The sequence below is a fragment of the Bartonella sp. MU37NMGALS genome, assembly GCF_042194015.1.
Lineage (GTDB): Bacteria > Pseudomonadota > Alphaproteobacteria > Rhizobiales > Rhizobiaceae > Bartonella > Bartonella grahamii.
The window spans coordinates 57,672-115,342 of the sequence record NZ_JBHIML010000001.1 but is presented as its reverse complement, the minus strand read 5'-3'; the positions used below and the strand labels follow the sequence as shown (position 1 = coordinate 115,342).

Annotated in this window: 50 protein-coding genes (2 of these 50 cut by a window edge); 30 read left to right on the top strand and 20 right to left on the bottom strand. The window is 37.8% G+C overall.

The genetic code is table 11. The features are described 5' to 3' along the window. Positions 1-520: the 5' portion of a uracil-DNA glycosylase gene (locus ACFIJP_RS00500; protein ID WP_375625043.1), read on the bottom strand. The gene continues 149 nt to the left of window position 1, outside the view; only the first 520 of its 669 coding nucleotides appear in the window; its start codon is at positions 518-520; its stop codon lies off the left edge, out of view. Between the two features lie 555 nt (positions 521-1,075). On the opposite strand from ACFIJP_RS00500, the gene rpoZ reads away from it, so the two are divergent. From rpoZ to panB, 11 genes are all read left to right on the top strand, one after another. Beyond that, positions 1,076-1,474, top strand: coding sequence for a DNA-directed RNA polymerase subunit omega (gene rpoZ, locus ACFIJP_RS00495; RefSeq protein ID WP_375625042.1), 399 nt, complete (start codon positions 1,076-1,078; stop codon positions 1,472-1,474). Between the two features lie 128 nt (positions 1,475-1,602). Beyond that, the gene (locus tag ACFIJP_RS00490; protein WP_375625041.1) at positions 1,603-3,828 is read left to right on the top strand and encodes a RelA/SpoT family protein; all 2,226 of its coding nucleotides are present in this window, start codon (positions 1,603-1,605) and stop codon (positions 3,826-3,828) included. Between the two features lie 16 nt (positions 3,829-3,844). Next, entirely contained in the window at positions 3,845-4,423 is a 579-nt protein-coding gene (gene pyrE, locus ACFIJP_RS00485; RefSeq protein ID WP_375625185.1) for an orotate phosphoribosyltransferase, read from the top strand. Positions 4,424-4,517: 94 nt separating this feature from the next. Further along, positions 4,518-5,090: a DUF2062 domain-containing protein gene (locus ACFIJP_RS00480; RefSeq protein WP_375625040.1), complete on the top strand. Its 573-nt coding sequence runs from the start codon at positions 4,518-4,520 to the stop codon at positions 5,088-5,090. A gap of 37 nt (positions 5,091-5,127) precedes the next feature. After that, positions 5,128-5,529: a holo-ACP synthase gene (gene acpS, locus ACFIJP_RS00475; protein WP_375625039.1), complete on the top strand. Its 402-nt coding sequence runs from the start codon at positions 5,128-5,130 to the stop codon at positions 5,527-5,529. Positions 5,530-5,609: 80 nt separating this feature from the next. Then, positions 5,610-6,422 carry a signal peptidase I gene (gene lepB, locus ACFIJP_RS00470; RefSeq protein ID WP_375625038.1) on the top strand — a complete coding sequence of 271 codons (813 nt, stop codon included), beginning with the start codon at positions 5,610-5,612 and terminating at the stop codon, positions 6,420-6,422. Then, entirely contained in the window at positions 6,403-7,110 is a 708-nt protein-coding gene (gene rnc / locus ACFIJP_RS00465) for a ribonuclease III (RefSeq protein ID WP_375625037.1), read from the top strand. The genes lepB and rnc overlap by 20 nt, the downstream gene beginning before the upstream one ends. After that, entirely contained in the window at positions 7,103-8,002 is a 900-nt protein-coding gene (era, locus tag ACFIJP_RS00460; RefSeq protein WP_375625036.1) for a GTPase Era, read from the top strand. The genes rnc and era overlap by 8 nt, the downstream gene beginning before the upstream one ends. 31 nt (positions 8,003-8,033) lie before the next feature. Next, on the top strand, positions 8,034-8,780 hold the full coding sequence (recO, locus tag ACFIJP_RS00455; protein ID WP_375625035.1) for a DNA repair protein RecO: 747 nt from the start codon (positions 8,034-8,036) through the stop codon (positions 8,778-8,780). A gap of 23 nt (positions 8,781-8,803) precedes the next feature. After that, positions 8,804-9,664, top strand: coding sequence for a pantoate--beta-alanine ligase (gene panC, locus ACFIJP_RS00450; protein WP_375625034.1), 861 nt, complete (start codon positions 8,804-8,806; stop codon positions 9,662-9,664). Continuing rightward, positions 9,661-10,476 carry a 3-methyl-2-oxobutanoate hydroxymethyltransferase gene (gene panB, locus ACFIJP_RS00445; RefSeq protein WP_375625033.1) on the top strand — a complete coding sequence of 272 codons (816 nt, stop codon included), beginning with the start codon at positions 9,661-9,663 and terminating at the stop codon, positions 10,474-10,476. Before panC ends, panB begins: the two co-directional genes overlap by 4 nt. 513 nt (positions 10,477-10,989) lie before the next feature. Here the strand turns inward: panB and ACFIJP_RS00440 are convergent. Together ACFIJP_RS00440 and ACFIJP_RS00435 are read right to left on the bottom strand one after the other, a co-directional pair. Then, positions 10,990-11,607, bottom strand: coding sequence for a YfbR-like 5'-deoxynucleotidase (locus tag ACFIJP_RS00440; protein WP_375625032.1), 618 nt, complete (start codon positions 11,605-11,607; stop codon positions 10,990-10,992). After that, the gene (locus tag ACFIJP_RS00435) at positions 11,600-12,472 is read right to left on the bottom strand and encodes a YgfZ/GcvT domain-containing protein (protein ID WP_375625031.1); all 873 of its coding nucleotides are present in this window, start codon (positions 12,470-12,472) and stop codon (positions 11,600-11,602) included. Before ACFIJP_RS00435 ends, ACFIJP_RS00440 begins: the two co-directional genes overlap by 8 nt. 64 nt (positions 12,473-12,536) lie before the next feature. On the opposite strand from ACFIJP_RS00435, the gene ACFIJP_RS00430 reads away from it, so the two are divergent. Further along, positions 12,537-13,865, top strand: a complete 1,329-nt coding sequence (locus ACFIJP_RS00430) for a dihydroorotase (protein ID WP_375625030.1) — start codon at positions 12,537-12,539, stop codon at positions 13,863-13,865. A 414-nt stretch (positions 13,866-14,279) separates the two neighbouring features. On the opposite strand, the gene ACFIJP_RS00425 is transcribed toward ACFIJP_RS00430, so the two are convergent. Then, on the bottom strand, positions 14,280-14,648 hold the full coding sequence (locus ACFIJP_RS00425; RefSeq protein ID WP_375625029.1) for a TIGR02301 family protein: 369 nt from the start codon (positions 14,646-14,648) through the stop codon (positions 14,280-14,282). 496 nt (positions 14,649-15,144) lie between these two features. Between ACFIJP_RS00425 and cysS the strand changes: the two genes are divergently transcribed. The 5 genes from cysS to pssA all read left to right on the top strand — a co-directional run bounded on the left by cysS (position 15,145) and on the right by pssA (position 21,033). Beyond that, a complete protein-coding gene (cysS, locus tag ACFIJP_RS00420; RefSeq protein WP_375625028.1) occupies positions 15,145-16,653 on the top strand; it encodes a cysteine--tRNA ligase in 1,509 nt (502 codons plus the stop codon). A 45-nt stretch (positions 16,654-16,698) separates the two neighbouring features. After that, complete coding sequence (locus ACFIJP_RS00415; protein ID WP_375625027.1) at positions 16,699-17,370, top strand: DUF421 domain-containing protein; 672 nt, start codon at positions 16,699-16,701, stop codon at positions 17,368-17,370. A gap of 115 nt (positions 17,371-17,485) precedes the next feature. Next, positions 17,486-19,369, top strand: a complete 1,884-nt coding sequence (locus ACFIJP_RS00410; protein WP_375625026.1) for an ABCB family ABC transporter ATP-binding protein/permease — start codon at positions 17,486-17,488, stop codon at positions 19,367-19,369. Positions 19,370-19,486: 117 nt separating this feature from the next. Further along, positions 19,487-20,185: a phosphatidylserine decarboxylase gene (locus tag ACFIJP_RS00405; protein ID WP_375625025.1), complete on the top strand. Its 699-nt coding sequence runs from the start codon at positions 19,487-19,489 to the stop codon at positions 20,183-20,185. Positions 20,186-20,193: 8 nt separating this feature from the next. After that, positions 20,194-21,033 (top strand): CDP-diacylglycerol--serine O-phosphatidyltransferase, encoded by an 840-nt coding sequence (pssA, locus tag ACFIJP_RS00400; RefSeq protein WP_012754949.1) that lies wholly within the window; start codon positions 20,194-20,196, stop codon positions 21,031-21,033. Positions 21,034-21,103: 70 nt separating this feature from the next. On the opposite strand, the gene ACFIJP_RS00395 is transcribed toward pssA, so the two are convergent. From ACFIJP_RS00395 to rpsF, 9 genes are all read right to left on the bottom strand, one after another. Next, positions 21,104-21,847: an SDR family NAD(P)-dependent oxidoreductase gene (locus ACFIJP_RS00395; RefSeq protein ID WP_375625024.1), complete on the bottom strand. Its 744-nt coding sequence runs from the start codon at positions 21,845-21,847 to the stop codon at positions 21,104-21,106. A gap of 2 nt (positions 21,848-21,849) precedes the next feature. Next, positions 21,850-23,343, bottom strand: coding sequence for an amidophosphoribosyltransferase (purF, locus tag ACFIJP_RS00390; protein WP_375625023.1), 1,494 nt, complete (start codon positions 23,341-23,343; stop codon positions 21,850-21,852). A gap of 82 nt (positions 23,344-23,425) precedes the next feature. Continuing rightward, positions 23,426-24,001: a CvpA family protein gene (locus tag ACFIJP_RS00385; RefSeq protein ID WP_375625022.1), complete on the bottom strand. Its 576-nt coding sequence runs from the start codon at positions 23,999-24,001 to the stop codon at positions 23,426-23,428. Between the two features lie 127 nt (positions 24,002-24,128). Then, positions 24,129-25,505 carry a DNA repair protein RadA gene (gene radA, locus ACFIJP_RS00380; RefSeq protein WP_375625021.1) on the bottom strand — a complete coding sequence of 459 codons (1,377 nt, stop codon included), beginning with the start codon at positions 25,503-25,505 and terminating at the stop codon, positions 24,129-24,131. A 6-nt stretch (positions 25,506-25,511) separates the two neighbouring features. After that, positions 25,512-27,002, bottom strand: a complete 1,491-nt coding sequence (locus tag ACFIJP_RS00375) for a replicative DNA helicase (RefSeq protein WP_375619412.1) — start codon at positions 27,000-27,002, stop codon at positions 25,512-25,514. Between the two features lie 595 nt (positions 27,003-27,597). Further along, the gene (gene rplI / locus ACFIJP_RS00370; protein ID WP_375625020.1) at positions 27,598-28,194 is read right to left on the bottom strand and encodes a 50S ribosomal protein L9; all 597 of its coding nucleotides are present in this window, start codon (positions 28,192-28,194) and stop codon (positions 27,598-27,600) included. Between the two features lie 25 nt (positions 28,195-28,219). After that, positions 28,220-29,200: a hypothetical protein gene (locus ACFIJP_RS00365; RefSeq protein ID WP_375625019.1), complete on the bottom strand. Its 981-nt coding sequence runs from the start codon at positions 29,198-29,200 to the stop codon at positions 28,220-28,222. Between the two features lie 148 nt (positions 29,201-29,348). Continuing rightward, positions 29,349-29,597: a 30S ribosomal protein S18 gene (gene rpsR, locus ACFIJP_RS00360; protein WP_012754957.1), complete on the bottom strand. Its 249-nt coding sequence runs from the start codon at positions 29,595-29,597 to the stop codon at positions 29,349-29,351. Next, positions 29,597-30,004: a 30S ribosomal protein S6 gene (gene rpsF / locus ACFIJP_RS00355; RefSeq protein WP_273791078.1), complete on the bottom strand. Its 408-nt coding sequence runs from the start codon at positions 30,002-30,004 to the stop codon at positions 29,597-29,599. Before rpsF ends, rpsR begins: the two co-directional genes overlap by 1 nt. 335 nt (positions 30,005-30,339) lie before the next feature. Here rpsF and ACFIJP_RS00350 point away from each other — a divergent pair, with 335 nt between their 5' ends. From ACFIJP_RS00350 to gmk, 7 genes are all read left to right on the top strand, one after another. After that, positions 30,340-30,927, top strand: coding sequence for an undecaprenyl-diphosphatase (locus ACFIJP_RS00350; protein ID WP_375625018.1), 588 nt, complete (start codon positions 30,340-30,342; stop codon positions 30,925-30,927). 77 nt (positions 30,928-31,004) lie between these two features. Beyond that, positions 31,005-31,949 (top strand): ACP S-malonyltransferase, encoded by a 945-nt coding sequence (gene fabD, locus ACFIJP_RS00345; RefSeq protein ID WP_273791076.1) that lies wholly within the window; start codon positions 31,005-31,007, stop codon positions 31,947-31,949. 18 nt (positions 31,950-31,967) lie between these two features. Next, on the top strand, positions 31,968-32,705 hold the full coding sequence (gene fabG, locus ACFIJP_RS00340) for a 3-oxoacyl-[acyl-carrier-protein] reductase (RefSeq protein WP_273791075.1): 738 nt from the start codon (positions 31,968-31,970) through the stop codon (positions 32,703-32,705). A gap of 261 nt (positions 32,706-32,966) precedes the next feature. Then, positions 32,967-33,203, top strand: a complete 237-nt coding sequence (locus tag ACFIJP_RS00335; RefSeq protein WP_004860281.1) for an acyl carrier protein — start codon at positions 32,967-32,969, stop codon at positions 33,201-33,203. 101 nt (positions 33,204-33,304) lie between these two features. After that, a complete protein-coding gene (fabF, locus tag ACFIJP_RS00330) occupies positions 33,305-34,567 on the top strand; it encodes a beta-ketoacyl-ACP synthase II (protein ID WP_375625017.1) in 1,263 nt (420 codons plus the stop codon). A gap of 96 nt (positions 34,568-34,663) precedes the next feature. Then, a complete protein-coding gene (gene mltG, locus ACFIJP_RS00325) occupies positions 34,664-35,773 on the top strand; it encodes an endolytic transglycosylase MltG (RefSeq protein WP_375625016.1) in 1,110 nt (369 codons plus the stop codon). A 300-nt stretch (positions 35,774-36,073) separates the two neighbouring features. After that, a complete protein-coding gene (gene gmk / locus ACFIJP_RS00320) occupies positions 36,074-36,751 on the top strand; it encodes a guanylate kinase (RefSeq protein ID WP_375625015.1) in 678 nt (225 codons plus the stop codon). 30 nt (positions 36,752-36,781) lie between these two features. On the opposite strand, the gene rsmA is transcribed toward gmk, so the two are convergent. The 6 genes from rsmA to lptF all read right to left on the bottom strand — a co-directional run bounded on the left by rsmA (position 36,782) and on the right by lptF (position 44,321). Then, the gene (rsmA, locus tag ACFIJP_RS00315) at positions 36,782-37,612 is read right to left on the bottom strand and encodes a 16S rRNA (adenine(1518)-N(6)/adenine(1519)-N(6))-dimethyltransferase RsmA (RefSeq protein ID WP_375625014.1); all 831 of its coding nucleotides are present in this window, start codon (positions 37,610-37,612) and stop codon (positions 36,782-36,784) included. Next, the gene (gene pdxA / locus ACFIJP_RS00310; protein ID WP_375625013.1) at positions 37,603-38,616 is read right to left on the bottom strand and encodes a 4-hydroxythreonine-4-phosphate dehydrogenase PdxA; all 1,014 of its coding nucleotides are present in this window, start codon (positions 38,614-38,616) and stop codon (positions 37,603-37,605) included. Before pdxA ends, rsmA begins: the two co-directional genes overlap by 10 nt. Next, a complete protein-coding gene (locus ACFIJP_RS00305; RefSeq protein ID WP_375625012.1) occupies positions 38,616-39,572 on the bottom strand; it encodes a SurA N-terminal domain-containing protein in 957 nt (318 codons plus the stop codon). The genes pdxA and ACFIJP_RS00305 overlap by 1 nt, the downstream gene beginning before the upstream one ends. Before the next feature lie 109 nt (positions 39,573-39,681). Next, positions 39,682-42,042 carry an LPS-assembly protein LptD gene (locus ACFIJP_RS00300; protein WP_375625011.1) on the bottom strand — a complete coding sequence of 787 codons (2,361 nt, stop codon included), beginning with the start codon at positions 42,040-42,042 and terminating at the stop codon, positions 39,682-39,684. Then, positions 42,043-43,134, bottom strand: a complete 1,092-nt coding sequence (gene lptG / locus ACFIJP_RS00295; protein WP_375625010.1) for an LPS export ABC transporter permease LptG — start codon at positions 43,132-43,134, stop codon at positions 42,043-42,045. It lies immediately after the preceding gene. Then, positions 43,131-44,321, bottom strand: a complete 1,191-nt coding sequence (lptF, locus tag ACFIJP_RS00290) for an LPS export ABC transporter permease LptF (RefSeq protein WP_375625009.1) — start codon at positions 44,319-44,321, stop codon at positions 43,131-43,133. Before lptF ends, lptG begins: the two co-directional genes overlap by 4 nt. A 397-nt stretch (positions 44,322-44,718) precedes the next feature. Between lptF and ACFIJP_RS00285 the strand changes: the two genes are divergently transcribed. From ACFIJP_RS00285 to ACFIJP_RS00275, 3 genes are read left to right on the top strand one after another with little or no spacing between them, the layout of a single operon-like run. Beyond that, a complete protein-coding gene (locus tag ACFIJP_RS00285; protein ID WP_330167384.1) occupies positions 44,719-45,165 on the top strand; it encodes a DNA polymerase III subunit chi in 447 nt (148 codons plus the stop codon). Then, entirely contained in the window at positions 45,147-45,341 is a 195-nt protein-coding gene (locus tag ACFIJP_RS00280; protein ID WP_375625194.1) for a hypothetical protein, read from the top strand. Before ACFIJP_RS00285 ends, ACFIJP_RS00280 begins: the two co-directional genes overlap by 19 nt. Next, complete coding sequence (locus ACFIJP_RS00275; protein WP_012754973.1) at positions 45,331-45,594, top strand: hypothetical protein; 264 nt, start codon at positions 45,331-45,333, stop codon at positions 45,592-45,594. Before ACFIJP_RS00280 ends, ACFIJP_RS00275 begins: the two co-directional genes overlap by 11 nt. On the opposite strand, the gene ACFIJP_RS00270 is transcribed toward ACFIJP_RS00275, so the two are convergent. Continuing rightward, on the bottom strand, positions 45,591-46,880 hold the full coding sequence (locus ACFIJP_RS00270; RefSeq protein ID WP_375625008.1) for an MFS transporter: 1,290 nt from the start codon (positions 46,878-46,880) through the stop codon (positions 45,591-45,593). The two genes, ACFIJP_RS00275 and ACFIJP_RS00270, sit on opposite strands and share 4 nt — an antisense overlap. A 564-nt stretch (positions 46,881-47,444) precedes the next feature. Here ACFIJP_RS00270 and bafA (ACFIJP_RS00265) point away from each other — a divergent pair. The 3 genes from bafA (ACFIJP_RS00265) to bafA (ACFIJP_RS00255) all read left to right on the top strand — a co-directional run. Then, positions 47,445-53,012: a BafA family autotransporter gene (bafA, locus tag ACFIJP_RS00265; RefSeq protein WP_375625007.1), complete on the top strand. Its 5,568-nt coding sequence runs from the start codon at positions 47,445-47,447 to the stop codon at positions 53,010-53,012. Positions 53,013-53,375: 363 nt separating this feature from the next. Further along, positions 53,376-55,940 (top strand): BafA family autotransporter, encoded by a 2,565-nt coding sequence (gene bafA / locus ACFIJP_RS00260; protein ID WP_375625006.1) that lies wholly within the window; start codon positions 53,376-53,378, stop codon positions 55,938-55,940. Positions 55,941-56,346: 406 nt separating this feature from the next. Next, positions 56,347-57,671 carry the 5' portion of a BafA family autotransporter gene (gene bafA / locus ACFIJP_RS00255; RefSeq protein ID WP_375625005.1) on the top strand. The gene runs 1,243 nt beyond the window's last position, so the window shows 1,325 of its 2,568 coding nt (coding positions 1-1,325); it begins with the start codon at positions 56,347-56,349; the stop codon falls past the right edge of the window.

Here is a 57,671-nt window from a genome sequence, read left to right as displayed (position 1 = left end):
AAGGGTGAGCTAAAACTTTTGCATTAAGGGCACGTATCGTTGAATGGTGTGCAATGGTTCCTAAGGTAATAACGGCTTTAAGTTTGGGAAGATTTGTTAAAAGAGGTGAGAAGAAATAGCGGCACGTGTTAATTTCTGCACCGGTGGGTTTATTTTCTGGTGGAACACAACGAACAGAGTTAACGATTGCTGCATCAATCAGTTCAAGAGTATCATCTGCTCTTTCTTCGAAGGTTCCTTGGGCAAAACCAAATTTTTTTAAAGTTGAATAAAGTAAGTGCCCAGCATAATCACCAGTGAACGGACGTCCAGTTCGATTTGCTCCACGTAATCCAGGAGCAAGTCCAACAATAAGAAGGCGCGTTGTGTCTGCTCCTTTATAAGGAAAGAAGGGGCGCACCGGTGCGTTATACCAACTTGGTTCTTTTACACGCCAGTCAGCGATAAACTGATGGAGCCTAGGACATAAATTGCAATTTTTGGGTGGTTCTGGGAAAAGTGATGTTAATTGGTTATTCATGGTGTTAGGCATCAATCGTTTTTTCTATTTTTTTGAGTCTTTTATAGCGTATATGACGGGTTATGTTTTGAGAAACAATCTATAATGAATATAAATAAAATTTAATATAAACTTATTACTAATTATTGTGTAAAGAGAGGTAATCTTTCAGTAATTTATTCGATGAATAAGAGCGTAATACACATGATGTTCAAAGAAAAAATCTCTCTCTTTAAGATAAAATATTATCATAAAAATTATGCATAAGGCTGCCTTTATTGCAAAGGATTTTCAACAGCTGGTATTCTTTTTAAAAGGACGAAGACCCCAGACAAGTATTTTGTCAAGAAAGACCGTCCTTTGTTTGAAGTCAATTTATTGGAATGCTTTTAAGAGAAGCTTTGATAATGAGCGTAAATAGGTTATACATTTTATAAATTTTCCAAGAATTTTCTTAAATAAGTTCTTTAATCAAAAAATATAAAAGTTTGAGTTGTTTTTCTTGTGTTTTGTTTTGATTATTGTATATACTTCCCTATCCGCTATTAAATTTTTTTATTTGAGAAAGAGGCATAAATGGCCCGCGTAACGGTAGAAGATTGTATTGATAAAGTTGACAACCGCTTTGAATTGGTACTTTTAGCAGGTCATCGGGCGCGTCAGATTTCACAAGGAGCGCAGATTACGGTTGATCGTGATAATGATAAAAATCCAGTTGTTGCTTTGCGTGAAATAGCAGAAGAAACATTGTCGCCTGCTGATTTAAAGGAAGACCTTATTCATTCGCTGCAAAAGCATGTGGAAGTAGATGAGCCAGAAATGGCAAGTGAATTTATTACCCATTCAGGTGAAGCTGAAAGTGCTTTTAATACGTCGTCGCAAGAAGAAGGTACTTCATTTGATCATATGTCAGAAGAAGAGCTTTTAGCGGGTATTGAAGGTTTGGTTGTTCCAGAAAAAAGTGACGATTATTAATTGCAGCAATTTATGTTACAGGAGTAAAGATACCTTGTCATGTGAGGAGCAATTATTTTTCTTGTCTTTTATTGATAGGACGTGTTCAATAAAGATTAGGGGTGTGAAAAGATAAAGGATATGCTCGTATGATGCGTCAGTGTGAGCTTGTTGGACGTGTTCAACGTTACAAGTCTGACGTAGATGAGGCTCTTTTAAACAGGGCCTATGATTATGCAATGAGAAAGCATGCACATCAAAAGCGTGCGTCAGGTGATCTTTATTTTTCTCATCCTTTAGAAGTTGCTGCTATTTTGACGGATATGCGGTTGGACGAGGCAACGATTGCTGTTGCTCTTTTGCATGATACAATTGAAGATACAAGCGCTACACGAGCAGAAATTGATCAGCTTTTTGGTTCTGAAATTGGGAAGTTGGTTGAAGGACTTACAAAGCTTAATAAGCTTGATCTTGTATCAAAGAAAGCTGTACAGGCAGAAAATCTTCGTAAACTTCTTATTGCTATTTCTGATGATGTTCGCGTTCTTTTAGTCAAACTCGCTGACCGCCTTCATAATATGCGTACCCTTGGTGTTATGCGTGATGATAAACGTCGGCGAATTGCTGAGGAGACGATGGATATTTATGCGCCACTTGCAGGTCGTATGGGTATGCAGGATATGCGCGAGGAATTAGAGGATCTCTCTTTCTTTTATTTAAATCCAGAAGGTTATCGTACGATTACTAATCGACTTTCTGAATTATTGAAACACAACCGTGATTTGCTTTCCACAATTGAAAATGAATTGACAAAGCTTTTTTTCGAGCACGGCATTAAAGCAGATGTTAAAAGCCGTCAGAAAAAATCTTATTCAGTCTTTCGCAAAATGGAAAGTAAAGCATTATCTTTTGAACAGTTATCGGATATTTTTGGTTTTCGTGTGATTGTTGAGTCCGTGAATGATTGTTATCGTGCTCTTGGTGTCATTCATACGACATGGCCAATGGTTCCCGGTCGTTTTAAAGATTATATCTCTATACCAAAGCAAAATGATTATCGTTCCATTCATACAACGATTGTGGGACCATCGCGACAACGTGTTGAATTGCAGATTAGAACTGCTGCTATGGATGAAATTGCTGAATATGGCGTTGCGGCACATTCCATTTATAAAGAGCAAGGTTCTAATTATTCGGCTTCGAGGTTATCAAATGAAACAAATGCGTATGCATGGTTGCGTCAAACGATTCAATCTTTGTCAGATGGAGATAATCCGGAAGAATTTTTAGAACACACAAAGCTTGAGCTTTTTCAAGATCAAGTTTTTTGTTTTACGCCGAAAGGTCGATTAATTGCTTTTCCTAAAGGAGCTACTCCTATTGATTTTGCTTATGCCGTCCATACCGATATTGGTGATTCTTGTGTGGGTGTGAAAATCAATGGTCGTATTATGCCTTTAATGACCAAATTAAAAAATGGTGATGAGGTTGATATTATTCGTTCACATGCTCAAATTCCGCCGGCTGCATGGGAATTTCTTGTTGTCACAGGTAAAGCACGTTCAGCTATTCGACGAGCAAGTCGTGCTGCGGTACGTAAACAATATTCGGGTTTAGGATATCGTATTCTCGAGCGTTCATTTGAATATATGGGAAAACAATTTTCAAAAGACGTTTTGAAGAAAGTTTTGCCACGTTTAGCACGTAAAGATGTAGAGGATGTATTGGCTGCTGTTGGGCGTGGGGAGCTGTTTTCCGCTGATGTGATTAAAGCGGTTTATCCTGATTATCAAGATCACCGTGTAGTACAAAAGTCATCTTTTAAGCCTGGGGAAGAAGGTTGGTTTAATATTGAGAATGCTCAAGGTATGATTTTTAAAGTTCCAGAAAATGAAAAGAATGAAATGTTCGAGAATCATCAATCTAAAGCATTGCCTATTAGAGGAACCCGTGGAGATATACCCGTACGTTTTTCACCGGAAGGAGCAGTGCCTGGAGATCGGATTGTTGGTATTATGCAGCCTGGGGCTGGGATCATTATTTATCCAATACAGTCTTCAGCTTTGATGGCATATGATGATCAGCCAGAACGATGGATTGATGTCCGCTGGGATATTGATGCCCAAATGAATGAACGTTTTCCTGCACGGATAAACATTTTGGTTGTAAATAGTCCTGGTTCTTTGGCTGAAATTACACAAATAATTTCTGCTAACGATGCCAATATCCAAAATTTATCTTTTATCCGTACAGCACCAGATTTTACAGAAATTATGATTGATTTGGAAGTGTGGGATTTAAAACATTTGAATCGTATTTTTTCTCAGTTAAAAGAGGCGGGTTCAGTAAGTACAGTACGGCGGGTTCATGGATAAAAAGAAAGATTTTGCAATGAATACACAAGATGTCATTGATATTTTTAAACAAGCAGATGCTATTCTAGAAGGGCATTTTATTTTAACATCGGGACGCCATAGTGCGACTTATATGCAAAAAGCGAAAGTATTCATGCATGCTGACTTGACGGAAAAGTTGTGTCGTGGATTAGCTGAAAAAATCAAAAAATCTATCGAGGGAAAAATTGATTATGTTGTTGGTCCCGCAATTGGCGGCCTTATTCCTTCCTATGAAACTTCACGGCACCTTGGTGTTCCTTCTCTTTGGGTAGAGCGTGTAAATGGCATCTTTGAATTGCGTCGTTTTGAAATCAAGAAGGGGGCACGGGTTGTTATCGTTGAAGATATTGTGACAACGGGTCTTTCCATTCGTGAGACTATTGAGGCGCTCGTTGCAGCAGGAGCAGAGGTATTAGCCAGTGCATGTATCCTTGATCGTTCTGGTGGTAAAGTCAATGTTGGAGTTCCATTGATTGCACTTGCTGAATACGAGATAACCTCTTATGCTAGTGATGCACTTCCTGCAGAGCTTTCTGTTCTTCCAGCGATTAAACCAGGTAGTCGAAATATTTAATTGTCTTTCTATTTTTTTTTGTGCAAAAGCTTAAAAAGATTAATTTAGATGATATAGATTATTTCATCATCAAAAGATGTATATTGAGAGTCATATGCTTTTTCGTCGTCGAGAACCAATAGATTTTGTAACGCGTATTCGACTTTGGTTATGGCCACGTCGTTCATTTTCTCGCTCATTTTGCTACATACATAAACGTATTTTGCGTATATCAGCAACACCGCATGAAGTAGCATTAGGGGTTGCTGTTGGCATTTTTTTAGCTTGTTCCCCTTTCTTTGGGTTGCATATTATTTTGGCAATATTTTTATCTTGGCTTTTGCGTGCAAACTTTGCTGCCGCAATCATTGGGACGATTTTTTCTAATCCACTCACATTTTTATTGATTGTCATGGCTGATTATAAAGTAGGGTATTTTTGTTTATCACTTTTTAGCGATGTCAAAGAGATTTCTCTTTCGCAAATTCGTGCTCTATTTAATGGTTTGACATTGTCAAATCTCTCTCTCCTCTTTAAAGGCGCATGGGACACAATTATGAGTCCTATGATTTTAGGTGGAACTCTTTTAGGTATTGTTTTTGGTGGTTTATCTTATATAGGTGTTTACAGAGCAACGGTTCGTTTTAAACAAAAGCGATATCAAAAGATTATAAAAAAAGGCGTTTAAAGAAGCGTTCATCGTAAGAAAGATCGGGTAATATCGTATGATTGTTGGTCTTGGAAATGATCTGGTTGATATACGACGTATTGAGAAAATGTTGGTTCGTTATGGTGAGCGTTTTACCCAACGTATTTTTACGGATATTGAAAGGAATAGATCGGAAAATCTCAAAAAAAGCTCTTCTTCCTATGCAAAAAGATTTGCTGCTAAAGAAGCATGTGCTAAAGCCTTAGGAACGGGAATCGCTTGTGGGATTAATTGGAAAGACATGGGGGTTATTAATTTGCCATCTGGTAAACCAATAATGCAATTAACAAATCGTGCGCAAGTACAACTTCAAAAGTTATTACCTCCTCATCATGATGCAGTTATTCATCTTAGCATAACAGATGATTTTCCTTGGGCACAGGCATTTATTATTATCGAAGCACTTCCACGTGGATAGATGGTGTGAGAGATTGTGCTTTTGTTATTTGAATATTATGATGAAAAAAAATTATATCTGTGATGAGAAGGCAGTTGGTGATGATCCAAAAAGATAAAGTGCATAAAAAAGAAAAAAAAGGTGGGGTTCGTGAATTTATTTCTGTTTTAATACAGGCTCTGCTTTTAGCAGCGGTTATTCGGACACTTTTTTTCCAGCCTTTTAGTATTCCTTCCGGTTCAATGCGTCCTACTTTGTTGGTGGGAGATTATCTGTTTGTTTCTAAGTATGCATATGGGTATTCTCATTTTTCCATCCCATTTTCTCCTCCTCTTTTTTCTGGACGGATTTGGGCATCTCAACCTCAACGTGGAGATGTGGTCGTTTTTCGCTTACCAAGTAATCCGAAGATTGATTATATAAAACGCGTTGTTGGGCTACCAGGTGATCGTATACAAGTCCGTCAAAGTATTCTTTATATTAATGATGAGGCTGTTTCCCGTCACTTTATGGGGGAAATTGATAATTCTGATATAACAGAGGTTAACTATCCTGTTGAGGTTTATCGCGAGACAATGCCTAACGGTGTCAGTTATGATACACTTGATTTAGCTTTCATCCCGAAAGTCGATGATACAAAAGTCTTTGAAGTTCCTCAAGGACATTACTTTATGATGGGAGATAACCGCGACAATTCAGATGATAGTCGTTTAGATGTAGGCTATGTTCCAGAAGAAAATCTTATTGGTCGCGCGAGCGTGATTTTCTTTTCCATCAGTAACGGTTCAAGTGCTTGGCAGGTTTGGCGCTGGCCATTTGATGTGCGTTGGAAGCGTTTGTTTTCTTTCATAAATACGGTTCATGATTTGCCGCTTATCAAGCAAGGAAACAACGATGAAACGTCTAATGATTGATCAGCTTTTCAAGCTGACGGGGCATCGTTTTAAAGATGAAGAGAGGTTAAAGAAGGCATTAACACACTCGAGTGTGCAAGATTCGGAACAGGGGAATTATGAACGACTAGAGTTTCTAGGGGATCGGGTTTTAGGGCTTTTGATTGCAGAAATGCTGTATCAACTTTTTCCTCAGGCAAGTGAAGGTGAATTATCAGTCCGTTTGAATCATCTGGTCAACGCGCAGACATGTGCTGATATTGCGCGTGAAATGAGGCTGCCTGATATGATCCGTGTTGGTTTTGAGATGAAAAATTTCGAGGGGCGTCGACTCATCAATATGCATGCAGATGTCGTGGAAGCTTTGATTGCCGTGATATATCTCGATGGAGGCTTGGAAAGCGTTCGCCCTTTTATTCAAAAATATTGGCATAGTCGGGCAAAGAAAATGAATGCTGGTCGGCGTGATGCCAAGACCGAATTACAGGAATGGGCGCATATCCAAGGCAATGCACAACCACATTATCAGGTTATAAAACGTTCAGGTCCAGATCACGATCCTGTTTTTATGGTAGAGGTAAGTATTTCTGGGTTTGCTTCAGAGATTGGGCAGGGAAGCTCCAAAAGATATGCCGAAAGAATGGCAGCTGAAAAAATTTTGCGACGAGAGGGTGTATGGAAAACAGTGGGAAAAAATGATCATGAGTGACGTTATGAAAACGCGTTCTGGGTTTGTTGTGCTTATTGGGATGCCTAATGCCGGTAAATCGACATTGGTTAATCAATTGGTTGGAACAAAGGTTTCAATTGTAACGCATAAGGTACAAACAACACGAACTTTAATCCGCGGTATTGTCATTCATGATGATGTGCAAATTGTGTTGGTCGATACACCGGGTGTTTTTCGTCCCCATAAGCGCTTAGAACGTGCCATGGTCTCTGCTGCTTGGGGAGGGGCTAAGAGCGCGGATGTTCTGCTCGTTTTAATTGATGCTCAAAGTGGTCTTTCGGATGAAGTTGATATGATGTTAGATATTGTAAACAACATGAAACAAGAAAAAGTTCTTGTTCTTAATAAGGTTGATACAGTTGTTAAATCATCTCTTCTAGCGTTAACCACTAAAATAAATGAACGTGTAAAGTTTGCGCAAACATTTATGATTTCTGCTCTAAACGGTTCTGGTTGCAAGGATTTACTTCATGCGTTGAGTAATATGATGCAGGAGGGACCATGGTATTATCCGGAAGATCAAATTTCCGATATGCCCATGCGTCATCTTGCTGCTGAAATTACGCGTGAAAAACTTTTTCTTCGTCTTCATGATGAACTTCCTTATTCCTCAACGGTTGAAACAGAAAACTGGGAAGAGCGTTCAGATGGTTCCGTTAAAATTAATCAAGTTATTTATGTTGAGCGTGAGAGTCAGAAAAAAATTGTCTTAGGAGCAAAAGGCGATACAATAAAAGCGATTGGTCAAGCAGCACGTAAAGAACTCATGAAAATTATGGATCAAAAGGTTCATCTTTTTCTCTTTGTGAAAGTGCGCGATAATTGGGATACCGATCCAGAACGTTATCGCGAAATGGGATTGGATTTTTAAAAATAAGATTTTTAAAAATAATTAAAGTAAAATGAAGTGGAAAGAACAAGCCGTTATTCTTGGTACACGCCAATATGGTGAAACAAGTGTTATTCTTGAGGTTATGACACGTGAACATGGTCGTTATATGGGAGTGGTAAAAGGGGGGCGGTCGCGTCGTATGGCAGCTCTTCTTCAACCTGGAAATTTTGTGGAGGCTGAATGGTGGGCTCGTTTAGAAGAACATTTGGGAATTTTTCGACTTGAAGCTCTTGATTTACACGCGGCGCGATTAATCTGTCTACCAGAAGCACTTTATGCTTTGCAATTGATAGCTTTTCATTTGCGGATTCTTCCCGAACGTGATCCACACCCCGTTTTATATGATATTTTACACCTTTTTATGCAGAATTTTGATGAACCATTTGTAACTGCAGAATTGCTTGTACGTTTTGAAATGCGGCTTCTTGAAGAACTTGGTTTTGGTCTTGATTTATCTTGTTGTGCTGCAACAGGCGGTCAGGAAAGGCTGCATTACGTATCACCAAAATCTGGACGGGCTGTCTGTGAAGAAGCAGGGGAACCTTGGAAAAAAAAGCTTCTCATTCTACCGCAGTTTCTTGTGCAAAGAACAACTCGTCCTACTGATTCTAGTGACATAATAAATGGTTTTATACTGACGGGTTTTTTTCTTATGCGTCATGTCTGGGCGCCACGAGATATAAAGCAGCCGTCAGTGCGCATGAATTTGATACAATTGTTTGAGCGCCAATTTGGTATACGAGCATTAATTTGTTGATCTGATGATAATTGAATGGAAAAATGAAAGTTTTAAAGACAATTGCTGAAGTCCGCCAATATACTTCAGAGGAACGACGTTTAGGTTTTTCGATTGGTTTTGTTCCAACAATGGGGGCATTGCATGATGGTCATCTTGCATTAGTACAGTATGCAAGAGCAATGTGTGATCGCGTATTGGTTTCTATTTTTGTCAATCCAAAGCAATTTGGACCTCATGAAGATTTTTCTCAATATCCAAGAGATTTGAAGGGCGATTGTGCTTTGTTAAAAGAAGCAGGTGTTGAATGTGTTTTTGCCCCTTCTGTAGATGAAATGTGGCCACTGGGAAATGATACAATTGTGCAAGTGAAAAAATTATCACGTATTTTGATGGGAAAATTACGTCCAGGGCACTTTTGTGGTGTAACAAGCGTTGTTGCTAAACTTTTTAACATTGTTCAACCAGATAAGGCTTTTTTTGGGGAAAAGGATTTTCAACAAATTTTAATTATTCGGCGTATGGTTGAAGATTTGGCTTTTCCTATTGAAATTGTTGGAGTTCCTATTTTACGGGAGTCAGATGGTGTCGCTTGTTCTTCACGCAATCAGTTTTTAACATTAGAAGATCGTAAAGCTGCCAAAATTATTCCTGAAAGTGGGAAAGCTGCTAAAAAGCTTTACCATGAAGGTGAACGGTCGGTTGATAAATTATGCAAAACTGTTCGTGATATTTTACAACAAGAAACGCGTGCAATCATTGAAGCAATAGATTTGCGGGATATGGAAACTTTATGCGTGGTTAAAGGAACATTGAATAAACCAGCAGTTTTACTTCTTACTGTTCGCTTTGGAGAGGTAAGGCTGATTGATCAATATATATTGCAAGAGAAGGGCGGAAAATGAGTGTACATAAAACCGTAAAGCGTATAACATCTTCCGAAATACGTACAAGAAAGGGACAACAGCCAATTGTTTCTTTAACAGCTTATCAAGTTTATACTGCGCGGATTGCTGATCCATATTGCGATATCCTTTTGGTTGGTGATAGCGTTGGTATGGTTGTGTATGGGTTTGAGACAACGCTTCCTGTTAATTTAGATATGATGATTTTACACGGACAAGCCGTGGTGCGTGGATCTCAAAAAGCTCTTGTGGTTATTGATATGCCTTTTGGCTCTTATGAGGAAAGTCCAGAGCAAGCTTTTTTTAATGCATCGCGTATTCTTGCTCAAACGGGGTGTGGTGCAGTTAAGCTTGAAGGTGGTGTTTATATAGCGGAAACAATTGATTTTTTGTGTAAACGTGGCATTCCAGTGATGGGGCACATCGGTCTTACACCCCAGGCGGTGAATCGTTTTGGTGGTTTCAAAACACAAGGACGAAAACAGAGTGATTGGCAAAGAATTGAAGCCGATGGGGCTGCAATTGAGGAGGCCGGTGCTTTTGCTATTGTTTTAGAAGGGATTGTCGAACCTTTAGCAGTAAAACTGACAGAAAAGCTTTCTATCCCTACGATCGGTATTGGTGCATCCAATCAATGCGATGGACAAGTATTGGTTATGGAAGATATGTTGGGCTATGGTGCTCATGTGCCAAAATTTGTACGCCGTTATGGAGACCTTGAACAAGCCATGGAAATTGCAATAAAGAATTATGCAGAGGATGTCACATCTCGTGCTTTCCCAGCGGATAATGAAGTTTATAAACTAAAATAAACTTCAGTTTAAGATGAAAAGTTTGACAAGGGAACATTTGTTATTTTGATAATGAAAGTGTATTATTTCATATATTTTGTATGCAATTTGAGCTGTGATTTTTTCGATTTCTTTAATGGAGTCACTCCTCTCATGCAAAACAGAACGCCATTGGGTTGCTAAGTCATGTGCTTTTTTTAAGAAAGCTTTCTTGGGGACTCAATCCCATTTCACGGTGATGTTCGTGAATGGTATAGCGGTAAAGCCCCTGTGAAGTGTACAATTTATAGAGCGCCCCCATCTTTACGCTTCATAAGAGACATTTCAAATTCTTTCTTTAAAAGTTTTTACCTATATGCCGGTCCCACTTATGACGTACAAGAGAATGGTTTTGATTGATTCAATATAAACAGATTTGAAATGAGTGAATCTTACGATATTAGTGGCTCTCATTCAACATGAAAAAACAATGAATTATTATTATAAATCAGTGTGATGAGTCTTTAATGATAGGGAAGGAACAATGCGAAGAGTCTATAATCTTTGGGCATCCAAGGCATTGAAGCGAGTTAAAAATGCGTTTTCAATTTGTTGGGTAGAGTAGGGGTATAAATTAAGATCATCGGGTAAAATATTATTGGGAGAGCCAAAATAGCGAAGGGCTTCTTCTCTACTAAATCCAGCAAGCGTAATCGCTTCATAATATGCAGCGATACAGTCGGCTTGTTTGATTTTTTTTAAAAGTTTTTGAGAAAGATCAACGGGAAGAGAAAAGCGCATGTGGATAGCATCTTGGATGCCCTTTTCAATGCGTTCATATTGTTTTCCTATGACAGCTTTAAAGGGGGAAATCATATCGCCGATGACATATTCTGGAGCATCATGAAGAAGAGCATAAAGACATTCGTTGCTTCCCGATTGTGGAAAAAGTTTTTGAAATATTTGTTCAACCAAAAGTGAATGTTGTGCAACAGAATAGGCATGCTCCCCTCGTGTTTGACCGTTCCAACGTGCCACGCGAGAAAGTCCATGGGCAATATCTTCAATTTCAACATCAAAAGGAGAAGGGTTGAGAAGATTAAGTCTGCGTCCAGAGAGCATTCTTTGCCAAGCGCGTGCTTCTCCATTTTTTAATAATTCAGCTTTAGCCATGCGTATTTTCTATAGTATTTTCAGGAAAGGTAAAATTCATATTTTCAGCAATGTTTATGGTGACAGGAATGTTTTTTACAGTAAAGGGGATGTTATGGTTCATAGAATCTTTGACGTGGTCAATACGCATTAAAGCGAGAGCCTCATTTTCTACACACGTTCCCAAGTAGCCAAGCACTTTTGTTCCTGCTTCAATGCTAGATTGAGGGGTTAATTCACACTGGCCTTTTACAATAAAAATACGGCGACGTGCTGCACGGCGATGGTGCATTCGTGAAACAATTTCTTGTCCAATATAACATCCTTTATTGAATGAGAGTCCATTGATTTGATCGTAATTAATATCATGAGGAAAGACTTTACCAACTTCATAGTCTTGACCACTTTCTGCAATTGCATAACGGATACGCAATTGATTCCATGTGTCATTATATTCTGAAGTCAAAAAAGGTTTTTTGCCATAGATTCGTATTATTTTTTCTTTTTGTGGGAAGCGTTTATCAACAAAACTTGAATCAAAATTTAAAGAATCTGATTCATTATTCAAAGAAACCGTAACAAGCTTTTGTAATGGTTGTGTAATTTCTACTTTTTTACGCAGCTTATAGAGCAACAGACGTTGGTGAAGCGTATCAGCTAAAGGCATTCTGATATCAATCAGGTAACCATTTTCTTTTTTTCCGATAAGAAAATCAGCAAGAACCTTTCCTTGTGGGGATAAAAGGGCTCCAGGGAAAAGTTCCTGTGGGCTGATTTTTTTTACATCTGTCGTGATCAGGGATTGTAGAAAATCTGTTGCTTCTTCGCCTGTAATTTGAATAAGCCTGCGGTTTTTTAAGCAAATGGCATTTTGTTTTTCAATCATGGTTCTTGCCTTTCTGCTCAAAGTTACATAATCGATAAGTGAGCAATATGTAAGGAGCGTGGCTATGTTTAAAACATTTGATACAATTTTTAAAGGTGCAACACTTGTGAATCATGATGGAAGAAGCAAGCGTGATATTGGTATTACAAATGGTCGTATTGCTGAAATAGGCAACCTTACATGTGCATCGGCTAATGAGGTCATTGATTGTACGGGGCTTCATATTTTACCAGGAATTATTGATAGCCAAGTGCATTTTCGGGAGCCAGGAAATGAATATAAGGAGGATTTGGAAAGTGGCTCGTATTCTGCTGTGTTAGGGGGTGTTACGGCGGTTTTTGAAATGCCTAATACCAATCCGTTGACAACATCAGAAGAAACATTAAGCGATAAGGTTAAGCGCGGATTTCATCGAATGCATTGCGATTTTGCATTTTGGGTTGGAGGAACGCGTGAAAATGCCCATGAACTCTCTGAGTTAGAAAGACTTCCTGGTGCGGCTGGAATTAAAGTCTTTATGGGGTCCTCTACCGGTGATCTTTTGGTTGATGATGATGAAAGTGTACGCCTTATTTTGAAGAATACACGCCGTCGTGCAGCTTTTCATTCTGAAGATGAGGCGAGGCTTCAAGAGCGTAAAATATTGCGTATTGAAGGGGATGCATCATCACATCCGATTTGGCGTGATGAAATTGCGGCATTAAAATGTACGCAGCGTTTGGTAAAAATTGCCCATGAGACGAAAGCACGGATTCATGTGTTACATCTTTCGACAGAAGAAGAAATTGATTTTCTAAAAAAACATAAGGATGTTGCAACAATTGAAGTGACACAACATCATTTGACTCTCACGGCTGATGATTATAAGAAGTTTGGTACATTAATTCAGATGAATCCGCCTATTCGTGAGTCGCGCCACCGTGAAGCTCTTTGGTACGGTGTTCAACAAGGAATTATTGATGTCTTAGGCTCAGATCATGCGCCTCATACTCTTCAAGAAAAGCTTCAACCTTATCCCTCTTCACCTTCAGGAATGACAGGGGTGCAAACAACAGCAGCAGTTATGTTAACACATGTGAATGCAGGGAAAATATCTCTTGAACGTTTTGTTGATCTCACTTCACATGGTCCTAGTCGTATTTTTGGTATAAGCTGTAAAGGGCGCATTGCTGTTGGTTATGATGCTGATTTAACCATTGTTGATCTTAAGAGAGAAGAAATTATTACGAATAGCTTAATTGGTTCGCGTGCCGGTTGGACACCTTATGATGGTCAAAAAGTTAAAGGTTGGCCTGTTGGGACTATTATCCGTGGTATGCGCGTTATGTGGGAAGGTGAAATTGTCACACCGTCACAAGGAGAGCCTGTTAAATTTATGGAAACTTTGGTGTAAACAGATTAAAATTATAAATATGCCGTAAAATATCATCTTTTAGAGTGATGATATAGGGTATGTCAGCCTCTTTGGCACATAAGTGTTTTTTAATGCGTGGTGAATATTCTTAGGCTTATTTGTAGAAACTATGAAGAAATTACATGTGTTAGAAGCCAAGAGGAACTTTGTTCAACAAGAACCTAGATTATTTACAGAGCAAATTTAGTTAAAAATCTTCGTCCTTTGAGGTGGGGGGAGGAATCCAAAGAGCGATTTTGTATGGGAAAAAGGGGCTCATACGAATAAAAGCGTATCAAGATATTATTCTTTAAAAGTCTCTCTATTTTCAGAGCTTGTTTATTGCTCCACGCATTTGTGAGAGGAGTATCATTGATATTGCTAAAATTGAGAGATACTTTTTGTATAGATTAATTATCTATGATGCATGAGGAGGTTTTCAGATAAAATTCTTCCTTCCTCAATGTATCGTTGATTGGCTTCAATGGCTGCTTGTGTACAATGATGATAATTTTCTGAGAAAGCACGATACGCTTCATTAAACGCTTCATAAAAATAAGCACGTCTTTGTGGAATGGGGTGTTCTGCTTCAATCAGTGCATTCATATAATCATACCATTGGTTTGTTGGAGACTCACAAAGATTTTGGAGAGAATGCAATGATCCCAAAATTTCTGCTAATCGGAGTAATTTTTTTTCATAAGGTGGAGATTGTTGCGCAAAGGTTGGCATTGAAATGGCAAGAAATATTAAAATAATGATGTTCATCAATCTATTACGCATTATTTTTATCGCTTTCTTTGAATAAAACTCTGTAAAGATAAAATAATTTTGTCATGAGAATGGTGTAAAAATAGAGTGAATTGCTGCATTATTCTCAATTATTGATTATAAAATATAGGGCGTAAGAAGCAGTAAGGAACCCATTGTGGAATATTGAAAATACTGACGAAGCTTTGTGTGGTTAAAAATTTAAGATTTGCTTCCTAGAAGCTATCTATTTTTCACATAGATTTATATTGTATTACCTGTAGAATTTTTTCTAAGCTCGTTTTCTTTAAGGAGGGAAAGCATCTCTAATGATAGAATGCTTTTGTTCAATCAAATAAAATAGATTGTTTTTATGATAAATGATGAATAAAGCCATGGATACAATGGGGAAATGGTAAAAAGAATTTACTATAAGATAAAAATTTTTAGCCTAAACCGCGGAATAGGATAATTTGAGATAAGATGCATCTAAAAGGAGCGGTGCATAATATCGTCCATGGAGTCAATAATGAAAGAGTTGCGATTTTATAATACGCTGACACGTAAAAAAGAAAATTTTACACCAATAGATCCGAAAAGAGTACGTCTTTATGTTTGTGGCCCAACAGTTTATGATTATGCGCATATAGGAAATGCACGCCCTGTCATTGTTTTTGATATTTTATTTCGTTTATTGCGTCATGTTTATGGCAATGAGCATGTTCTATATGCGCGTAATATCACAGATGTTGATGATAAAATTAATGCACGAGCAGCTTGTGAATATCCAAACTTGTCACTGAATGACGCTATTCGTCAATTAACAGAACGTACATATTTCCAGTTTCAACAAGATACAATAGCACTTGGTTGTCTATTGCCAACCAACCAGCCGCGCGCAACCGAGCATTTAGAGGAGATGCGCTCTTTAATTGAAAGATTGCTTGAAAAGGGGCACGCTTATAAAGCGGAAAATCATATATTATTTTCTGTAAGTAGCATAAAAAATCCTCCCCATTATGGGGCATTTGCAAATCGTTCTTTAGATGAAATGAGGGCGGGAGCGCGTATTGATGTTGCTGCTTATAAAAGGGAAGAGATGGATTTTGTTTTATGGAAGCCTTCTGTGAAAGGGGAGCCGGGTTGGGAATCGCCGGCCGGAATTCCTGCTTTAGGTCGTCCAGGTTGGCATATTGAATGTTCTGCGATGTCAATGGCAAAGTTATTAGCACCCTATGGCGGTGGTTTAACCTGTGATGATCCGACCGCGAATATTTTTGATATCCATGGTGGTGGACTTGATTTAATTTTTCCTCATCATGAAAATGAGATTGCACAAAGTTGTTCAGCTTTTGGGACGGAGCGAATGGCGAATTTTTGGATGCATAATGGTTTTTTACAAGTTGAAGGCAAAAAGATGTCGAAAAGTTTTGGCAATTTCATAACCATTCGTTCTGTTTTAGAGAGTAATTTTTGGGAGTTTAATGGTATTTTAACCGATGAAATGAAGCAAAATTGGGCTGGTTTGTCTGCGCGTTTTTCGATGTTGCAAACGCATTATCGTGAACCATTAAATTGGACAGCACAGCGTTTAATACAATCGAGCAGCGAACTGTATCGTTGGTATGAATTGCTTCGCAGCAAAAAAAGTGAGATGGAAAACAATGAAGCAATTAATGATACTTTGATAGATGCACTCAGTGATGATCTTAATACTCCAAAAGCACTGACTCTTTTGCGAAAGTTTTATAAAGAAGGGAATGCGTTGGCTCTTGCTAATGGGATGAATTTATTAGGACTGTTACGACAAGAATGGATTAAAGAAATAGACTGCCCATTATTTATAAAAAAAATTTTTCTTGATTCAAAATTTATTGATCAACGTATTGCTGAAAGACTACGACTTATCCATAATAAAGAGTGGGAAGCAGCGGATACAATTCGTGATGAGCTTGCAGCTGAGGGGATTCTTTTAAAAGACAGTAAGGATCCGCAGAGTGGTGAGCGCATAACTGTGTGGGAAATAAAACGATTTTAATTTTCCTATTCCAGCAGCTTACATAAATAAAGGGAGGAAAGTTTGATGGAATTTTTATATCATTATGGATATATCGCGCTTAAGCTGGCTGTAGGTCTTGTTGCCTTCTTGTTTATTTTAAGAACAACAGGACGGGGGAGTCTTAGTCAGATGACACCAGTTGATTTGGTCAGTAATTTTGTTATGGGAGGTATTATTGGCGGAGTTATTTATAATCAGAATATTAGTAGCATTCAATTATTGCTTGTTTTACTCATCTGGCAAACCTTGATTACATCTTTTAATTTTTTTGCACGCTATTCAGTTTTTTTTCGTCGTCTTATCGCGGGGCGGAATATTACATTAGTTTTAGATGGGGTTTTCCAAATAGATAAGATTAAGAACTTAGGGATCAATGTTAATGATCTCATTACGATGTTACGTCTTAAAGGGTGTCACTTACATGAAGCCGCTTTTGTTCGTTTGGAAACCAATGGTGATTTCACTGTCATTAAAAAGGAAGAGGGGAAGAAATCGACGATTTTAATAGAAAATGGTGAAGTTATTGATGATGGACTTAAAGAGATTGGTAAAACAAAAAAGTGGCTTCATGCAGAATTGAAAAAAAAACATGTAAAAGTTGAAAATTTATTTGCAGCAGAGTGGTATGAAAATACAGATCAAAATAATAAATTGTATAGTGGATTATTTCTTGTTCCTTTTTCAAAAACAGTCTAACTTCAAACAACGAGTAGGTATAGCTTATTGGAAGCGTAATGAAGAGATAAATCTATAAACAACCACGGGGGGTATTTTGCCTTTTTCGTGTGGATGATAGAGAAGTAAGGACTTTATGAAACGCAATGAAATGACAAAAACTGTATCATCAGATACAGGGAGAACTCTGCACACACTTTACAATTTATGGCCCTATATGTGGCCAGTAGGTCGGCGTGATCTAAAAATACGTGTGCTATGGGCAATATTTTATCTTGTTTTGGCTAAGCTCGTTCTCATATCTGTACCGTATTTCTTTAAATATTCTACGAATGTGCTTGATTCAAGCTTTCAGCTACCTGAATGGTTCCCATCCAGTTTGATTATTCCCATCATGCTCGTTTTGGCATATAATGTCGCACGTATTATGCAGGCTGGATTAAATCAATTACGCGATTCTCTTTTTGCCACTGTTGGTCAATATGCTGTTCGTCAATTGGCTTATAAAACCTTTGTACATATGCATGAGTTATCCTTGCGATTTCATTTGGAACGCCGAACTGGTGGGCTTTCTCGTGTGATTGAGCGTGGTACAAAAGGAATTGAAGCGATCGTAAGATTTTCAATTCTGAACACAGTACCGACAGTTCTAGAGTTTATATTAACGGCACTTGTATTTTACATAAGTTATGGGTGGCATTATCTTCTCATCGTTGTTGCAACGGTTGGATTATATATCTTTTTTACCATTAAGGCGAGTGATTGGCGCATTCGTATTCGGCAACAAATGAATACAGCAGATACTGAGGCCAATACGCGTGCTGTTGATTCTCTTTTGAATTTTGAAACGGTGAAATATTTTGGCAATGAAACTCTAGAAGCCGATCGATTTGATGCTTCTATGGTAGGTTATGAAAAAGCCGCAACAAAGATTTGGACATCGTTAAGCTGGCTTAATTTTGGTCAGGCTCTTATCTTTGGTATTGGAATGACGATCATGATGCTGATGTCAGCTTATGAAGTTTTTTATAAAACACAAACTTTGGGTGATTTTGTTTTTATTAATGCACTTTTAATGCAACTTTCCATTCCACTGAATTTTATTGGTTCAATTTATCGTGATATTCGACAAGGTTTAACGGATATTGAAGCAATGTTTGATCTTTTAGATGTTCAGAAGGAGATCGTTGATAAATCGGATGCTAAACCGTTAGAGATAAGCGATGGGACCATTCGTTTTCATCAGGTAAAGTTTTCCTATGATTCGACACGTCAGATTCTCAGAGATATTGATTTTGAAGTTCCTGGAGGAAAAACAGTCGCCATTGTCGGTCCATCTGGTGCAGGTAAATCAACTATTTCTCGGTTGCTTTTTCGGTTTTATGATGTTGACGCGGGTTCTATCACAATTGACGGGCAGGATATTCGTGACGTAACACAAAAGAGTTTGCGTGAAGCGATAGGCATGGTCCCACAAGATACAGTGTTATTTAATGATACAATTGCCTATAATATTTGCTATGGGCGTCCAAGTGCTACAGATGAAGAAATGCGCAAAGCTGCTGAAATGGCACAAATATCAAAATTTATTGAAATTTTACCGGAAGGTTTTCAGTCTATGGTAGGAGAGCGAGGTCTCAAATTATCAGGTGGTGAAAAACAACGTGTGGCTATTGCACGGACACTTTTAAAAGCCCCCCCACTTCTTATCCTAGATGAAGCAACATCGGCTCTTGATACGGCAACGGAACAGGAAATTCAACAAGCATTGGATATTGTAAGCCGTGGACGTACAACATTGATTATTGCTCACCGTCTTTCTACTGTTATCAATGCTGATGAAATTTTGGTTCTTAAAAGTGGTCGTATTATTGAAAATGGGGCGCATACAGAGCTTTTACGCAAGAAAGGTTTATATGCTTCAATGTGGAATAAGCAGCTTGAAGCATCGAAAGCTGAAGAAAAATTACGTAAAATACGTGAAGAAGATGAGACGAGTGTTGTTAATCGTAAAAAATAAATAGGGCAAAATGTAATCTATATCTTTATATGGAGTGATTGATTAAATACATAAAAAGATACAAGAGGAACAAAAAGATTTGTTGCTTGTTTAAGTTTACGATGAATAGGAAATTATATGAGTATTCTGCAATCTTTCCATAATAGCTTTGTACCGGTTCATAAAGAGGGTTATCCTTTTATTGTAGCGTTTTTTGTTATTTCGCTCATTCTTGGTTGGATATGGAGTCCGTTGTTTTGGTTTGGTCTCGTTCTCACGGTGTGGTGTATATACTTTTTCCGTGATCCAGATCGTGTGATCCCTTTGAATTCAAATTGGGTTATGTCGCCTGCCGATGGGCGTATTTCATTTGTGGAATCATGTGTTCCACCTGAAGAATTAGGATTAGGGAAAGATGAAATGATCCGTATTTCCATTTTTATGGATATTTTTTCATGCCATATTAATCGTATTCCTATCAGTGGTACAGTAGAGTCTATCGTTTATCATCCAGGTCGATTTACCAATGCTGAGTTTGATAAAGCTAGCCAGTTTAATGAGCGTAATGGGATGGTAATTGATAGCAAACATGGTAAAATCGGTATCGTACAAATAGCGGGAATGGTTGCACGCCGGATTGTTTGTTGGTCAAAAGAAAACGATGCCGTTATGATTGGTGAGCGATTTGGATTGATTCGTTTTGGTTCTCGCCTTGATATTTATATACCAACTGAAATGAAATTGCGTGTTGCAGTTGGACAGACAGCAATTGCTGGAGAAACAGTTTTGGGTTCTTTTGATGATAAGAGTGCCACAACGGACTTCAGATACGATTAGGACTCACAATGAAAAATTTTTCGCCATTTTCTTCATTCAATCCTGAGGGGCAGCATGATGATGTTGCAAGTCGGCGGCGTTCACCTACATCAATGCGGTATGTCATTCCCAATATCATTACTATTTTAGCAATTTGTGCAGGGATGAGCAGCATTCGTTTGGCTTTTGAACATCGCTATGAAGCTGCTATTTTAATGGTGCTTTTGGCCGCAGTTTTAGATGGTGCTGATGGTCGCATTGCCCGTTTAATAGATGGTAGTTCATCTTTTGGGGCACAGATGGATTCTCTTGCTGATGTTATAAATTTTGGTGTTACCCCTGCACTTATTGTTTATTCCTTTATCTTGAATCAAGCAAATCACATTGGTTGGGTTGCAGCCCTTGTTTATTGTGTTGCTTGTTGTTTGCGATTAGCACGTTTTAATGTGATGTTGGATAACACCAATATACCTAAGTGGCAGAAAAGTTATTTTGTTGGTGTTCCAGCACCAGCAGGAGCATTACTCCTTTTATTGCCTACCTATTTAGGCGCTCTTGGTTTGGTCCCCAATTGGGGGTGGGCATTATTTTTTAGTCTTTATACTGTAATTATTGCTTTTCTTTTGATTAGTCGTTTACCAGTATGGAATGCAAAAACAATTGATCAAAATTTAAGGCGCGATATCGTTATACCATGCATGTTGGTTATTGTTATTTATGTCGGTTTTCTTGCGACTTACACATGGAAAACTTTATTGATTACAGCTGTTAGCTATATGATTTTTCTCCCCTGTAGTTTTATCGCTTATAATAAACGTGCTACTTTAGAAGAGAAAAAGGCTGATGCTAAAGCTATCCAAGAATCATAAAGTGTTTCATTCTTCTGTTGAGAAGCACAGGAAAAAGAGAGAATCAAACGATTTACTTCTCCGATGATGATCAGTCAGGTACATGATAATCTACAAACCGATTTTTATGGACATTAAAGAGTTTTCCAGTTTCTTTTAAATCAGGTGATAACAAATGTACTATCTTTTTTGCAACCTCTTGTGGTGAAGGGAGAGTTTGTGGATCTTCACCGGGCATAGCTTCAGCGCGCATGGCAGTGCGTGTGGCACCAGGGTTGACACAATTAATCTTAATAGGGGTTTGTTTGAGTTCTTCTGCCCAACAGCGGGCAATCATCTCTAAAGCCGCTTTAGAGGCTGCATAAGCTCCCCAGAAAGGGCGCGCAGCATGCGCAACGCTTGAGGATAACAGAATGGCTCGTCCAGCATCAGATTCTCGTAATAAAGGCTCAACAGCTTTCATTAAGCGCCATTGGCTGAAAAGATTTATTTGAAAAACATCTTCAAATACCGTGTTTTCTATATGCGCTATTGGTGAGAGTGTTCCAAGGATTCCTGCGTTTGCAACGATAATATCAAGTTTTTTCCAGCGTTTGGCAATTGAGATAGCAAGAGTATCGATGTTTTCCATATGATGCAAGTCAAGGGGAACAAGGGTTGCATGAGCCCCTTTTTCTTGGATCTGATTATCTAATTCAGTAAGTCCACTGACTGTTCGTGCAAGAGCAATAATATGAGCGCCGCGTGTAGCAAGCTCGAGTGCCAAATAATAACCAATTCCTCTTGATGCGCCAGTAACAAGTGCAACACGCCCATGGAGACTAAATTTTGTCATCATTAATCTCTTGTTCTAAGAACAGATGATTGATGAGTTTTGGAGAGGTTTTCTTGATCAACCAGCTGCGTAGGATAATATCCAGTAAAATAATGGTCAGTAAATTGTGGATCGGCATTATTCCGTTTTTCTCCTGCTACAGCAAGATATAATCCATCCGTTGAAAGAAATTCTAATGAATCCGCTCCAATAAAATCACACATAGATTTTAAATCTGGATATTGATTTGCTAAAAGGCTTTCAACTTTAGGTGTATCAATACCATAAAAGTCGGGATAGAAAATCATAGGGCTAGAAATGCGCATATGAACTTCTTTTGCTCCTGCATCACGGAGCATTCGCACAATTTTAAGAGATGTTGTTCCACGTACAATAGAGTCATCAACAAGAATAACACGTTTTCTTTCAATCACAGGACGGTTTGCAGAATGTTTTAATTTGACACCAAAAGCACGAATTTGTTGTGTTGGTTCGATAAAAGTGCGACCAACATAGTGATTACGAATAATACCAAGCTCGAAGGGAATTCCAATTTCTTGTGCATAGCCAATTGCAGCAGGAGTTCCTCCATCAGGAACAGGAACCACAACATCACCCTCACAAGGGGCTTCCTGTGCTAAACGTATTCCCATATTTTTGCGTGTTGCATAGACACTACGCCCTCCAACGATTGAGTCCGGACGGGCAAAGTAAACATATTCAAACAAGCAAAGTTTTTCTGGTTTTTCATTTTTTGGTTTTATAATTTTTTTAGTAATTTCCCCATTTTTTTGTATTTCACATATGATGATCTCCCCATTTTTAACATCACGGACATACTTTGCTCCAATAATATCAAGAGCACAAGTTTCAGAACAAAAAATAGGCTTACCATCAAGTTCCCCCATCACGAGGGGTCTAATCCCTGTTGGATCGCGTGCAGCAATAAGCTTTGTACGCGTGAGCGCTAACATAGCATATCCACCCTCTACTTGCCGAATTGCATCAACAAAACGATCAGAGGACGATTCATAACGTGAGCGGGCAATAAGATGGAGAAAAACTTCTGAATCTGACGTTGATTGACAGATAGCACCAGAAGCGATGAGTTCACGGCGTAATGTGAGACCATTGGTAAGATTACCATTATGAGCAATAGCAATGCCTCCAGCTTTCAACTCAGCAAAAAGGGGTTGAACATTGCGTAATGCTACTTCTCCAGTTGTTGAATAACGGGTATGTCCAATAGCGCGATTTCCTGGTAAGCGTGCAAGTGTTGTAGGATTGGTATAGTGATCACCAACAAGACCTAAATGCTTTTCTTGATGAAACATTTTATTATGGTAGGAAACAATACCAGCCGCTTCTTGCCCACGATGCTGAAGTGCGTGGAGTCCAAGAGCTGTTAATGTTGCTGCATCTTCATGCCCAAGAATACCAAAAACGCCACATTCTTCATGAAGGGTATCATCATCTAATGAAAATTCTTGACAGAAAACATCACTCTTTATCATCATATTCTTTCAGTTGTGATACGAAGGAATCATTAATATCACATTCTACATCATTTAGTTCTCTTTCCTCATGAAAAACTATTCTCTATTTTTTGAAAATTATCTTTTCATGAGAGTGTTGCCCATACGTATGTTTATTGCTGTCTTTAAACAAATTTTCCGCCTTTTCGAGAACCGATCCAATATCTTTTGGGAGTATTTCCCAAACTTTTTGTCCTAGTGAATCTAAAATAGGCCTTGTTTTTGCATTTTTTAACCAATTCGCTTGAAGCTCGGGTTTAATCAGTGCATTAATCAGCAACATACCGATGACCATGATAAGTAAACCGCGAAGTGCTCCAAAAATAAAACCAATAGCACGGTCAAGAATACCAATTCGACTATCAATAATAAAATCAGAGATCTTCATTGTAATAATTGAAGTAATAATGAGAACAATAATAAAAATCGTGACCAATGTTGTGATCAATGCAATCATTTTATTAGAGAGATAGTGTTCAAAGAAAGGTAAGACAGGCTTGAATAAAAACAGTGTCGTAATAGCTGCAACTGCCCAAGAAATCAACGATAACACTTCACGTGAAAACCCTCGAAGCATAGCAAGAAAAGCGGACAACAGGATGATTACTACGACAATTCCATCAAGGATTGTTATGATCATTTGTTTGTTCCTTATACATAAAGTTGTGTTCTTCTAAGTCTATGTGCAAATATATTTTTTGTTCTTATAGCAAGGATCTTTTGTATTTTATAGAGTTTTTTCTATATTATCATATCTATGGTGCAGATCATTTTTTACTTACGGTAAGAGTAGCAACGAGTTCCGGAAGGTCGGAGAAAGTTTTTTGTTGAAAATTGAGCGACTTCATCATTTCGGTTGTTGTTGTGGGATGAAATGCTCCTTGAAAGCCGAGTTTTTTTGCTTCATTGATGCGCTGTGCTGAATGTGAAACAGCGCGGGTAGCTCCTGAAAGACTGACTTCACCAAAATATACATAATCCGTTGGCAATGCGATATTGGCAAGAGAGGATACCAAAGCAGCGGCTACAGCTAAATCAGCAGCGGGTTCTGATATGCGATATCCACCTGCCACGTTCAGATAGACATCATGCTGTCCAAAACGAATGCCGCAATGGGCTTCTAAAACGGCAAGAATCATAGAAAGACGATTTCCATCCCATCCGACAACCGCACGTCTTGGTGTCCCAAGGGAAGAAGGAGCAACAAGCGCTTGAATTTCTACGAGTATCGGGCGTGTCCCTTCCATTCCCGCAAAAACAGCAGCACCTGGAGCTTTTTCATTACGTTCTCCTAAAAACAATTCGGATGGATTTATCACTTCGCGTAATCCTTTATCAGACATTTCAAAGACACCAATTTCATCTGTTGGTCCGAAGCGATTTTTTACAGTTCTAAGAATGCGATAATGATGTCCTCCTTCACCCTCAAAATAGAGAACGGCATCAACCATATGTTCAACAACTCGAGGACCAGCAATTTGCCCATCTTTTGTAACATGACCAACAAGAACAACGGCGGTTCCCGTTTTTTTGGCAAAGCGGATCATTGCTTGAGCACCGATACGTACTTGTGTGACAGTGCCGGGTGATGAATCTGCTGTATCTGACCATAGGGTTTGAATTGAATCGATAATCACCATATCAAGGTTTTTATGTTCGCTTAAGGTTGCCAGAATATCTTCAACATTGGTTTCAGCAGCAAGTTTCACCTCTGTATTGTTAGCTTCAAGCCTTTGCGCGCGCAGACAAATTTGCGCAATAGCCTCTTCACCTGAAACATAGATAACATTATATCCTTTGCGTGATAAAGCAGCAGCTGTTTGTGTCAGCAATGTTGATTTACCAATACCCGGATCACCTCCAACAAGGAGTGCTGATCCACGGACAAAGCCCCCACCGGTAACACGATCAAGTTCAGCAATACCAGAATGAATACGTGGAGCATCTTCGATATTTCCAGAAAGAGATGTGAGTGTGACGATGCGTCCTTTACGAGCACTCTGCTTAGGACCACTTCCTATGCCGCCATTTATAGTTTCTTCGATAAGGGAATTCCATTCTCCACAAGCACTACATTTTCCCGCCCAACGAGAATGGACAGTTCCACAATTTTGACAGATAAATTGAATACGATTACGCGCCATGTTAATTTAACCGATTTGCTCTGGAAGATAATTGCTATCGGCCAGATCACTGAATCGTGTGAAATCAGATTGAAAGGCAAGTGGCACGATTCCTGTCGGCCCATGGCGCTGTTTTGCAATAATAACATCAGCTTTTCCAAAAGCTTTGTCCATTATTTCTTGCCATTTTGTATGTTCTAAGCTACCTAATTTTGGTTCTTCATTTTTGAGATAATATTCTTCGCGGTAGACAAACAGAACAATGTCGGCATCTTGCTCAATTGAACCAGATTCACGTAAATCTGAGAGTTGGGGACGTTTATCTGTTCTATTTTCTACTTGACGTGAAAGTTGAGAGAGAGCGATAATAGGAATATTCAATTCTTTCGCTAACGCTTTTAATCCTGTGGTAATTTCTGTGATCTCTTGAACACGATTTTCTGATGAACGCTTTGAACTGCTTGTCATGAGTTGGATATAGTCAATAAACAAGATATCTAAACCATGTTGTCGCTTGAGACGCCGCGCACGAGCAGCTAATTGCGTAATTGATATTCCCCCAGTTTGATCAATATAAAGCGGTGCCTTTTGTAGTTGGTTCACCGCACGAATAATTTTTGAAAATTGTTCATCTGAGATATTACCACGCCGAATATCAGAAGAAGAGACTTCTGTTTGTTCAGAAATAATACGGGTTGCAAGCTGTTCGGATGACATCTCAAGTGAGAAGAAACCTACAATACCCCCTTCATTTTCTTGGATATTGGCATTACGATTATAAGCATTAGCAATATTAAAGGCAATATTGGTAGCCAGTGAGGTTTTTCCCATACCAGGGCGTCCTGCAAGGATAATTAAGTCAGATGCTTGTAATCCTCCCATTTTTTCATCAAGTGTTTTAATATGGGTGGCTATCCCTGATAATTGTGAAGAGCGCTTTTTCGCAGCACTTGCCATATCGATAGCTTTTTTGATAGCCTCATTAAAATTTTCAAATCCACCTCCATATTTCCCTTTTTCTGCTAGCTCAAATAACTGATTTTCAACAGTTTCAATTTGTTGGGTAGGCGTGAGCTCTACAGGAGCATCAAAGGCTGTATTGACAACTTGAGTTCCAAGGTTAATCAAAGACCGTCGGATAAAAAGATCGTAAATGACGCGTCCATAATCTTCAGCGTTAATAATAGTGACTGCCTCTGTGGCTAAGCGAACAACATACTGGTATACAGTAATATCTCCAATTTTTTCTTCCATTTGGATATAGGGCTTGATTGTAACTGGATCTACACGTTTTCCTGTTTTAATAAGGTGAGATAAAACATGATAAATTTTTTGATGCAATGGTTCAAAAAAATGTTCTGGTTTTAGAAAATCTGAAACGCGGTCAAGAGAATCATTGTTGATAAAGATGGCACCAAGCAATGCCTGTTCAGCTTCAATATTATACGGAAGCTGCCGAAAAGAAGGAGAATCTTCCTTCTTTGAAGAGCTGACATTAACAACGTTAGTTTCTTCCATAATATTTTTCCACTAAAATTCTAAGTCTAGCTACTTTAGGCGATAAATTGAAAATCGTATAATTAAAAGAATAGAGCTACAAATCTTCATTTTAAGTTAAAATTATATAATTTTTCAAAACCCTCTTTTCGTTGCTCATCTATCATTTGTGTATTATTTATATAACATTGATCTATTTTATTTTATAATACGTGATTTTAAAGTGGAAGTTTTGCTATTCTAAATTTAAGTGTTTTGAAGTTATGTGACCTTAAAATTCCAATATCTGTGTAAGTAGAATTACTTTTTTATAACTGAAATTATTTCAGATCATGTGTTGATATAATCAACTTACCGCTCATACAAACCTTACCCTTAAGGGTAGAACTTTAAATTATTTTTGCTTTAGATGATAGACAACAAAAGAAAATTTCCTCTTAGTGATATTATCATTCTCGGCATGTAATGCCTTTAAATAATATATTGCTAATTCTTTCATAAAAATTAGGTTCTTTATGTATGATAGCCATAAAATACCCAATTTTAAAGTGTGAGTATTTTATGAGCAATATTTAAAATAGAATAAAAAATATAAAACAGAAAGCAAAAATAGCAATTAAGCTTCTTGATGAGAACTGTTTATATCGTTGTCATTAATTTCTTCTACCAATAATTCTTCCTGATTTTCTTCTAATAATTCTTCTTGAATATTATATATTTCTTTAGCAGAAGTGAGAGTTTCACCTTCTGCTTGGCGTTGTGCTTCACTGGTAGAACGCGCAACATTAATAATCACAGAAATTTGAACCTCAGGATGTAAGCTAAGAGTGATTGTGTGAAGACCGATCATTTTTATTGGATGGTTAAGTTCGACTTGATTTCTCCCAATAGAAAAGCCTTCATCTGTTATAATTTCAGCAATATCACGTGTTGATACAGAACCATAAAGTTGTCCTGTTTCACCAGCAGAACGAACAACAATGAATGATTGTCCATCAAGTTTTTCAGCAACTTTTTGCGCTTCGCTTTTGCGTTCAAGATTACGGGCTTCAAGTTGTGCACGTTGTATCTCAAAATGTTTTTTATTGGCTTCATTTGCGCGTAAAGCTTTACCTTGAGGCAAGAGAAAATTACGCGCATAACCATCTTTAACTGAGATAATATCACCCATCTGACCAAGACGAGGAATGCGCTCAAGTAAAATAATATCCATAGTTTTTCCTTTCGAACAAATAAATTTAGTGGAGTTTTTTGCGTGATTGAAAATTATATTGAATAGCAGCCCAAATTCCCATCAAAAGCATCATGAAAACAATAGGTGGAGTAAAAACGACTGTTAAAATAGCAATATAAACAAGAGAAAGTATAATAATCCGACCGTTTACCCCTTTTGTAATATTGTGAAGATATGCTAGACCACTAATTAATATGATGACAGTGTATGCAGTACTAAAGACACGGGTACTCAAGTTAAGAGAAGCGCTCAACTCAACCATCGATGCTATGCAAACAATAATGAAAATAACAATTCCAGAAATTGGAAGGCGGAGAGTTTGGTTCCAATCATCACGGGGTCTTTTCAGCCATTTCATGTGTTGTGCTGCTATCATGGAAAAGTAAAGGTTACCAATGAGAAAAACCAAACTATAAAGAGTCAAAGAAACAGCAGTAAAAGTTGCTGGATGCGTCATTAAAAGCTCACTAAAAGCGCGTATATCGGCTTCTTTTATTGACTGTGATTGTTGCAGAGTTTGTGCTATGTTTTCGGTGATTTTTTTTGCAATGACGGGTGTGGAAGGACGGGTTTGAACATAGAGCCCAATGAAAGTTGCTATAAGAGCGATAAAATTAGTTAAATGAAAAATAACCGATGATAATGGATACCATATCAGTTCGTTTTCTTTTTGCGCTGGTCGTGCAAGCCCAAGAAGCCAAGAAGCATAGACAGCAGGAAGGAAAAATAAGAACATAAAGCCAAGAGCAATATAGGTATTAGTGGTTATGATAAGAACAACAGTGGCACTTATGAGGGCGATGAGACTGGCTAATGTTCCTTGACCGAACGCAACAATAAAAATTGGCAATGAAAGAAAGCAGCCAAGAAGAAGAGAAAAAAAGGGCGCGATATTTGCAACACTGATGATTGCCATTCCTATCACAACAGCAAATAATCCTGCCAAAATACCGGTTAATATCTCATAAGTACGATTTTTTTTCATTTATTGCTGTCCTGCTTTCTGCAGTTAGAGGCGTGTCAATACCCCAACTTTGACATTTAATAGCTTAACATAGGATACAACAAGCTATTTTTAACCATATAAGAAAAGCAACTGGAGAAACTCTCCAGTTGCATAGCGTATTGATCGCTTACTTTATAACGTACGGAAGTAAGCCTAAAAAGCGAGCACGTTTGATAGCATTAGCTAATTCACGCTGTTTTTTCTGACTAACAGCAGTAATCCGTGAAGGAACAATTTTCCCACGTTCGGAAATATAACGTTGTAACAACTTGATGTCTTTATAATCAATTTTGGGAGCATTGGTCCCTGAAAAAGGACATGTTTTACGACGACGATGAAAGGGGCGACGTGCAGAGTTTTGATTAGTATCAGTCATCATTCTACCTCTTCTATAGCATTTTCACGTTGACGACGTGGAAAACGAGGACGCTCTTCATCGTGTCCAATGTGACTATTGCGATCAAGGTGTGAGAGCATAGCAGATTTTTCTTTTTCGTGTTTTTCTACGCGAATGGTCATATAACGCAAAATATCCTCATTGATGCGCATCTGACGCTCCACTTCAGCAATTGCTGAAGCTGGTGCATCAATATTGACCAAGACATAATAAGCTTTACGGTTTTTACGAATACGGTAAGCAAGAGGACGAAGTCCCCAATTTTCTATACGCCCAACTTTTCCACCATGCGCTTCAATGACACCTTTGTAGAGACTCAAAAGTTCATCAACTTGCTGCGGTGCGATGTCTTGTCGGGCAAGGAACATATGTTCATAAAGAGCCATTGTTTTGCCTTTCTTCAATTAAATTTCACCGGCTTTAGCGCAAAGCCTCTGCGACTTGTCTTTTTTGGAAATCCAAAGAAGAAAGGACGCGTTTACAATTCGAGACATCTCAGAGCGGAGACACGGGAGGCCGGAAACATTGTATTTCCTACTGATATTTTACAGCCCTCCGTTCAACCTCCAGCTAAAGTGCCGGCAACGAACATTTCACATTTACAGGTTATCTTTTAAAATAGCAAGTTTATGCACATAAAAAAATTGATTTGTTAAATCTTGATATATTTCCTTCTTCTACAAAAAGATAATACTGTAATATAAAGGTAAAGGAGGGAAAAATGGACTTTTTAAACCAGATTGATGTTACACTCTTTGAAATGTTTGTCGGCAATCATCACGCTTGGTCGATTGTAGTTTTTTTTAGTATTTTTTGTGCAAAGTTTTTAATTTATATTATTCCTCTCCATCTTTGTGCGTTGTGGTTTTGTGGTGGGGAGAGGGAACGATGTGTCGTGCTAAGCATTTGCATGAGTATTTGTGCGGCTCTTTTCATAGGTTATCTCATTTCTCTTTTTTATTTTCATCCTCGCCCATTCGTGGTAGGGCTGACGACACCGCTTATTCAACATCGTGCGACAGCTTCTTTTCCTAGTAATCATGCCTTGACCATTGCATCTTATGCAGCTAACTTTTATTTTTACCGATACAAAGTTGCTTTTAAATTTGCTTCGGTATTTTTGTGTTTGATCTGTTGGGCGCGCATCTTTGTGGGTGTACATTATCCCTTTGATATTTTAGCAGGTGCAATTTTAGGAAGTCTCATAAGTTTGGGTGTTATTCAGTTTATAGCACCCTATTTCCCTAAGTTTTTATATCAAATTCCGCCCTTAAAATATAATTTTAAGTGTGGTATTCGTTTTAAATAAAGGGCTTTATCTTGATTTGTGCGGATGAATAAGGTCAAAAGAAAATAATTTAATTGTACAGTTTTAGGAGTTGATAAATGGGTGCAGCTTTTATTTTTCCAGGGCAGGGGAGTCAACTTGTTGGTATGGGAAAGGCGCTTACAGAGCAATTTATTGCCGCACGGATGGTTTTCGAGGAAGTTGATGATGCTTTGGGTGAGAAATTATCAAAGATCATTTTTGAAGGACCAGCAGATGTTTTAACGTTAACAGCAAATGCACAACCGGCATTAATGGCTGTATCTATGGCTGTCATTCGTGTGATGAAACAATTAGGGCTTCGTATAGAAGAAAAGGTAAGATTTGTTGCTGGTCATTCTTTAGGCGAATACTCGGCTCTTTGTGCTGCTGGTACATTTACTCTCACAGATACGGCAAGACTTTTGCGTATTCGTGGCAATGCTATGCAGGCTGCTGTTGCGGTTGGTGAAGGTTCTATGGCTGCATTAATTGGTTTAGAAGAGCACATTGTGGAAGAAATTTGTGAAACTGTTTCTGGAGAAGGACTATGTCAGATTGCTAATGATAATGGTGGTGGGCAAATTGTTATTTCCGGTAAAGCAAAAGCAGTTGAGGCAGCGGTAGAGATTGCATCAACAAAAGGTGCAAAACGTGCACTTCTTCTTCCTGTTTCTGCACCTTTTCATTCATCTTTAATGCAACCTGCTGCTGATGCCATGAAGAAGGCACTTTTGACTGTTAACAAAATGTCCCCTATTGTTCCTTTGATTGCCAATGTTTCTGTTGCACCTGAGAGCAATCCAGAGCGTATTACTACTCTTCTTGTCCAACAAGTGACTGGGAGGGTGCGATGGCGTGAAACAATAGAATGGATCGCTGCTAATGGAGTTGATACGCTTTTTGAAGTTGGTTCTGGAAAAGTATTAACAGGTTTAACGCGTCGTATTAACAAAGATATAAAGGGAGTAACCATTGGAACAGTTGATGAAATAGAATCAGCGCTAGGTATGCTCGGCGTTTAATCTATAAGGAGTTAAAAGATGTTTAGATTAACAGGACGTAAAGCTCTTGTAACAGGGGCTTCGGGAGGAATTGGTGAGGCAATTGCACGCTGCTTTCATGCACAAGGAGCCATTGTTGGACTTCATGGAACACGCGAAGAAAAGCTTAGAGAAGTGGCGGCAGAATTAGGGCAGAATGTTTTTGTATTTCCCGCTAATCTTTCTGAACGCCAATCGATTAAACAATTGGCTGAAGTTGCAGAAAGAGAAATGGATGGCGTCGATATTTTGGTTAACAATGCGGGAATCACTAGGGATGGTCTTTTTGTGCGTATGCAAGATAAAGACTGGGATGATGTTTTAGAAGTTAACTTAACAGCTGCTTCTCTTTTGACGCGTGAATTAATACATTCTATGATGCGCCGCCGTTATGGAAGGATTATTAACATTACATCTGTTGTTGGTGTTGTGGGAAACCCTGGACAAACGAATTATTGTGCTGCAAAAGCAGGCTTGATAGGTTTTTCTAAAGCATTGGCACAAGAAATTGCTTCGCGAAACATCACTGTCAATTGTATTGCTCCAGGATTTATTAAATCCGCAATGACAGACAAGCTTAATGAAAAGCAAAAAGAAGCCATTATGGCTGCGATTCCGATGAAGCGTATGGGAAGTGGGCAAGAAATAGCCGCTGCTGCTGTTTATTTAGCAAGCGATGAAGCAGCCTATACGACAGGTCAAACACTCCATATCAATGGTGGAATGGCAATGATTTGAGTATTTATTTTATTCCACATTGATTTATGAGTTGTATTATTTTAGATAGTAACGATTGAAATGGATAGATGCATCTATTTCTTTAATATGGTCGTTGATCAATTGATGTCGGAATGTCAGATTGGTTCATTTTTTAGGGGATATCCACAGGATGTTTTAAATCATTACTAAAATCTTTTAAAGTAATGCATCTATTGCTTGATTAGATGAACCGATATAGTTAACCAAATTATAGGAAAATATAAATTCGAGGATTTCAACATGAGTGATACAGTAGAGCGCGTTAAGAAAATTATCGTGGAACATCTTGGGGTTAATGCTGATAAAGTTGTAGAAAATGCAAGCTTTATCGATGATCTAGGGGCTGATAGCCTTGATACGGTTGAACTCGTTATGGCTTTTGAAGAAGAGTTTGGGGTAGAAATTCCAGATGAAGCTGCTGAAACGATTTTCACAGTTGGCGATGCAGTCAAGTTCATTGATAAAGCTTCTGCGTGATTACTAAAGGGCAAAGGCATGAATTGCTTTTGCCTATATTCTTCGGAGCTCTTTTGAAAAGAGAGCTTTGAGAGGTGAAGTTTAGTTCAAGGTTAGAAGTTATGAGACGTGTTGTTGTTACTGGTTTAGGGTTGGTATCTCCATTAGCTGGTAATACTGAATATAGTTGGAAACGACTTCTTGAAGGAAGAAGTGGTGTCCGACGTATCACAGAGTTTGATGTGTCAGATTTGCCATGCCAGATTGCTGCGCGTATCCCCTTAGGGGATGGAACAGAGGGGACTTATAATGCTGATTTGTATATGGAACCTAAAGAGCAACGTAAAGTTGATGCATTTATTGTTTATGCAATGGCTGCTGCTAACCAAGCGCTTGCAGATGCCGAATGGTTTCCTAAGAGTGATGAAGATCAGATTTGTACAGGTGTGTTAATTGGTTCGGGAATTGGGGGAGTTGAGGGCATTGTTGAAGCTGGTTATACGCTTCGTGATAAGGGCCCACGTCGTGTTTCTCCTTTTTTTATTCCAGGTCGTTTGATTAATCTTGCTTCTGGTTATGTGTCTATTCAATATGGTTTACGGGGGCCTAATCATTCTGTTGTAACGGCTTGTTCAACAGGGGCGCATGCGATTGGTGATGCGGCACGTTTGATTATGTTTGGTGATGCAGATGTCATGGTGGCAGGGGGGGCTGAATCTCCGATAAATCGGATATCTCTTGCAGGTTTTGCAGCTTGTAGAGCTCTTTCTACTTGTCGCAATGATGATCCTGAACGGGCGTCACGTCCTTATGATACTGATCGTGATGGTTTTGTGATGGGGGAAGGAGCGGCAGTTGTTGTTTTAGAAGAGCTGGAACATGCCAAAAAACGAGGAGCGCGTATTTATGCTGAGGTTATTGGTTATGGTTTATCTGGTGACGCTTACCACATTACAGCGCCTTCAGAAAGTGGTGAAGGGGCTCAGCGTAGTATGATAGCTGCTCTTAAGCGTGCACAAGTGAATGTGAGTGAACTTGATTATATTAATGCTCATGGTACATCAACGATGGCTGATTCTATAGAGCTAGCAGCTGTTGAACGTGTTTTAGGGAATTATGCACCACAAGTATCCATGTCATCAACGAAATCATCTATCGGGCATTTACTTGGTGCCGCCGGTGCTGCTGAGGCTATTTTTTCTGTTCTAGCTATACGGGATAATATAGCTCCAGCGACACTTAATCTTGACAATCCGTCGATTGAAACGAAAATCGATCTTGTACCACACAAACCGCGTGAACGAAAGATTGATACAATTCTTTCTAATTCTTTCGGATTTGGTGGGACAAATGCATCGTTGGTGATGCGACGTTTTAGTGGATAGTAAGTATTTTTATTTAATTTCTGCTTTTGAGTTTTCTACTTTGTTATAAGGTGAATGAGAAATTATAATATTGTCCTTAATCGCTATTGAGGGGTTATGTCCGGTGTGAAAAAAGGAAAATCATTAAAGGACGTAAGTGATTCCTCTTCGAATCATTTAGCATATAGTTATGACATGTTAGTACATAAAAAACGAAAGAAATCATCGATCGTCCGTAATCCGTTGGTTATTCTCGGTCATTTTTTTCTTATGCTGATTGTGGTTATTCTTTTCGCCATAAGTATTCCTCTTTATATTGGAAAAAGTATTTTTGAAGAAAAGGGGAAAATTGAGGAAGAACAAATTGTTCTTATCCATCCTGGCACAGGAATTCGTGAAATTGCTTCATTGCTAGAAAAACGTGGTTTCATTCGATCATCAGATATTTTTGTTTATGGGGTTGGTTATCACCAAAAAACAACGCATCTGAAGGCTGGTGAATATTTAATTCCAGCACATGCTTCGATGCAGGATATTATGGATATTCTTGTGAAAGGAAAATCTATTGAGTATACATTTACAGTACCTGAAGGTTTAACGGTTCAGCAAGTTTTCGATCGATTAGCTGCGAATGAAATTTTGATTGGAGATCTTCCAAAAATTTTGCCTCCAGAGGGCTGTTTAATGACGGATACTGTTCGTTTTATTCGGGGGACAACGCGTAAAGAGATTGTAAACAGATTGCGTGAAGAACAGACAAAATTAATTCATGCTATATGGGCTACGCGTTCGCCTGATTTACCCATTAAATCGATTGATGAATTTGTTATATTAGCCTCAATTGTTGAGAAAGAAACGGGAATTGCAGCAGAAAGACCAATGGTTGCTGCGGTATTTTATAACCGCCTTACAAAGCATATGCGTCTTCAATCGGATCCAACAGTTATTTATGGTCTCTTTGGAGGAAAAGGAAAGCCATCAGGTCGTGCAATTTATCGTTCAGATCTTGAGAAGGAAACACCATATAATACTTATAAAATTAATGGTTTGCCTCCAACAGCTATTGCAAATCCAGGTCGAGATTCTTTGAAAGCGGTGGCACATCCACCAAGCAGTGACGCACTTTATTTTGTTGCTGATGGTTCAGGAGGGCATGTTTTTTCTCGAACTTTAGAAGAACATAATGTGAATGTTCGCAAGTGGCGAGAATTAAAGGCAAGACATTGAATTTATAACGATAACACATCTTTTTGCATCGTAAATGAGAATGCAAAATATAGTGAAATTTTTCTCTTTAAACTTTTTATGAGAATGATAAAAAAATCATTTTTTTGTCTGTCACAAGTAGGATTAGCGTATGGATAAAAATATTTAAGAAAGCAGTGAATACACTGCTAATAACGTATCTCAAAAAAGAGCAGAATAACATTGAAAACTGCTAAGAAAACACATTGATTAGGGGAAAGGTTGAGATAATGTATAATTCAAATTTTGGAGAAACATTTATGAACAAAGTAGAGTGATGTAATGACAGTCTTCGAAAGTAAATTGAGTGCTATAAAAATAAATCAACGCCGCGGTTTTTTGTTTATTCTCTCTTCACCTTCAGGTGCTGGTAAATCAACAATTTCTCGATTACTTCTAAAAGATGGACAATTAGAGCTTTCCGTAAGTGTGACCACAAGGAAAAGGCGTCCTAGTGAAGTAGATGGACTGCATTATCACTTTATTTCAAAGGAAGAGTTTGAATATAAGCGTGATAGAGATGAATTTATTGAATGGGCAGAAGTTCACGGAAATTATTATGGCACTTTACGTGAAACTGTTGAAAACGCATTGAGTATTGGCCGTGATATGTTATTTGATATTGATTATCAAGGTACCGAGCAGCTGCAAAAAAAGATGCTGGGAGACACTGTATCTGTTTTTATCCTTCCACCATCAATGAAAGAGCTTGTTTCGCGGTTACATCGTCGAGCAGAAGATAGTCAAGATATCATCAATTTACGATTGGAAAATGCACGAACGGAGTTAAAGCATTGGCGTTCTTATGATTATGTTGTGATTAACGAAGATTTAGATCAGTCTTTATCTTTTATTAAATCAATTTATTTAGCTGAAACCGCAAAACGCGAGCGCTGTTCTTATCTTGACTCTTTTGTTGATGGGCTTATTGCTGAAAAGATCGATAAATGTCTTGATTAAAAAAGATTGTATAACAAAAATTGCAATTTTTTAGAGAACTAGATGCGCTAAAGTTACAAATTCGGAAACCGAGAGCGTTTCAGCACGGCGCGTTCCATCAATTCCAGCTTTTTCTAACAGCACTTCACCTCCAAGTATTTTGAGATTTTGACGAAGCATTTTTCGCCTTTGTCCAAAGGCGGTTTTTGTGACGAGGCTTAGTTTTTGTGCAGAGCAGGCAAGAGGTTGTGTTCGCGGAATAATGTGAACAACGGAAGAAGTTACTTTAGGTATTGGTATGAAGGCTTGAGGGGGCACATCAAAAGCAATTTTAGCAGTGGTACGCCAGCCAGTTAAGACACTAAGACGTCCATAATGAGTAGATTGAGGTTTAGCTGTAATCCGTTTGGCAACTTCACGTTGAAACATCAATGTCATTGATTCATAAAAAGGAGGCCATGGTTCAGTCAAAAGCCAATTTAATAAGAGTTGTGTTCCAATATTATAGGGAAGATTTGCAATAATGCGAGGTTTTTCTGGGCTTGTTTCAAAGAGTTTTGAGAAGTCTTGCTTCAGTGCATCATTACAAATAATTTTTAATTTTTTAGGATAGTGTTTTTCTATTTCTAAGAGAGCTGGTATGCAGCGTTCATCGCGTTCTATTGCTGTTACAATGGCGCCCTTTGCTAGCAAGGCTCGTGTGAGACCTCCAGGACCAGGACCAATTTCAAGAACAGGTTTTCCTTCTATATTACCTGCATGATGAGCAATTTTAGATGTTAAATTAAGATCAAAAAGAAAATTTTGCCCCAAAGATTTATGCGCTTGTAATCCATATATATCAATGACCTCACGTAGAGGAGGGAGATTATCTATTGGCATGGTATTAAACTATTTTCGGCAAGTTGATTTGCAAGTTTAAGAGCAGCAATAAAGCTTTCGGGAGAGGCTATCCCTTTATCAGCAATGTCAAAAGCAGTTCCGTGATCTGGGGACGTGCGAATAAAAGGGAGACCTAACGTGACATTAACAGTGCTATCAAAGTCTAATGTTTTAACAGGGATAAGGGCTTGATCATGATACATACAAATGGCAACGTCATATGCCTTTCTTGCGCATTCATGGAACATTGTGTCGGCAGGCAGCGGGCCTGCAATATTGAGTCCTTTTTTTTTAAGATATTCAATAGCAGGAGTGATAACTTCAATATCTTCTTTTCCCATTGCACCTTCTTCTCCAGCATGAGGATTAAGACCAGCAACAGCTAGTCGGGGTGACGTTATTTTAAACCGTGTTTTTAAGTCACATTCAGTAATAAGTACCGTTTGAATAATTAAATCACGGGTAAGCTGTGAAGGAACATTTTTAAATGGAATATGAACAGTTATTGGTACTGTTTTTAATCGAGGTCCTGCTAACATCATAACTGGATGATAACATTTATGAAAAGCTTTATGGGCTAAATCGGCTAAAAATTCTGTATGACCTGGAAATTGAAAACCGGCATCATAAAGATTCTTTTTTGCAATAGGACAAGTGATAAGTGCACATGCATGGCCATTTTGAATCAATTGAACACAGCGTTCAATTGATTCAATGATTCCAGCGGCATTATTCGATGAAGGTATACCTAATTGATCACTTTGTTTGTTTTTTAATGGTATGATAGGAAGAGCGTTTTGAAAATTTTTTGCGGAATTATTGATTAAAACAGATTGCACCTCAACATCAATCTGTAAAAAACGAGCGCGCGAACGAATAACATCTGGATCAGCAAGAAGCACAAAAGGTGGAATTTGGCGCGTAACACGCAAATTCCACGCTTTTAGGACTATTTCAGGACCAATTCCGGCAGGATCACCACCGCTAACAATAAGAGCAGCCATTATGAATTTTGAATGCGCGCCACTCGCCGCAGTTCTCCTAAATATTTGTCGCTTAATTCTTCAAGTTTTTGCGGGCTTCTTTTTTTACTATCTTGAAGAGAAAATATTAGTCGAGCGACATAATCATCAGAAACTCTTTTTATTTTGCAGACAGCAATTGCTTCTATTCCATCAGATGTTTCTTGTAATTTTGTCATTTTTCCAGCAGGCGTTGCAAGAATAGCTTGTTCCCATGCATTGGGAAGTTGGGGTTCCAGAAACTTTCCTAAGTGGCGGATAGTAACGTCTAAAATACCTCTTGCTTGATTGTGAGCATTGGCACATCCACGGAAATGTGCGCGAAAATTGCTTGCTTCTCTTTGACGTCTTTCAAAAATTTCTGAACGACGATGTGCAGGAATAACAAAAACAATTCGCTGTAATGTATATTCATTGGTTGAAGGTTTTACACCACCATTTTTTAATATCCTGCGTACAGCTTCTTGTTCGCTAATCATACCTGTTTCAGCTTGATAGCGTGCACTAACAAGACGCCCCCATCCTATTTGTCCACGGATGTAATCTTTAAAGTGTTGCACAGTGATCTCAGTTTGGATCAGAATCTGGTTGAGCTGATCAATCGTCATATTATTTTGTGTCGCAAAATTCTCAAAAGCTTTATCAACTTCATCATTGCTTACTTCAATATTACGACGTTTTATTTCAATATTTTTTAGCTTTTCATCGATAAGCTCTTTTTTAGCCTGTGCCACCAAATTGCCTTGCTTTTGTTGTAATCTGAGAAAAGCAAGGCGCCTTTGTATATCATAATTTGTGATGGGGTTGCCATTAACTGTAACAACAATAGAAGTCTGCGCAAAGACTGTCGGAATCAAAAATTCATTTATTAGAAGGCTACTTACGCTCAAAGACGCAATATAAAATAAAGCAAGAACACGCTTTTTCAATTTATTCATGTGAATAGGCTTTCGCATTGTTTATTAATTCTCATCAACAACTTAAAATATACTCTTTCTTTCATAAAAACAATGATAAGTTAAATGACTGATACATTCTCTTTATAAATTAATCTATCTTTTTTCCGATATCTGCAATCGTACGCAATGAAAGAGAGAAATTAAAGTTTTGCAAGGGTGTTTTCCTGCCTGGATTCGTTACCTGTTGATAACCGAATGTTAACCCGAAACATTCATCTGTATAATTCAAGCTAATTCCTCGCTTTACAAACGTACCAGATACTAAATCATAACCGGCGTTGCTATTAATAGACCAATAATCTGCCAGTTTAAGTCCTGTTTGAAAAGAAATTTCTTGGCGCTCTTGAGGATATTCATAATCTGGTTGCTTTGCGATATAGGCATATTGTAGAGCCGCCCAAAAATTTTGCCATTTTTGTGATGCTTCGATTTCACTACGGCGGATTTTTCCTGTTTTTTTGTCAAAGCGTCCACGCGTTTCTAGGGAAAAACCACTTTTATGGGTCGCACCAAACATTGCAACATAGTCTGAACGTTTTGCCTCTAAGCTAGAATGAATACCGACATTGACAAAGTCCTTTTCTGCAAAAGAATTCTTTCCTGCTAGATGAAAGGATTGTCCAACAAGAGCATAAAGAGACCAATTGTCATTAAAGCTTCCAGAATATCTTAGACCTATATTGGCTCGTGTGCCACCTTCTACACGATCATAACCAGAAAATTTGTCTCGTTGAAAGAGAGTGGTTGCATCAAAGACAAAGCTTTGAGCATCTTCATTAGGAATTTGTCCAATATATTGTTCATTATTGCGTATAAAAATTTGTGCGGTTGGTTCTATAATATGTGTAGAATGATCAGCTGTAATGAGGAAGGGATAGCGTAGTTCCAAGCCTGCTGTTGCCATGCCACGAATTGTTGAACCATGAATTGCGGATAAGGCATTGTTTTCTGTAGAATCTGTATAATTTTCGCTTGCATTGGTTGTAATAATATCAGCTCGTAGAGAGAGAAGGGGGGTTAAGATGAGGCCATTGTGCGTGTTGAAGCGCTTTTTCCACTGAAGCTCGTTTGTTAAACGCAAACTATTTCCAGCCATACCAGAAAGTCTTACTATGTTGAGAGGGTTTCTCTTCTGGTCGTGTGAACTGAAGTCAGCATGACGACGATAAATTGATTGTATATTACTATGGAAGGTAAGCTCCCCATTATAAATGGGTTCATCTAGTGTGAAAAAATAATCGATGCGCGGTAGGACCCAAGCTTGCCGAGAGTGACGTTCATAATGAGGATCATTCAATAATGAATCTTGAACTTTAAAATGATAAAAATGCATATCAAAATAATTTTTTCCTGCAAGACCATTCAGATAGATCTGAGAAAGTTGTGTAGGATTGCTATAGTTTTCAAGTTTATAGGCACGACTAAAATGCCGATCTGATTGTGCAAGAATATCCCATCCATAAGTCCAGTGTGAATTAATACGAAAGTCCCCTTTTGTTGCCAGCATATAACGGTTTTTATGCTGTGCATCAATCGTATCATTATCAAATCTATGCTGTTTCATTTGGTATATATGAGCAAAGCGAATATTATAACTGCCCATTTTTAAACGTTGACGCCATTCCCCTTCGGTTAAAAGCCCTTGTTGGGTATAAACGGTAGAAGAAAGGGTAAAATCATAGTGAGGGGCGAGATTCCAAAAATAAGAATTCTTTATCCCCATACCGAGATAATCAGTATAAAAAAAATGAGGAGTAAGCAGACCGCTAGCACGCCTGACAGTTGGATCATAGATCTCAAAATTTGGAAATTTTATAATCGGGACACCAAAAACTTCAAAACTGCTATTTTCAAACCGAATTTTTTTGATACTATTATTCCATATGATCTTTCTTGCTTTAATTTTCCATAGGACGTCTCTATCTGGTTTATAAGAGCAAGGTTCACAGGCTGTATAGGTTGCATTTTCAAAGACTGTTATGTGATTGTTTTTGCGTGTAGCATTTTGGGCTGAAAAGTGAACATTGTTGGCTGTATCAATACGTAAGGCGTTTACAAAACCCTCGCCAAGATCTTTGGTCATATCAATTTGGTTGGAATAAATTTTATTACCATCCTTTTGAGTAATTTCAACGTTCCCTTGTGCTATAAGTCGTCCTGTTTTTTGATTGTAAATAATTTTTTGAGCGACAACTTTATTGCCATCATATTCGATTTGGACATTACCTTGTGCAGAAACAGTGTTTTCATCACGATTGTAGATGAGTTCATCCGCAGAGAGCAAAAGAGGACGTTCCGGATTTTGAATGCGACTTTGAGAAGGAGACATAAGGCTTTGAGCGTGCGCACAATAAGACAAAGCGCCTCCTAAAATAACCCCGATAACACTTTTAAAAGCGAGAGCACTTAATTTTGTTAAAATAATTTTTTTAAGCGTTAATGCTTTCACTTAGCCATCCTCTTTATGAAGTAAAAAAGAGATTCCTAAGAATAACGCAATAACAACAGGTGTCCAAGCTGCAATAATTGGTGGAATATATCCAGCATTACCAAATGCTTGAACGAGTACGGAAATAACATAAAGCATAAACCCAGCTATTACGCCACCAAGAATCAACTTTCTAGATTGCCCAAAACGTGTAAAATTTAAAGATACAGTTGCTGCAATGAGGGTCATTGCCACAAGTAATGCCGGTAATGCAATCAAAGATTGGAAATACATATCAAATTTATTAGCAGAATAGCCAAATGAACGTGCAATCATAATTTTTTTTGGCAGTTGATAAAATGGAATAGTGGCGGGATTCGCTAAACGTTCCGTTAAAAATTCAGGTTTTAGATTAGTTTTTATTTGCAACACGGCAAATTTTTCAGGAGGATGCCCTATTTTATAGATTGTTCCATTTGTTAATAGCCAAGATCCATTAGTCAAGGTTGCTTTTGGGGTATTAATCCAATTTTTGACGGTTGCGTTGTCCTTGTATTGTACAAAGGTTGCATCGAGAAGAGAAAGTCCTTGGTCAGTGATAAATTTAGCACCAATGGTTGTTCTGCCTAAATTTGTACGTTGTGTTAACCAGTGGATATCTGTATTATGAAGAGGTGTTAGTACATTGTTATTGCGCCATTCAGTCATCTTTTTTTCTGCTTGAGAAAATCCCCATGCAGCAAGTGGATTAATGAGAAGAATTGAAAATAATCCCAAAAGAAAAGCTCCCAAACAGGCTGGCATAAGAAATTGCCATGCCGAAACACCGATTGAACGAGTCACAACAAGTTCAAGTTTTTTGTTGAGCGAGATAAGTGTTGCCATTGCAGAAAAGAGTGCAATGAAAGGGATGAGTTGTTGCATGATAAAAGGGATGCGTAAAACAGAGAGGAAAAATGCATCTTTTGCTGTATGATGCGGAATGGAGGATAGCCTGCCGGAGTTCTCTGTGAAATCGATTAAAAGAGCAAGAACAAAAATGCTTCCCCAGAAATAACAAGTTATTTTAAGATAACGTATAAAAAAGTATCGTCCAAGTGTCCACCCAATCATGATATTTCATCCGAGGAATCTTGAGATTTTCGATGTTCAAATTTGTTCATTACTTTTTGAAAAGCGATTTGAATAATCTCATTAACTTTTGTAGAGAGCCCAATTTTATGATTCGTTAAAAGCATAAAAAAGACAAATGCGCTTGTCCCTATGGGCATAATATAAAGGAGAGGAACGTATGCAAGATCGTTCTTTGCTTTTTCTGCGAAAAAATATCCTATCCAATACACCAGAAAAGAAAGGGCAATTGCCGAGAAATTTGCGGAATGATGAGCTTGTCGATGGGAGCATACATCCCCTGCCGCTGCTAGTGCAATAAGTGAAAAAACAATAGGGTAGAGCCATTGTGTTAATCTGCGGTGAAACTCAGCTTTATATTGGAGTGGTTTTCGTTGATAGTAGGGATCTTTTGGATCAGGGTTTTGTAAATAAGAAAGAAACCTATCTTTTGGATAAAGAGTAGGTGCTTTATCACTGGGGATAAACTCCCCTAGGCTAAAAGTATATGAGTTAAATTGAACGATTGAAACACTGTTATTCTGATGGTTGACTCTTTCTATTTCACCGTTATTGAGAACCAGAAAACTACCGTTTTTATTGCTCACAATGGATGCGTCTGTTGCATAATAAAAAAGATCAGTCTTAGGATCACGCTGGTCGGCAATGAAAAGGCGTTCAAGTGTTCCATTTGGATTTCGTTCGCCAATTTCTATGTAAAGGTTATTGGCGAGTTTTTGGAAGCTTCCTTCACTAATGAATAGATTAATAAGATCAAAATGAGCGCTTGCTAGCATTTGTCGCATATGAAGACGCGCTTGAGGAACAACAAAATTAGCTATAGAAAAGGAGATACAGGATGTAACAATAGCAAGAAGAAGAATAGGTTTCCAAACAGTACTTTTAGGAAAACCAGAGGCATTGATGACAGCAAGTTCTGAGTCTTGATGCATTGCTGAAAGAATGGTTGTAACTGCGATTACTAATGCAAATGGAATGACAAGAAAAATAACAGAAGGAACCAATGAGAGTGAAAATTGTAAGACTGTGAGGAGTGTTTGTTTGCTTGTTGTGAGAAAGTTTATCCGTGCGAGAATTTGTACTGTCCAACTAACGCCCACTGCTGCAATCATGACAGAACTAAACAAAACGAGGACACGTTTCAGGATGTAGAACTCAATAATACGCATAAATTGGGGAAAATCCTCAGCCTTTAATTCGATAGCAAATATTTTTACTGCTTTCGGTTAGAATGTAATAAAGTTTGAAAAAATATCCTTCCATGAATTGGATATTTTAACTAAATAAATAATAAAAAATTGCCTATGAGTTCCTCTTTAAATTTTCCGTACATTATATTTTATTTTCAACTATAGTCTACAAAGAATCTAGAAAATAACTTAAAAAACTTTTTTATTAACGTTGAAAATAAAAATTTTTGTCTTTTAAAGACATGTGCAAAAAGATAATGATTTCAATCAAAAAAGAGGGTTTATATCTTGAACCGTTTCCTTTTATATTGGGGGTATGGAAGTTTCTCTAAAAAAGATGTTAGCTTTTTATAAAGAGTGATGAGGGCTTAAGAGGTTGGATATTTTATTCTATCATTTGACGCAGTCAACGCTGAAAGATATTTTGCCAACGCTTGTAGAGCGTGCATTGGCTCGTTTTGGTAAGGTAACAATACAATGTGTAAGTGAAGAACAACGCGATTCTATGGATATGCATTTATGGGTTTATGCGGATGAATCATTTATTGGACATGGAACTGAGTGTGATCAATATTCAAACTTTCAGCCTGTATTTCTGACGACAGGACAAGAAAATCCGAATGATTCAAAGATTCGTTTTCTCATAGAGGGAGCCGTATGTTCGAATATTGATACTTATCAACGGCTTGTTGTGATATTTGATGGTAGAAATGATGAGCAGTTGAGTCTTGTTCGTGCACAGTGGAAAAAATATAAAATGGAAAATCATAATTTAACGTATTGGCAACAGACTGAAGATCGTTGTTGGGAAAAACAGGTTTAATGCGTCTCATCTCTGTTGTTCTGATTTTTATAGGATTGGTAGGAATAGTAAATCCAGCGCTTTTTATTGCGAAAGGATCAGGGGGAGGGCGTTGGGTTTTTATTGTGATTTTTCTTTTAGGCATATTAAAGATATGGCCTACAATTAAAAAAATGAAACGGCATCATGATAATTGATCGAATTTTGCTTGTTTTATGGGCTGTGATATTGGCTTTTTTTTGCGTTTCGTGGTTGGGAACAACACATATCCTATCAGGAATGTTTACTGTTGCTTATATAAGCAATATTGCAGATTTTTTATTTTTCTTTTTAAGCGCTTTGTTCGCGGGAATATTGTGGTGGAAAATACCGCAACCCATGTCTTTAAAAATGAAACTGGCAGCATTTTTGCTGCCAGTACTTATTTTATTCTTCTTTATTATATTTTAGTTGGATATTTCATCATCTGTAAATCCGACGAAGCAAATCAGTGAAATAAAAGAAGCGAGAAGCAAATAATAGCCGATATAAGATGTATCAAAATGCTGTACCAGATATTCTGCAATATAAGGCGCAAGAGAGGCTCCTACGATACCCGATAAGTTGAAAGTAATAGAAGAACCAGTATATCGAATTTCTGTTGGGTATGGTGAAGCCAAAACAGCACCAAGAGGACTGTATATCATCCCCATGATAGACAAACCAATAACAGACATTGCAAGGACTCCTACAACTCCAGAATTTAAGAAATAAGGAATTGCAAAAGAATAGATACCGGTGATGATTGTAACCCAAATCATCAAAGTTCTACGTCTAATACGATCAGCGAGTCTTCCAGTGATGACAGTAAAAATTCCACAGAAAATAGCACCAACAATTTCGACTTGAAGAGCTTGATAAAATGGCAATTGCAGATGGTTTGTTGAGTAGCTTAACAAATAAGCAGTGACCAAGTAAAACAAAACAAATGTTGCCATACCAGAAAATATTCCAAGAAATAAGATTCGTGGACATTTTAAAAAGACATCGATGATAGGAACTTTGACTCGTTCCTTACTTTCAAGAGTTTTTTTGAATTGAACAGTTTCATTGATTGAAAGACGGACCCACAATCCTATAATCATAAAAACAACTGAAGCAATAAAAGGAATGCGCCATCCCCAAGCTAAAAGTTCTTCATGATCAAGGAAATGCAACAGACCTAAATAAACGGCAATAGATAAAAATAAACCGATTGGAACACCCAATTGGGGGAACATCGCGTACCAGCCGCGCTTTTCTGGAGGGGCATTTTCTGTTGCGAGCAAAACAGCTCCTCCCCATTCTCCTCCTAATCCCATTCCCTGTCCAATACGGCACAAGGTCAAGAGGAAAGGGGCAAACCATCCAGCGGTTTCATAAGTAGGAAGAAAACCAATAATGACTGTTGAAAGACCCATCGTGAGAAGAGAAGCAATAAGTGTTGCTTTTCTTCCAACTTTATCTCCAAAATGTCCAAAAACAATTGATCCAAAGGGGCGGGCAAAAAAGGCCGCTCCAAAGATCAGGAAAGATTGTAAAATGGCAATCTGATCATTTTGTGTTGGAAAAAACACATGAGGAAATATGAGAGCTGCGGCAGTGGCAAAGACATAGAAATCAAAGAATTCAATTGTTGGGCCAATAAGGCTTGCAAACAAAATGCGACGAGGGGAATTTCTGTTGCTTTTACCTTGCATTTCTAAGTTTATAGACATGAATAGAATGTCCCTTTCAGTATATGACAAATCAAATGATGAGTTAACTGACTATAATTATAAAAATTTCAAATCACTGTCGAGTCGATATTATGATGTTTCCTATATATTAAAACAATGGTTATGGCTTGATGAGCATGAATAAGTGTTCTTTAGATTATCCAAGTTAAATAGAATAAAGACACTGTTTTAAATGCTGTAGAGGATGAAATATGTGGATATAAAGGCTGCTCTCATTAATATTACTGTTTCCTTTAATGTTTAATGCCATTTTTATCTATTGAGGGATCAATCTTATTTATAGATCAGCCTTTGGTATCTCAAAAATATTTTTCATAGATGTAATTATAACACTTTTTAAGCGTATCTGAAAGAAATTAAATCTTTTAGTTGTGTATGTATTTTAAAACACAGGATGTATATTTGATCTGTCAGAGTTTAGTCCATCGAATGCTTTATCATCTTAAAAAAACATGAGGTTGAGCAATTGCATTGAGTTGTTTTGGTCTATGCACTTTTTTCTAAATAGGGGAAACTTAAATTTGAAATTATGGAGTGTGAATAATGCAACGCAAATTGAAATTAAGTTTTTGTGCGTTAATGACCAGCGGTTTTTTTGTCAAGATTGCGAGTGCAGATGGAGTAGCGACACCAAAAGAAAAGTTATTAACACCAGTAAGTATCAGTGCACATCTAGAAGAGACAAAAAAAATGTTATCGGAAGTGAGGGGATTAAAAGAAAAAAAAGGGGGATCAAAAAGGATTGAGAATAAACAGATAGTAGAAGGAAGTAAGTCTTCAGAAGAGGAAAGGAAGAGATTAGAAAGCCTATTCTTTGAAGTACTCACAAATTCAATAATAAGTGATGGTGCTACTGTCTATATTACTAATCGTGACTCTGAAGATTCTGAAATAAATAGCTTTAAATATGAAGATGCAGGCTATTCCATCAATAATACGATTCAAGAAGGTGGAAAACTCTACATTGATGCAGCAAGTGTTAGCAGGGATACGACAATTGAGAGTGGTGGTATTGAATTCGTCCAAAATCTGAGCAGTTCAGAATATGCCACTGTTAAAAAAGGTGGTAAACAAATTGTTGAGAGTGGTGCAAATGCTGAGGGGGCTAAAATCTATGGTGGTGAGCAGATTATTTTTGGTAAAGGGGTCCTTGGAACTGGTTTGTCGCGTAAAGATAAGGAAAGTAGTGCTTATAACACTGAAATTTATGCTGAAGATGGAATCCTAGGACTACAAAGTGTCTATAGTGGGGGGATGGTTGTTGATACAAAGGTTATGAAAGGAGGTGTCCAGAATCTTGATGGTAAAGAGAATTTTAATAACGGATTCTCAGAAGATACTGATACAGCTGGTATAGAAAATGAGGATTTTACAATCAATGAGGGGGCTTTTGCACTTAGTACCGAACTTTTTAAAAATGGTGCGCAGAATATCTTAGCAGGAGGGAATGCGAGCGAAGTTACTTTATATGATAGAGCTACTCAGAAGATATATGATTCTGGATACGCGGATAATCTAACAATTAACCACCAAGCACAATCATGGGTTTTTGCTGGTGCAATATTAGATAAGGATACAAATGTTAATGATTTTGGCAACCTCTATCTTTATGCTGGGAATGGTGAAGCTGTTACGGAAGTAGAAAATCTTATTTTAAATGGAGAAGATGCCAAGCTATACTCCATTGCAACTGAAAATAACGCTACTCTCTCTCAGGTTAATATCCAGAATTTAACTGGAAGTGGCAGAGTTATTTTTACGTCTTCTGGGGCTGATAAGCATTACTCTAAGCTTAATATTGATAATCTATCAGGTTTTTTACATTTTGAGTTGAATGTCAACTTTGCCAAGCATCTTAGTGATTATCTTGTTATTAAAGAAAGTGGTTCAGGTTATCATACAATAAGTATTACTGATTCTGGAGGTGAGGTTACAACCCCTTCCCACAAAAAGCTTAAATTAATTTCTGATCATAGTGGAAACGCTCATTTTACTCTGACAAACAGTTTTGATGAAAAAATCAGAGCTATTGATGCCGGAACATACATGTACAGTTTGAAACATAGAAAAAATGAGAGAAGTGGTAAAATTTGGTATTTAGACGCGAATTATGCTCTTGATGAGGAAAATACCTCTTTATTTTCTGATTTTAACTTGCAACCATCTGCGATGGCTTCATTATCGAATGATCTCATAGAACGCACAATTGAAAAGGGAATGATTATTACGATTGCTGATCCTAGCTTTGATAGTAACAGTGAGAAAGTTGATAGCAATGGAGAAACTTCAATTAGTAATATAGTTAAAGATGCTGGAAAGCTTTCCGTTTATAACGGTGGTTTTAGCCTGTATACGATAATTCAAAGAGGCGGTACTGAACTTATTAGAACACAGGGGCTTTCACAGGATAGTACAGTTAAGAGAGGGGGAAAACAAAAGGTTGAAGATGGGGGAAAAGCTGAAGGGGCTAAAATTTACGGTGGTGAGCAGTTTGTTTCAGGAAAGTCTAATATCAAAGGTGGGATGGTAAGGAGTAGCGCCTATGACACTGTCGTTTCTGGTAAACATGGAGTGCTAGGATACCAGAATGTGTATGATGATGGAGAGGTTTTTAGCACAAAGATCATGGAAGGAGGGGTACAAAATCTTTTTGTGGAAGAAGATCTAGACCATTATAGCAGTTTTGCATTTGATACGAAGATCTTTTCTGGTGGAGAACAACACGTTTTAGCGGGAGGAATCGCGATTGGTGTTCTCTTACAAGGGAATGCTTTTCAAGCAATAGATTTAGGAGGCTATGTAAAAGATTTAACGATTAAGGATCAAGCACAATCGTGGTTACATTCTGGTGCAACACTAGAAGGAAACACCATGATTCATGATTCTGGACGGATTTATCTTTATGCTGGTGCTGAGCAATCTCATACTGAAGTAGAAAAAATTGTTTTAAATGGCAAAGATACCACATTATACTCTATTGCTTCCAAGATGGATGGTGAAAGCTCTTTGATTGAGGATCTAAGCGGGGATGGACGCGTTATTTTTACTTCTACCGTGTTTAATCCACATTACTCTAAACTTGAGGTCGGTAATCTTTCAGGTAATTTACATTTTAGGTTTAATACTAATTTTGCAGAACAGCGCGGTGATTATCTTCTTATAAAAAAAGGAGCAGGTCATCACACCATCAGCGTTATCGATTCTGGTGTTGAAATGACCAATTCTCTTCTACAAAATCAGAACTTAGTTTTGGAGCTTGATTTAATTCATGATCAAAGCGGAAATGCGCATTTTACTCTGATAGATTTTTTGGGTGAGGAGATAGCTACTGTTGATAATGGAGTCTACTCTATGTACGCTCTCAAGAAAAGAGATCATAACGGTGGAAAGATTTGGTCTTTATCGACACCATCTACATCGGAAAAAATTTCTACTCCTATCTTTCCTCCATCTCATACGGAGTTGCCTATAGATAACTCTTTTGAGCAAGACAATACTGTTTCTCCTTCGGAAGATTCTAGAGCCAATTCTTATACAGGTGATTTCAATTTTTATGCAGAGGATTTCATTACTGGTCTAGGTAAAAAATTTTTACAAAACTCCATACTCGGTGACAATAGCATAGTTTATATTGTTGGTGATGGAGAAACGGATGATTTTAAATTATCCATTAATAATACAGTTCCAGAAACTGCAACACTCTATGTTAAGAATGGTGGTTTTAGTAAGAATACAACAATTGAAAATGGTGGTTCAGAGATTGTAGGGGAACAGGGTATCTCAGAATTTACGATTATTTACGAGGGTGGAAAACAAAGAGTGGAGGGAGGAGGATCCGCATTGAGAGCTGAAATTTATGGTGGTGAGCAGCTTGTTTTCGGAGATAGTTATGTAAATGGTGAAATTGTGGGAAGTAGCACTTATAACACGACACTTTATGGTCAAGGTGACACGCCGGGACAGCAGAATGTATATGATGATGGGATGGCGGTGGGAACAAAAGTGATGAGTGGAGGAATACAAACTCTTGCTAAATGGTTTGCAGATGATGATAATTTTGTACAAAAAAGTGGTGGCTTAGCCGTGAATACTGAGGTTTTCGCGGGTGGGGTACAGCGGCTGTTAGCAGGGGGAGAGGCGGACATTGTGACTTTACACCGCCATGCTGCTCAAGAAGTTCATGCTGGTAGCATTGTAAAAAATCTAACAATTAAAGAAGGAGCCAATTCATGGGTTTTTGCTGGTGCGATGTTGGAAGAAAAAATAAAGATTCATGATTTTGGACAAGTTCATATTTATGCTGGAAATAATAGCTTTTATACTGAATATAAAAATTCTCAGACAACAGTAGATGATATTAATTTAGAGGGAGAAAACGCTAAATTATACTCTATTTCTACTGGATATGGAAACACAGAAATCTATATTAAGAAGCTAAGCGGTGTGGGAAATATTATTTTTACTTCTACAGAATCCGATTTACATTACTCTAAACTTTATATTGATAATCTTTTTGGGAGTCTACATTTCGATTTTAATGTTAGCCTTGCAGAAGGAGAGGGTGATTATCTCTTTATCAAGAATGGTCGTGGTTCTCACACAATAAGTATTGTAGATTCCGGTATTGAAATTGTTGATCCTTCTTCAACAGAACTTGATTTAATAGTTGATCAAAGTGGAGGAGCACATTTTACTCTGAGAAGCTTTTCTGGTGCAAATGTTAAAACTATTGATGGCGGAATCTATATGTATGGTTTAAAACAGAGAATTGATGAGGATGGGGGTGAAAAAGTTTGGTATTTATCTGCGGTATTTATTGATAATGTTTCATTTCTCAACAGTTTGCCACGTAGTAGGAGTAGATCTGCGTGGCATTTAAATCAAAATCAATCAGTTTCTTCTCTTTCAACTATTACAGTTACAAAAGAGCATGCTATTAAGTTGCTACATCGAAGAGAAAACCGCCAAAACTTAAGGCAAAAATCTCCAGATTCTGTATCTCTAACTGTTTCAACTCTTGGAAGTCAAATTATTGAAGGGGCATATCCAGCAAGTCCTCTTCATTTTTCTGATGGAAAGCAACCTGCTGTTGTTTCAGAATCTTCACAATCTTTAGCTGATCAAATGATTTTGCGTCCAGTTCATAAAGAACAACCTTCTCCACAATTGAGAGAGGCACTTTCAGTTTCTCAGTTTTTAACCACTCCCTCTACAGATGCGGTATTGTCTATGTCTGTGGCTCCAGCGATGGTTTTTCACAATGAAATGCAAACCGTGCGTGCGGGAAGAGGAATTCTAGATAAAAGTAAAAAGAATGCAGCTTTATGGACCTATGCGATCAAGTCTAAAGAGAGTATTGCTACAGAGCATATAGATTTTAAGTTGGATCAGACAGGTATTGTTTTAGGGGGCAATAGTTTAAGCGAGTGGGAAAATGGGGAATTTTATATAGGTGGTTTTGGCAGTTATGACCGCGTACGCATTACGCATGCACGGGGTGGTATGAGCGGTATCAATACTTATGGCATTGGTGCTTATGTCACTTATTTGGATCATAGTGGATGGTATCTCGATGGTATTTTAAAATATAATCATTATCAAAATACTCTAAAGGCAGTTTCAACGAACGGTTTAGGGATTGAAGGAAGTTATAGGCAATGGGCGGTGGGCACCTCCTTTGAAGCAGGTTATCGACTTAAGACGTCAAAGAACAGTTGGTTGCAGCCTTATGGACAATTTACATGGTTACAAGTTGAGGGTAAAGAAATTAAGTTATCGAATGACATGATAGGTGACATGCGTCCATTCACTTCATTACGCAGTGAGGTTGGCATATCTTTAGGATATGAATTTGGTTCTCGTATAGATTCCTCATCACTTGCGTATATTACAGCAGCATGGTTGCGTGAGCATAAAGATGACAACCATACATTGATTAATCAACGGCATTCATTTACCACTGACTTATCGGGTAATGCAGGTAAGTTAGGAATCGGTTTGAGCAGTTTAGTGAGTGAGAAGTTAAAGTTATATGGTGAGGCACATTATGTTAAAGGACGTAAAACAAAACAGTCCCTTCAGGGTATTTTAGGTGTACGCTATAGTTTTTAATTATATGGTTATTTTTTAGTTATCTTTAAATGTATGATTGTTTTTAAAGGTCTTTAATTGAAGGTTCAGAGAACAATTTTTCAGAGCATGCAGCTTCGCTTTTCATGATAAGCTGTATACCCTTATATACTTTATTATGCATTACTTTTTTCTTTGATAAGAAAACTCCGAGGAAATGCTAAAGAAGCACTATAAAAACGCCCTTATATTCTTGATCAAAAAAGTATTTAAAAAACTGTAAAGAACAGTTTTTTATGAGATAAGGAGGATTTTTAAGAAGGATTGTTTGCAATCTAAGGTTGAAAATATGTTTTGTAGAGCTAATTACGTTTAGTGTATATGCAGGCGTGAAGGGGGGAGGATATGGCTCTACAATATAAATGGAAACGACATTGTTGGATACTCATGTTGAGCAGCTGTTTTGTGCAAGCTGCTGCTGCAAATGAGGGGGGGGCAGCACTTTTTTGTCAATCTTCAAGTTATGAAAATGATAAAGTATTTCAAGATCAATACAATGAGGATATGAAAACAGGCAGATGCATACTTGGAGCATCTAATGATGTTATTATAAGGATGCGCAATGAATTAGACTTTTTAAAAAAGCCTAGCGATTTTATCATGGATAAGGGTGCTAGAGTGTTTGCGAGTCAACAGGAGCTTGACAGCAGTCATCGTGACAATGCTGGATATAATGCACAAGAACAAAATACTGCGTTTCTTAAAAAGCCTGAACTTATCTCCATTAAAGATGGGGCAATGTTAGAAAATTATATCCTTGATAATGAAGGTAAAGCATACATTTCAAATGATGGCGAGAGTGATAGCCCAGGACGATCCATTAATAACACTGTAAGGAATGGTGCAGAGCTTTATGTGTATGCAGGAGGTCTTAGTGAGAATAGTAAAATTGAATATGGTGGAATTGAAAATGTTGAGGCTTTAAAGGGAAAACAAGGCTTTTCAAAAAATGCTGTCGTTCAAGAAGGTGGGCAACAAAGTGTTGGAAATGGCGGAAAAGTAGAGGGGTCTAAAATTTATGGTGGTGAGCAACTTGTTTTCGGGGAGGGGGATGTTGAAGGAGAGGTTAAAGGGAGTAGCGCTGCTCATACTATCATTTATGGTCAAGATGAAATACTAGGCCAACAAAAAGTATATGATGGCGGAAAAGTTTGGGATACGAAAGTTATGCGAGGTGGCGTACAAGAGGTTGGAAAAAAATCTCAAAGTGCTAAAAATGGTGGTTTTGCATTTGACACAGAAGTTTTTGGCGGTGGTAAACAGCGTATCTTAAAAGGCGGTAAAGCTATTGGAGTTACTTTAAATGAGAGCGCTATTCAGGAAATATATGCTGATGGATCTGTAAAAAATCTAACAATGAATGACAAAACAAAATCATGGGTGCATGCTGGAGCAACATTAGAAGGCAAGACACAGGTAAACCATTCTGGACAGATCCATCTTTATGCTGGGAATGATCAACATCGTACCACAGTCGAAGATATTATTTTAAATGGAAAAGATACAAAACTGTATTCTATTACTGATGAGTTTGATGGAAAAAGTTCTTTGATACAAAAATTAAGTGGTGAAGGGAGTGTTATTTTTTCGTTTACAGGTTCTGATCCATATTATTCTCAGCTTCATGTGAATAATCTTTCAGGAAATTTACATTTCGCGTTCAATACTACGATTGCCCATAACCGTGGTGATTATCTCTTAGTTGAGAAAGGCTCTGGGAAACATACAATAAGTGTTGCTGATTCTGGAGTTGAAATCACGGATCCTTTTTCAAATAAGCGTGATTTAATTACGGATAAAAGTGGTGGAGCGCATTTTACACTGACAGATCTTAAGGGTGACAAAATTAACGCCATTGATGGTGGAACTTATATGTATGATTTGAAAGAAAGAAAGGATGAAAATGGAAAAGTTTGGTTTTTATCAGCAGATCGTCTCAGTGGACCAGAAAGCTCTATTCCAGATCCGGAAAATCCTTTTGTTCCTGGTGAAACATCAACAACCCCCTCTACAGATGCAGTGTTAACATCATCTGTAGTTTCTGGACTTGTTTTTAACAATGAGTTGCAAATTGTCCGGAATGGTAGAAAAATTTGGGACAGAAATAAGAAAGATATCGAACTATGGACTTATGGGATTAAGAGCAGAGAACGTGTTGCGACAGGCCATACACACTTTAAGCTTGGGCAGACAGGTTTAGTCTTTGGTGCTGATCATTTGAATGAATTAAGGCATGGAGAGTTGTATGTCGGTGGTTTCGGTAGTTATGATCAAGCACGTATTTCTCATGCACGAGGTGGTGACAGCGATTTGAGCTCCTATAGTATTGGAACTTACGCAACTTATTTTGATCATCGTGGATGGTATATGGATGGTGTTTTGAAATATAATTATTACCGAGATAATTTGAAAGCTATCTCAACGAATAACTTAGCTATTCAAAGTCATTACAATCAGTGGGCGATAGGTGGATCATTTGAGATTGGTTGTTATTTTACACCAGCGCAAAATACTTGGATGCAACCTTATATCAAGCTAACAGGTCTACAGGTTGAAGGTAAAAAAATAAAACTTTCTAATGGAATGGTAGGTGATCTAAGCCCATTGATTTCATTCCGTAGTGAAGTTGGATTAACTGCAGGGCATGAATTTTTTGTGAATTCAGAAACTTCATTAACAGCTTACATTATGGCAGCTTGGTTGCGTGAGAATATAAATAATAATCATGTGACAATTAATAACCAGTATAAATTTATTACAGATTTATCAGGTAGTGCGGGTAAATTGGGAATTGGTTTAAACGGTACGGTCAATGATAAACTAACACTTTATGCGGAAGCACATTATCTGAAAGGACATAAGATTAAGAATGCTCTTCAAGGTATTTTAGGATTACGCTACAGTTTCTAAATATGTGTGTGCACGACTGATTAACTTTATGAATGTAATTGCTTTGCAAGCTTAAACAGATAACGCTCGATTTTGTCTTCTTAAGAGTGTAGAGATCTTCTCAAACAGTAAGGATATCTTTATACTCTCCTTTGAAGGCACGAGCGTTTTTTTTTCATCTATAACTTCAAATATTGCAAATTGTTCCTTGAATTCAATTTAACAATTTGAATTTTATTCACATTTTCTGCCTTAAGTTAGAACTTTCTAACTGCTTATAAATAAACAACTTAAAGTTGTATATATTAAAAATACACTTTAAAAGTGTTTTTAAACATAAATAAAACACATTACGATACAATCTAAGACGAGTTACCTACGTATCCGTAGGATATTTTTCTAAATAATTGAGAGTGGAGTGTCGATAATGCAGTATAAACATAAGTTAAGTTTCTCAGTATTGATGATCAGTAGTTGTCTTGTACAAATTGCAAGTGCAGTTGAAAACAGGAAGGGAGAGCTAACAAGAGCAACACATGTGGGAAATAGAGAAGAGGAACAAAAAAAATTAGAACAGATTGCTAGTTTTTTCAAAAATAATATTACGATTGAATATGGTGATGTAGAGCTTGTTGAAAATGGAAAAACTTCTGTAGGTTCCACTATTAAAAAAGGAGGGATGCAAATAGTTACACGTGCAGGAATTGCAATGAACGCCAAAATTTTGGGAGGTCAGCAGTTTATTCATGAAGAGCCAAATATTGATCTTACAAGCGTAGAGAGAAAAAGTAGTGCATATAATTCCACAGTTTCGGGGGAAGGTGGGGTAGTGGGACAGCAGAATGTGTATGATGGAGCGTGGGTTTGGTATACGAAAGTGGGAAATAACGGAGAACAAAATCTTTACTCGGGAGAAAGAAAAGAGGGGGGGAAATCAATGTATGCTGAGGTCTCTGGGAATGGGAGACAGCACGTCTTAGCGTTAGGAGAATCTTATGCTACTAATTTGAAAGATCATGCTATTCAAGTTGTATATCCTAAAGGGTTGGTGGATGGTCTGACTGTTAACAGCTTTGCTAAATCGTGGTTCCATGTTGGTGTACAAGAAGTCGTTGGAGAAGTAAGGGTCAATGATCACGGAGAACTTTATTTATTTGCTGGTGATAGGACAAATCATACGACTAAGAAAAAAATTCCTATAGAAAGAAGAGCTGATGAAACAATATTTGAGGTTGGTGAGCGGAATATAGGAGAAAAACCTCAGATTGAAATTAAAGATTTAGGGGGGCAGGGAGGAACTGTTATTTTTACTTCTATACCGTATGATCCACGACATATTTCACTTCATGTTGAGAAACTTTCAGGGAATTTACATTTTCGATTCAATATTAGTACTACTGGGGATTCGAGCGATTACTTGTCGATTGATGAGGGCGCAGGTAATCACAAAATAAGTGTTGCAGATTCTGGTCGTGAAATTACAGGTCCTCTCTCACAAAAGAATAGTTTGGTCACAGGGATTAATTTAATTACTGATAGGAGCCACAATGGAGGCGCTAATTTTACTCTGGCAGATTTTTCGGGTAAGGACATTACAGCTGTCGATGGTGGAGCCTATCAATATCAATTGCTGAAGAGAAATAGATGTGCTGATTCTGGTGGTAGTGCTACAATTTGGTATTTAGGAAGAGCCTCTGAAGGTACAACACGTTCGAATACTGAAGCACAGTGTGTAAACAAGAAAACGAAGGT

Bases quoted from the DNA above. Each gene is read 5' to 3' on its own strand.
- rnc (WP_375625037.1), top strand. From the start codon at position 6,403: ATGAAACGTCTAATGATTGATCAGCTTTTCAAGCTGACGGGGCATCGT.
- ACFIJP_RS00435 (WP_375625031.1), bottom strand. From the start codon at position 12,472: ATGATTGAAAAACAAAATGCCATTTGCTTAAAAAACCGCAGGCTTATT.
- lptF (WP_375625009.1), bottom strand. From the start codon at position 44,321: ATGCGTATTATTGAGTTCTACATCCTGAAACGTGTCCTCGTTTTGTTT.
- ACFIJP_RS00270 (WP_375625008.1), bottom strand. From the start codon at position 46,880: ATGTCTATAAACTTAGAAATGCAAGGTAAAAGCAACAGAAATTCCCCT.
- ACFIJP_RS00275 (WP_012754973.1), top strand. From the start codon at position 45,331: ATGATAATTGATCGAATTTTGCTTGTTTTATGGGCTGTGATATTGGCT.
- fabF (WP_375625017.1), top strand. From the start codon at position 33,305: ATGAGACGTGTTGTTGTTACTGGTTTAGGGTTGGTATCTCCATTAGCT.
- ACFIJP_RS00335 (WP_004860281.1), top strand. From the start codon at position 32,967: ATGAGTGATACAGTAGAGCGCGTTAAGAAAATTATCGTGGAACATCTT.
- mltG (WP_375625016.1), top strand. From the start codon at position 34,664: ATGTCCGGTGTGAAAAAAGGAAAATCATTAAAGGACGTAAGTGATTCC.
- rpsF (WP_273791078.1), bottom strand. From the start codon at position 30,004: ATGGCTCTTTATGAACATATGTTCCTTGCCCGACAAGACATCGCACCG.
- ACFIJP_RS00350 (WP_375625018.1), top strand. From the start codon at position 30,340: ATGGACTTTTTAAACCAGATTGATGTTACACTCTTTGAAATGTTTGTC.
- purF (WP_375625023.1), bottom strand. From the start codon at position 23,343: ATGATGATAAAGAGTGATGTTTTCTGTCAAGAATTTTCATTAGATGAT.
- lepB (WP_375625038.1), top strand. From the start codon at position 5,610: ATGATCCAAAAAGATAAAGTGCATAAAAAAGAAAAAAAAGGTGGGGTT.
- recO (WP_375625035.1), top strand. From the start codon at position 8,034: ATGAAGTGGAAAGAACAAGCCGTTATTCTTGGTACACGCCAATATGGT.
- panB (WP_375625033.1), top strand. From the start codon at position 9,661: ATGAGTGTACATAAAACCGTAAAGCGTATAACATCTTCCGAAATACGT.
- acpS (WP_375625039.1), top strand. From the start codon at position 5,128: ATGATTGTTGGTCTTGGAAATGATCTGGTTGATATACGACGTATTGAG.
- ACFIJP_RS00440 (WP_375625032.1), bottom strand. From the start codon at position 11,607: ATGGCTAAAGCTGAATTATTAAAAAATGGAGAAGCACGCGCTTGGCAA.
- ACFIJP_RS00305 (WP_375625012.1), bottom strand. From the start codon at position 39,572: ATGAATAAATTGAAAAAGCGTGTTCTTGCTTTATTTTATATTGCGTCT.
- era (WP_375625036.1), top strand. From the start codon at position 7,103: ATGAGTGACGTTATGAAAACGCGTTCTGGGTTTGTTGTGCTTATTGGG.
- fabG (WP_273791075.1), top strand. From the start codon at position 31,968: ATGTTTAGATTAACAGGACGTAAAGCTCTTGTAACAGGGGCTTCGGGA.
- rplI (WP_375625020.1), bottom strand. From the start codon at position 28,194: ATGGATATTATTTTACTTGAGCGCATTCCTCGTCTTGGTCAGATGGGT.
- ACFIJP_RS00410 (WP_375625026.1), top strand. From the start codon at position 17,486: ATGAAACGCAATGAAATGACAAAAACTGTATCATCAGATACAGGGAGA.
- rpsR (WP_012754957.1), bottom strand. From the start codon at position 29,597: ATGACTGATACTAATCAAAACTCTGCACGTCGCCCCTTTCATCGTCGT.
- rsmA (WP_375625014.1), bottom strand. From the start codon at position 37,612: ATGCCAATAGATAATCTCCCTCCTCTACGTGAGGTCATTGATATATAT.
- ACFIJP_RS00415 (WP_375625027.1), top strand. From the start codon at position 16,699: ATGGAATTTTTATATCATTATGGATATATCGCGCTTAAGCTGGCTGTA.
- radA (WP_375625021.1), bottom strand. From the start codon at position 25,505: ATGGCGCGTAATCGTATTCAATTTATCTGTCAAAATTGTGGAACTGTC.
- pssA (WP_012754949.1), top strand. From the start codon at position 20,194: ATGAAAAATTTTTCGCCATTTTCTTCATTCAATCCTGAGGGGCAGCAT.
- ACFIJP_RS00425 (WP_375625029.1), bottom strand. From the start codon at position 14,648: ATGCGTAATAGATTGATGAACATCATTATTTTAATATTTCTTGCCATT.
- pyrE (WP_375625185.1), top strand. From the start codon at position 3,845: ATGAATACACAAGATGTCATTGATATTTTTAAACAAGCAGATGCTATT.
- ACFIJP_RS00385 (WP_375625022.1), bottom strand. From the start codon at position 24,001: ATGATCATAACAATCCTTGATGGAATTGTCGTAGTAATCATCCTGTTG.
- ACFIJP_RS00480 (WP_375625040.1), top strand. From the start codon at position 4,518: ATGCTTTTTCGTCGTCGAGAACCAATAGATTTTGTAACGCGTATTCGA.
- cysS (WP_375625028.1), top strand. From the start codon at position 15,145: ATGAAAGAGTTGCGATTTTATAATACGCTGACACGTAAAAAAGAAAAT.
- gmk (WP_375625015.1), top strand. From the start codon at position 36,074: ATGACAGTCTTCGAAAGTAAATTGAGTGCTATAAAAATAAATCAACGC.
- rpoZ (WP_375625042.1), top strand. From the start codon at position 1,076: ATGGCCCGCGTAACGGTAGAAGATTGTATTGATAAAGTTGACAACCGC.
- lptG (WP_375625010.1), bottom strand. From the start codon at position 43,134: ATGATTGGGTGGACACTTGGACGATACTTTTTTATACGTTATCTTAAA.
- ACFIJP_RS00375 (WP_375619412.1), bottom strand. From the start codon at position 27,002: ATGGAAGAAACTAACGTTGTTAATGTCAGCTCTTCAAAGAAGGAAGAT.
- bafA (WP_375625006.1), top strand. From the start codon at position 53,376: ATGGCTCTACAATATAAATGGAAACGACATTGTTGGATACTCATGTTG.
- pdxA (WP_375625013.1), bottom strand. From the start codon at position 38,616: ATGGCTGCTCTTATTGTTAGCGGTGGTGATCCTGCCGGAATTGGTCCT.
- ACFIJP_RS00365 (WP_375625019.1), bottom strand. From the start codon at position 29,200: ATGAAAAAAAATCGTACTTATGAGATATTAACCGGTATTTTGGCAGGA.
- fabD (WP_273791076.1), top strand. From the start codon at position 31,005: ATGGGTGCAGCTTTTATTTTTCCAGGGCAGGGGAGTCAACTTGTTGGT.
- panC (WP_375625034.1), top strand. From the start codon at position 8,804: ATGAAAGTTTTAAAGACAATTGCTGAAGTCCGCCAATATACTTCAGAG.
- ACFIJP_RS00405 (WP_375625025.1), top strand. From the start codon at position 19,487: ATGAGTATTCTGCAATCTTTCCATAATAGCTTTGTACCGGTTCATAAA.
- ACFIJP_RS00490 (WP_375625041.1), top strand. From the start codon at position 1,603: ATGATGCGTCAGTGTGAGCTTGTTGGACGTGTTCAACGTTACAAGTCT.
- ACFIJP_RS00430 (WP_375625030.1), top strand. From the start codon at position 12,537: ATGTTTAAAACATTTGATACAATTTTTAAAGGTGCAACACTTGTGAAT.
- ACFIJP_RS00395 (WP_375625024.1), bottom strand. From the start codon at position 21,847: ATGACAAAATTTAGTCTCCATGGGCGTGTTGCACTTGTTACTGGCGCA.
- bafA (WP_375625007.1), top strand. From the start codon at position 47,445: ATGCAACGCAAATTGAAATTAAGTTTTTGTGCGTTAATGACCAGCGGT.